Genomic DNA, 56,614 nt, shown 5'->3' on the forward strand with positions numbered 1-56,614 from the left:
TCGGACACACGTACGGTTTTTCTTGTATTTGTTGTTCGAACTCTTCACGGCATTTTTTCAGCAGCGCCGCGTCCTGCAGCAGATTGAGTGCGGTCGCCCCCATCACTTTTCCGGCCAGCAGCATGCCTTTGTGGGCAATGGAGGTACGCCCCTGCGCCACCAGTTGCCAGGTGTGCAGCGGCGTGCCGACGGTAAAGCAGGGGCTGAAGCACTGGGCGACCGGCATTTTCCAGCTGACGTCGCCCACGTCGGTTGAACCCGCCAGCACGTTGTCGGTGATGGCATAGGGCGCGACTTCATCCACCAGCAGCGTCTCCTGATGACGCCGGGCAAAGGCTTTACCCGCGTCACCGCCCGTCGCGGCAATATTTTTCAGGCTGTTTTGCAGATCGTTGGGCGTCAGGGTGGCGCGGATCTCGCGGGCGAAGGCGCGTTCTTCCTCCGTCCAGAGCGGCGTGCCGTAGTGCTGCAACGCGCGATACATCGCCGCTTCAAGCGTGCGGTTCGGCAGGTAGCTGGAGCAGGCTTTATCAAAGCGGCACTCGACGGTGGTTTCGGTCATCATCGCCGCGCCCTGGGCGATTTTCTCGATGCGTTCGTAGATCTGCTGCGCATCGGCCATCTCCGGGGCGCGGATCAGGTACAGCACCTCCGCCTGCGCCTGCACCACGTTGGGCGAAATCCCGCCGGTGTCGGTGATGGCGTAATGGACGCGCGCTTTCTCAATGATGTGTTCGTTAAGGAAGTTGGTGCCGGTGGTCATCAGCGTCACGGCGTCGAGCGCGCTGCGTCCCAGATGGGGGGAGTTGGCCGCGTGTGCCGCCACGCCGTGAAAACGCCAGGCGGCCTGAATATTCGCCAGCGTGCTGACGTTAAACATCCCGGCGAAGGCTTCCGGATGCCAGGTGACGGCGGCATCGACGTCATCAAACAGGCCTTCGCGCACCATAAAGGTTTTCCCGGAGCCACCTTCCTCGCCGGGACAGCCATAAAAACGCACCGTTCCGCTGCCGCCGTGCTGCTCCAGCCAGCTTTTCACCGCCACCGCGCCCGCAAGCGCCGCGGTGCCTAAGAGGTTATGCCCGCAGCCGTGGCCGTTGGCTCCCGGCGTGTCGGATTGCGCCGTCGCGCAGTGCGCCTGCTGGCTTAGCCCGGCCAGCGCGTCGTATTCGCCCAGCAGGGCGATGACCGGTTTCCCGCTGCCGAAGCTGGCGATAAAGGCATTTGGAATACCGCCGGCCTCGCGCGTCAGCGTGAAGCCCTCGGCCTCAAGCTCGCTGGCGAGCCGCTCGGCGGACCAGAACTCTTCAAAGCGGGTTTCAGGACGATCCCAGATCGCATCGGCAATATCGGTTAACGTCCGACATCGCGTGTCGATCGCATCGGCAATAAAAGCGTAGTTCTCCTGCATTACACACCTCGCGTCCACGGGAAATTGAGCGCAGTTCGCGCCAGCGTTTCAATGGCAATCGCCATGACCTGCTCATCGAAGTCGAATTTTTCGTTGTGATGTCCGGCGCTCAAATCGGTGCCGAACACCATATAGGACGCCATGCCGCCGTTCTCCTGCACGCGGGCCATCATCAGCGTGGCGTCTTCGGAACCCGCTGGCGCTTTCACCTTATCGATGGCGTGAATAATCCCGGAAACCTGGCTCGCCTGTTCGCGCAGGTAATCAACCCACGCCGGTGTCGGCGCGCTGGACGTCGCGGCGCCCATCAGGCGCATCTCGGCGCTCACGCCGTAGAGCGCCGCTGCGCCGGTAATGACCGCCTGCGCGCGTTCAAAGACGTACTGATTAATCGCTTCGGTTTCGCCGCGCGTTTCAACCTTTATCAGGGCATTGGCGGGCACCACGTTGCGTCCGCTGCCCGCCTGCATCACCCCGACGTTCACCCGGGAGGCGCCGTCGCTGTGCGGGGCGATGCTGTGCAGGGCGAGGGCGGCCTGCGCGGCGGCGAGCAGGGCGTTACGTCCGTCCTCCGGTTTACCGCCCGCGTGTGCGGCAACGCCGGTAAAGTTCACGTCGAACTTGGTGGTGGCCATAAAGTTATCGCTGCCGCAAATCACCGTTCCGGCAGGGACGCCGGTACCAATATGAATAGCCGTGAAATAGTCCACGTCGTCCAGCGCGCCGGCGGCAACCATGGCGCGCGCCCCGCGGGTGCCTTCTTCGGCTGGCTGGAAGATCAGCTTGATGGTGCCGTTGAGCTGCGCGTCATTCTGCTTAAGCACCTGCGCCAGCCCCAGACCAATAGCGGTGTGGCCGTCGTGCGCGCAGGCGTGCATCATGCCCGCGTTGCAGGAGGCAAACCCGTCGCGGAACGGGCGATGGCTTTCATCCAGCGCTTCGCTTAAATCAAGGGCATCCATGTCGACGCGAAACGCCAGGGTCGGTCCAGGGCGGCCGGTATTGAGGGTCGCCACAATGCCGGTAAACCCGCCTTCAAACGGCGCCAGCCATTTCTCAGGCGCGCCCTGCGCCCGCGCGCGGGCAAACTCCTGCGCCAGGGTAGCGGCATCGGGCAGCCCCATCCGGCTTTCGGCATCGACGACGTCGCGGCCCATCGCCAGTTCGTAGCCCAGCGAGTCGAGGATTTCCGCGACTTTCGCGGCCGTTCGAAACTCTACCCAGCCGGATTCCGCGAAATGGTGAAAATCGCGACGCCATGCGCTCAGCTGCGGGGATAGTGTCTGGATGTACTGCGCCAGTGTGTCCATATCTGTTCCTGTCATCATTAAAATATGTGAACTGCTTCACGCTGTGATAGTTTTTACTTATCACTAACCGATTTTTCACAGTTTTAACCGTTCAGGAATTACCCTCGCACATCCCTTTCCATTAAAGTAGATGACAGTTTCTTTACTCTGATAAACAACGGTTATCGGTCGGGCTATGACATTCCAGATTAAATTTCATCAAATCCGGGCGTTTGTTGAGGTAGCGCGTCAGGGCAGCATTCGCGGTGCCAGCAGGACGCTGAATCTTTCCCAGCCGGCGCTGACCAAATCCATCAAAGAGCTGGAGGAGGGCATGGCGGCGCAGCTTTTCGTGCGCAGGAGTAAGGGCGTCGCGTTGACCGAATGCGGTGAGGGCTTTTACCAGCGCGCCAGGTTGATTCTGGAAGAGCTGCGCGCGGCGCAGGATGATATCCGTCAGCGGCAGGGGGAGCTGGCCGGGCAGATCAACATCGGGATGGGGGCCAGCGTTTCACGCACGCTGATGCCCGCCGTTATCACCCGCTTTCATGCGCAGCATCCGCAGGTCAAGGTGAGGATTATGGAAGGGCAGCTGGTGTCGATGATCAATGAATTACGCCAGGGCGAACTGGACTTCACCATCAACACCTATTATCAGGGGCCTTACGACCAGGAATTTACGTTTGAAAAGCTCTTCGAAAAACCGTTTGCGGTATTTTGTCGGGAGGGGCATCCGGCAATGGGGGCAACGTCAATTAATGAACTCCTGCATTATAACTGGACAATGCCGACGCCGCGGGGAAGTTATTATAAGCAATTAGAAGAGGTATTTAGCGATCGTTCGCAAATACCGCGAATTGGTGTGGTTTGCGAAACATTTTCTTCCTGTATTAGCCTGGTCGCGCAAAGTGATTTTTTAAGCATATTGCCGCAGGAGCTGGGCTGTGACCCGCTGCTGGCGCACCGTCTGGTCATGCTGCCGGTTATCGAATCGCTTCCTAAAGCAACATATTATTTAATTCAGCGCCGTGATTCACGTCAGACGCCCCTTGCTGAGTCATTAATTACGCAGTTCAGAAGGGAAGCGAGAAAAATAATCGTCGCGTGAAATGCAGATTAAAAAAACAGGATCTGCCCGACATCAGACAGACCCTATAGTACACACAGCAGTGCGTCCTTTCGCCAATCCTGGGTATTATTTCCATGAGGCAGGTATATTTAGGTATAACACCTTTCCCGAAAAATGAAAGGCTGGCGAGTGATTGATTTCACGAAATTTTAACATAAATCACGTATTTTACCTTTGCTGAAATTTTAGTTAAGTCTTATTTAAATCTATTTAATAATTACTATATATATTCATCAGGTTAATATTATTGCCGCGCATTGCCCCGTAACGGTGATTGAGGCCGGTCTCTGGCGCAGGTATAGTACAGTCCTCAGATGCAGCCGGAGGATGTCCATGAACCCTGACGACAAATCATTTTTTCTTGACGCCATGGAAGATGTCCAGCCCCTGAAGCGCTGCGCGGATATTCACTGGCAGCCCAGCCGCAATACGCGGACGCGCGAGGAGGTGGATAGCGAACAGCTGGATAACTTCCTGACGCTGGATTTTCTTGACATGCTTCCCCTGGAAGAACCGCTGGCGTTCCAGCGTGAAGGGGTACAGCAGGGCGTTATCGATAAGCTGCGCTCGGGGAAATATGCCCGCCAGGCCAGCTTAAACCTCCTGCGTCAGCCCGCCGAACGCTGCCGTCAGATGCTCTATTCTTTTATTCGCCAGGCCGGACGCGACGGGTTACGCAATCTGATTATCATTCACGGGAAAGGGCGCGAGCAGAACTCGCATCCCAACGTGGTGCGCAGCTATCTGGCGCGCTGGTTAACCGAGTTCGAGGAAGTGCAGGCCTTCTGCGCGGCGCTGCCGCATCACGGCGGCAGCGGGGCATGTTATGTTTCACTGCGAAAATCAGATGAGGCAAAACGGGATAACTGGGAGCGGCACGCCAAGCGCAGCCGCTAGCGGGCGATCTTCTCGCCCGCCTGAGACTCAGAACGTTTCCCAGTTGCTGTCGGTGGAGGCGGTTGTCGTTGCCGGACGCAGCAGCTGTGGCGTTTTCAGACTGGCGGGGCGTGGGGCGACCGCCTTTTCTTTGCCGTTCAGACGAAACGCGGCTACCGCCTGGCGCAGCTGCTCGGACTGATCTTCCAGTGCCGCAGCCGCCGTGGCGGACTCCTGCACCAGCGCGGCGTTTTGCTGCGTCACGCTGTCCATCTGCGAAACGGCCAGGCTCACCTGCTCAATACCGCGGCTCTGCTCGTCAGAGGCTGATGAAATCTCACCCATGATATCAGTCACGCGGGTGACGGCGGCGACAATTTCCTTCATGGTGGTGCCAGCCTCGCTAACCTGCTCAGAACCGGTATTCACCCGGCTGACGGAGTTCTCGATAAGCCCTTTGATCTCTTTCGCCGCCTGCGCGCTGCGGCTCGCCAGCGTACGGACTTCACCTGCAACAACCGCAAAACCACGGCCCTGTTCCCCGGCGCGTGCCGCTTCCACCGCGGCGTTAAGCGCCAGAATGTTGGTCTGGAACGCGATGCTGTCGATCACGCCGGTAATATGCGCAATTTGCTGCGAACTGTCGGCGATTTCGTTCATGGTGCGAACCACGTTATCCACGACGTGACCGCCGCGCGCGGCCGTTTCAGAGGCGTTTTTCGCCAGCAGCGTGGCCTGACGGGCGTTATCGGAGTTCTGCTTAACCGTCGCGGTCAGCTCTTCCATGCTGGCGGCGGTCTCTTCGAGCGAGGCGGCCTGCTGCTCGGTGCGGGCGGAAAGATCGTTGCTTCCTGCGGCAATTTCGCCTGCGCCGGTGTAGATGGAATCTGTACTTCCCCGTACGGCGCTGACGGTGGTCACCAGCGACTGCTGCATCTCATGCAGGCCCGCGGCCAGCTGGCCCATCTCATTGCGACCGGAGATAGCGATCTCCTGCGTCAGGTCACCCCCTGCAATGGCGCGAATATGGTTCATAATGGAGTGGAGGGGTTTTAACAGCAGGTGCTGTAAACCCTGCCAGATGACCACCAGAACCGCGATAACGGCCAGCAGAATCGCCGCCAGCGTCCACTGCATCTGCGTGAAGCTGCTCTGGTTCTCTTCGGTTGCGGCCTTCAGCAGGGTGTTGTTTTCGGCGCGCCAGCGGTTATAGACCGCTTCCATCTCGTCCTGCGCCTGCTGGGCGTCCAGATCGCCATAGGCCTGGTAGTTGTCGGCACGCAGATACTCAATCGATAGGCGCATCACTTCGTGCATCTGGTTCCAGGACTTCTGCATCTCGTCGGTTAATGCTGCCTCCTGGCCGTTAACCTGCGGCAGCTTCTGCCACTCTTTGTTATAGGCTTCGGCTTTTGCCAGCGAGTCGGCTGCGGTGCCAAGCAGTTTATTGATCGCCGCAAGGGAAGCCGGGTCGCGCTGGTTTTTCAGGTAGCGGATCGCCACGCGGGTGACGGTGACGCGCGTTTTCACCAGCGTGTTCACGCTGTCGCTCAGGCTTTCCTGCTGGGCATTGAGCACGCCGGAATTCTGGAAGTTATGGCGATCGTTGCTGACGGCAGAGTAGAACAACCCTCCCGTGACAACTTGCAACAGACAGAATATGGTGAGGGCAAAGATAATACCGGTAATCACGTGCAAATTTTTCAGCATAGCGGTCGTCCGTTAGAAAGGATGCAGAGGTACACCAATACTATCGTCGTATAGAATTTAAACTTTAATTTAACTCGCGCTTAACTAAGGGCTCCGGTAAGGAACCTGTTGTAAATCCGGATCATTTTTATGAGGAAGGTTAACATGAGCAGCATTGATAAAAGCGGGACGTACGCGCTCGGGACGCGGACGGTAAAACGACTGGGCTACGGTGCGATGCAGCTCGCCGGGCCGGGCGTCTTTGGTCCACCGAAGGATAAGCAGGCCGCGCTGGACGTGCTGCGCGAAGCGGTGGCGGCGGGGGTGAACCACATTGATACCAGTGATTTTTATGGTCCTCATGTCACTAACCAGCTGATCCGCGAGGCGCTTCACCCTTACCGGGACGATCTGACGCTCGTCACCAAGATTGGCGCCCGTCGCAACGACAAAGGTGCCTGGCTGCCGGCCTTTTCCGCGCAGGAACTGACTCAGGCGGTGCATGACAACCTGCGTAATCTGCAGCTGGACGTGCTGGACGTGGTGAATCTCAGAATCATGTTTAGCGCGCACGGGCCGGCGGAAGGGTCAATTGCTGAACCGCTCTCCACCCTGGCCGAATTACAGCAGCAGGGTCTGGTGCGTCATATTGGCCTGAGCAACGTCACGGCCACCCAGGTTGCGGAAGCCCAGAAAATGGTTCCGGTGGTGTGCGTGCAGAACATGTACAACATAGTGAACCGGGGTGACGACGCGCTGGTGGATCTGCTGGCGCAGCAGGGGATCGCGTATGTGCCGTTCTTCCCGCTGGGCGGCTTTACGCCACTGCAATCTTCCGGGCTGAAGACCGTCGCGGATTCACTGGGCGCAACGCCAATGCAGGTTGCGCTGGCATGGCTGCTGCAGCGTTCCCCGAATATTCTGCTGATCCCTGGCACCTCTTCCGTAGCGCATTTACGGCAAAACCTCGCGGCGGGGGAGCTGCGTTTGCCGCCTGAAGCACTGGAAACGCTGAATTCGCTGAGGGATTAAAGGTGACACGCGCAAAGCCTGAAGGATGCTTCCGGCTTTGCGCGCTTAGGCTCCTGTCTGACTTTTCTGCCTGTGCAGCGCTAACGCTTCCGCCACAATCTCCTGCTTGCTCTTACGCGTCTCAAAGGCGGTGGTTCTGATGTACTCCATCAGATCGGGATCGATGCGGGCGCTCAACATCCTGAGATCGGCCTCCTTTGCCAGACCGCGTGCAACACGCTTGTCTGGATAGTCACGGGCTGGCATGGAAAATATTCTCCAGTAAGTCTTGTTAATTCGTTCGGTAAAATATGCTTTTATCTGACTTAAAAGTCAATGTGTAGTTATTTAATAGTGATGTTATTTTTTATAAGTCATAATCTAGATGACTTTTATATGACTTGTGCTGTCAGGCCTGTTAACGGCGGGCAACGTTGCTAAATTAAAACCGCTCAAACTTCAACGCGTTTGGGTTCGCCTTTGGAAATGACCTTGATCCTTGTCCATAATCCGTAATACTGTATTTATATACAGTATCTGGCGAGAAAGGCATTATGGACACTCTCTTTTCTTATCACCCAAAACAAGCCATTGAATTACCTTTGTTTTTAGAACGCGTGGCCTGTGGTTTTCCCAGCCCGGCGCAGGATTATGTGGAGGATCGTCTCGATCTTAACCGGCTGGCAGTCAGACACCCCAGTGCGACCTATTTTATCAAGGTGAGTGGAGACTCCATGATTGGGGCGGGGATCGGCGACGGCGATCTGCTGGTGGTCGATCGTTCGTTAAATGCCGAACACGGGGATATCGTCGTGGCGTCGGTCGCCGGTGAGTTTACGGTGAAAGAGCTACAGACCCGCCCGGTTCTGAGACTTCTGCCGCATAATGCCCGCTATCAGCCGATTACCTTTCAGTCCGAAGAGGAGCTGCAGATCTTCGGCGTCGTCACCCACACGCTCAAAACGCATAAACATGTTCGCGCTGGTTGATGTGAATAGCTTTTACGCCTCCTGCGAACGGGTCTTCCGCCCCGATCTGCAGGGGAAACCCATCGTGGTGGTGTCCAATAACGACGGCTGCATTATTTCGCTGTCGCGGGAGGCAAAGCAGTTCGGCATAAAAATGGGTGAGCCGTATTTTAAATTCAAAGAAAAGCTATATCCGTCAAAAGTTTACGTCTTTAGCTCGAACTATGCGCTGTATGCCGATCTCAGCAGTCGGGTCATGCAGACGCTGACCGATCTCGCCCCGGCAATCGAGATTTACTCCATCGATGAGGCGTTCGTGAACGTTTCAGGGGTCAGCCACTGCCTGTCGCTGGAAGCGTTCGGTCACCAGATGCGCACAGAGGTCTTTAAAAATACGGGCCTAACCGTTGGCGTCGGTATTGCCCCGACCAAAACCCTTGCAAAGCTGGCCAACTATGCGGCGAAACGCTGGGCCAGCACGGGCGGCGTGGTCGATCTCTCAGGCCGCGAGCGGCAGCGTAAGCTGCTGGAAAAGGTTCCGGTAGAGGAGGTGTGGGGAGTAGGGCGGCGCATCACGAAAAAGCTCAACGCTATGGGGATCACCACGGCGCTGGAGCTGGCGGAAGCGTCGTCCTGGGTCATCCGCAAACATTTCAACGTGGTACTGGAACGTACGGCCCGCGAGCTGCGCGGTGAGCCCTGTCTTGCTCTGGAGGAGTTCACCCCCACCAAGCAGCAAATTATCTGTAGCCGTTCGTTTGGACACCGTATTACCCAATATGAAGAGATGCACCAGGCCATTTGCGCCTACGCGGAACGCGCTGCGGAAAAACTGCGCGGCGAGCATCAATACTGTCGTTTTATCAGCGTATTTGTGCGCACCAGCCCGCACGCGGACAACGAAATTTATTACGGCAATCAGGCTTCCGTCACCCTGATGACGCCTACCAATGACTCACGGGATATCATCCGCGCCGCCACGGAGGCGCTGGGGCGTATATGGCTCGACGGCTATCGCTATATGAAAGCCGGGGTCATGCTTGCGGACTTTTTCAGCAGCGGCGTCGCCCAGCTTAATTTGTTTGACGATAATCGCCTGCGCGCCAACAGCGCGGCGCTGATGGAGATGATGGACAGCCTGAATCATTCCGGCAAAGGGAAGATATGGTTTGCCGGGCAGGGTATTGAGAAATCCTGGGCGATGAAGCGTGAGATGCTGTCACCGGCCTATACGACGCGGTACGCCGATTTGCCGGTGGCGAGGTAGAGGATGGTTGCGTTATTTCTTTTGCGTCAACCAGGTTGCCGCAGCCGTCAGCACGCCGATCCACGGCATTTGGCCCGCACCGGCCAGGAAGTTATGGCGATCGATCTCGTTATTTTTACGGATATCGGCAAGCCGAGTAAGCGCCTCTTTTTCATCCGCGGCGCCAATCTCCTCAAACTGTTTTTCAAACCCCTGAGCGATGAGCTGAGCGGCCGCATCGGTGTTTGCGCTCTCGATCGCAATGAGGTTCGGGCCTTTTTGGAAAAAACGGTAATCCGGCATAAGTGCTCCAGAAAGAGGAGGATACGGTAAAAACACTCTATTCCTGGCGGTTAAAAAATGCACGTCATTTACGGCGGAAACAATCAATTTTTCTTGAGTATTTCAGGCAGTAACTGCTCGATTACGCTGACGACCTTTCTGACGCGCTGCGGAATAAAGCGGGCGTCAGGGTAGACGGCATAGAGGAAGCGATCGGGTAACCGCCAGTCGGGCAGCACCGGTACCAGCGTGCCCGCCTGCAGCGCCCTGGCCACGAGCGGTCGCTGCATGCCGCCGATACCCATGCCGGATTCCAGCGCCTGCAGCAGCGCGTCGCTGGTGTTGGCTCGGAAAACGGTATTCACGCTGATCTCGACCGTTTCCTCGTCGGACATCAGGCGCAGGGGGGCATCCAGCGGAACACCGCTGAACCGTACGTGTGGCAGCGTCGCCAGCTCGCTGACGGCGTGTACTACCTGAAAACCGGGTGCGGCAAACAGCGCGGCTTCAATACGCGCCAGCACGCGAGCCGCGTGCGCCTGCGGAGGCTCACTGCCCAGCCGTATCGCGACATCCACGCCCTCCGTTACCAGATCGGCAAGGCGGTCATCCAGGGAAAGCATCAGCTGCAGTTCGGGATGCAGGTGCTGCAGCGCCAGCAGATGCGGCAAAATGATCTGCCCCAGGCCGCTCGGCAACTGGACATGGACGCGTCCCTGAACGCGATGGTCGGCAGGATGTAAACGCCTCTCCGCTTCCCCCATGGCGTCCAGCACAAGCTGCATATCACGCCGGTAACGTTCCCCCTGTTCGGTCAGCTTCATCGTACGCGTCGTACGGTGCAGCAGCACCACGCCAAGCTCATCCTCAAGTGCCGCGATCTGTTGACTGACGGCGGACTGCTTAATCCCGGTCTGACGGGCGGCCGCCGAAAACGAGCCCGCTTCAGCGACGCGTAGAAAGGTAGAAATGGCGGTGAGCTTGTTATTCATTTAATGATTCTGCTTATAAGTGCCATCGGTTTCAGGGGATATCTCCAGAAAAAATAATAGATCACACTGCCTCTGTCACCCTTTGCGGAGAAACACCATGAATAAGATGCAGCAACACAACGTCGCCCTGGTCGCGGGGGCCAGCGGCATTGTCGGCAGACAGCTGGTCAACACGCTCCTGCACCATCAGTGGGAAGTGATTGGCCTCAGTCGCCGCGAGGTAACCCATCCGGACGGCATTTCCATGGTGAACGTCGATTTACTGGATGCGCAGGACACCGCAAGGGCGCTGCACGCCCTGAACGGTGTTACCCACATCTTTTACAGCGCCTGGGCGAACGCGGCGAACTGGACGGACATGGTTGAGCCGAACGTCACCATGCTGCGCAATCTGGTCAGCACCCTCGAAAAAACGGCACCTTTGCAGACGGTAAGCCTGATGCAGGGATACAAAGTCTATGGTGCGCATCTGGGGCCGTTTAAAACCCCGGCGCGGGAAAGCGATCCCGGCGTGCCGGGTGCCGAATTTAACGCCGCGCAGCTCGCGTGGCTCAGCCAGTTTCAGCGGGGGAAAGACTGGCACTGGAATGCCATCAGGCCGGGCGTGGTGGGGAGCCCGGTACCGGGCAATGCCATGAACCTTGCGCTGAGCATCGCCCTGTACGCCTCCCTGTGCAGGGCGCAGGGTTTACCGCTGCGTTTTCCCAGTTCGGAACAGGCCTGGCACAGCATCGTTGACCATACCGACGCCGGGCTGCTGGCAGAGGCAACGCTGTGGGCCGCTGCGTCACCTGCGGCACAGAATCAGGCGTTCAACGTGAACAATGGCGATATCTGGCGCTGGAGCGAGCTATGGCCGCGCATCGCACGCTGGTTTGAACTGGACTCTGCGCCGCCGGTGAGGCTGTCATTTCATCAGCTGTTTAACGACTATCGCGGCGTATGGCGCGAGCTTGCCGAAGAGCGGCTGGAGGAAGCGGATATTTTGCAGCTGAGCGACGGGCATTTTGCCGATTTTGTCTTTGGCTGGAATTACGACATGTTTGGTGACGGGAGCAAGCTGCGCAGGGCGGGCTTTACGCAAATGCAGGCGACCGATGAGATGTTTTTCAGCCTGTTCGCGCAGCTGAGAGCCGCGCGGATTATTCCCTGATGAGCCGGGCGTCCTGGGGCAGGCCAGGACGCCGGGCACTTACTCAACCGTTAACGCATTCACAACTTCGGCCACGCTTTTCACGCTGCGGATGTTCCCAATCCCCGTGCCGAGCGCGATGTAGCCTTCATCGGTATTATCTTCAAGCATGCCCAGGCGCAGGCCCCGTAATCCTCCCATCGCCTTGCCCAGCGCGTCGTTGCTTGCGCCTGCTTTATCCATCGCCGCCAGTTTTTCCGCCAGCTTGCCGGGAAGAGCGCGGTAGTAATGGGGCACGGTGCGGAAAAGCAGCAAATCGAGACCGTTGGCGGCAACGATTTTCTCTTTGACCCCCTGCGGCACGCGGCTTTCTTCCGTGCTGATAAAGACCGACCCGGCAAAAACGCCTTCCGCACCCAATGCATGGGCCGCTCTGGCGGTGCGATTGTCGGTAATGCCGCCCGCGGCCATCACCGGAATGTGCTTCACGGCATCGGCAATCAGCGGCACGATGGAAAAGGTGCCAAGCACCGTTGCGGGTAACGTCCCGCCCTCATCAAAACCGGTGGCGACGATAATGTCAGCCCCCATTTCTTCTGCGAGGCGGGTGTTCTCAGGCGTTGGGTTGATGTCGCGGTAGATAATGGCGATACCCGCCTCTTTTAACTCGCTGAACAGGGAGGGAATAATGCTGCCTTCCCCGTAGCCCGTATACACCACGGCCCTGACGCCTTCGTCTTTCACCACCTGAAGAATAGGCCCAGTCCAGACGTCATTAACGGCCGTGGGGATCAGGTTCACGCCAAAGGGTTTCTCGGTCAGCCGTTTGGTTTTACGAATTTCTTCGCGCATTTTTTCGGCGGTTTCTTCCGGCGTGGAGACCGCGGTGTCGGCGGTTAAACCGGCATTGGGCCCCAGCACGCCGAGCCCTCCGGCATTGCTGACCGCTGCGACCAAGCGGGCATCGGTGAGCCAGGATAACGGCCCCTGAATAACAGGTTTTTCGATGCCCAGGATCTGACAAATACGGTTATTTTTCATAGCAGACTCTCCCTCACGTTTGAATGGGGAAGAGTGTAGGGCGGAGGATTGTTAGGAAAAATAGCCAAAAAGATTCATCACTGTTATAAAATTAATAACAATCATATTATTCTGCTCGCGGCAAAAGCATTCCTTATGCAAATAAACCTCTTTGAAGCTCTTCGAATTTTTATTGAAATTGTTGAGTCAGGCAGTCTTAGCCAGGCGGCGGAGAATCTGCAGATCCATCGTCCGGCAGTCACCAAAGCGTTACAGCTTCTGGAGCAGCACAGCGGCACCCGGCTACTGCAGCGCACAACGCGTCGGATTAGCCTGACCCCGGATGGGGAAGCCTTTTATCGCCGGAGTAAACCCCTGCTGGCGCAGGCGGACGAATTACTGGAGTCGTTTGGTACGGACCGGGCAATACACGGTCAGCTGCGTGTGGATATGCCGGTCTCTTTTGCCACGCAGCGGGTGATACCTAATCTGCCTGATTTTTATCGTCAGCATCCTGAGATCGACATCATTCTGAGCAGCTCTGACCGCCGTCGGGATATGCTGCGGGATGGCCTGGACTGCGTGCTGCGGGTGGGAGAGCTGGACGACGGCGAGTATATCGCGCGTAAAATCGGGAACATCAAAATCACGACCTGCGCCAGCCCGGCCTGGCTGGCAAAACACGGTACGCCAGAAACGCCGGATGATTTACGCAAGCATCAGGCCATCAACTGGATTAATAACCGCAGCAGACAAATTCATCCGTGGACGTTTACCACGCCAGAAGGCATCGCGGAAATTACCCTTCCCGGTAAGCTTGTCGTGGATAACTCCGAAGCTTACATCGCGGCAGGTCTGGCCGGGCTGGGGTTATTGCAGGGGATGAATCTCTTTCTCCAGCCTTACATTGACCGCGGTCTTCTGGTTGAAGTCCTGCCGGACTATCGCTCGCCGGACCGCAAGCTGTCACTGCTCTATCCACACCGCCACCTCTCCCGCAAGGTGCGGGTCTTTACCGAGTGGCTGGAGAGTCTGGTGTGAAAGCGGCCAGCTCGTGACACAGCGCGCCAATCTGTTCTACGGCGTTCAGCAGGCGGGGCGTGGGTTCGTTTGCGCAGTTCAGCCGCAGAAAGTACGTTAACTCCGCGGCAGGGGAAAACAGGGGGCCAGGGCTGACGCCAATACCCAGCGCCAGCGCGCGACGGTGCACCTCCAGCGCGTTGACCCGCTGAGGCAGTTCAACCCACAGCAGGAAACCGGCAGCGGGCACGTTAACGCGCGTACCGGGCGGAAAGCTCGCCTTGACCTGCGCCACGACGGCGCGAACGCCCTCTGCGATCCGACGCTTCAGCCGCCGCAGATGGCGATCGTAGTCGCCGCTCGCCAGAACGTCGCTCGTCGCCGCTTCCAGCAGCGGGGCGCCAGCCCATTCTCCGGCCATGCGGGCCTGTAAGACCTGCGGGGAGTAGCGTCCGGCGGCGATCCAGCCGATTCGCCATCCCGGCGCAAGCGTTTTGGACAGGGAGCTGCAGTAAATCACATTCCCGCTCTGGTCGAATGCCTTGCAGGCCGGAGGGCGTTGCCCCTCGCCGACCAGGTCACCATAAACATCGTCCTCAATTAAAGGAATTTCAGCCTCTTCAAGCAGGGCAACCAGTTCCTGCTTGCGCGCGACGGGCATGCTGGCACCCAGCGGGTTTTGCACAGTGGGCGAGGCCAGAACGGCCGCGGGGCGGTGGCAGCGAATGGCGTCCGCCAGCGGTTCCAGCAGCAGGCCTTCCACAGGGTCGGTGGGGATCGCTAAGGCCTTCAGGCCTAAATCCTCCAGCAGCAGGAGCGTGCCAAAGTAGGCTGGCTGCTCAATCGCCACGACGTCACCCTGCTGGCACACGGCCCGAAGGGCCAGGCGCAGCGCCTGCGTCGCGCCTGCGGTAATAATGAGATCGTCCGCGCCGAACCGGGCTCCCCACTGGGCAGAGCGCGCGGCAATCTTGCTTCGCAAATCCCGCCTTCCCGGAGGCAGGCTGTAGCTCTGTCCATGCGCGTCCAGACGACGGCCCGCAGAGTGCAACGCCCGCTGCAGGGCATCTCCCGGCAGCCACGCGGGATCGGGCAGGGCGGCGCCCAGCGGGATCAGCCGGGCTTCTGCACTGCTGAACAGCGACCGGGCCACGGCGGACATTGTGACGGGGACCGGGCCCGGCGTGGAACGCGCGGGCTCCGCGCGCGCAGGCTGGCTGGTCTGGCGGATGTAATAGCCTGAACGCGGGCGCGCAACGATCAGCCCTTCAGCCTCAAGGCAGCGAAGGGCCTCCAGTGCCGTCGGAAGGCTAACGCGCTCGCGTTCGGCCAGTTTGCGCGCGGAGATCATCCTGTCGCCGGCACGCAGCGCGCCGGACGTAATGGTAAGACGCAGCATATCCGCAATACGGCGATAGTGAGGAGAGGACTGGGACGGGGCAGACATGGGTAACTGTTCAGGCTAATTTTCGATAAAACTGACTATACAGCCATTGATGCGCGCCATCTATAGTGTCCGGCATGTTCAGGACAAGGAGGCATTATGCACAGCGATAACTTCAACATTTCCACCTATTTCAACCGCATAAACTACACCGGACCGGCGGGTGCCGATACGGCCACCCTGCATGCGCTGATGCGCCATCAGCTCTTTTCCGTTCCCTTTGAAAATCTGGACGTGCAGGCGGGCAAAGTTGTCTCGCTGGCGCCAGACGATATCGCCGATAAGGTGTTAACGCAGGGGCGCGGCGGCTACTGCTATGAGGTAAACGGGCTTTTTGCCATGGCGCTGGCGGCGTTAGGGATCTCTTACCGCTTCGTGGCGGCGCGCCCGATGTTCTACCCCGTGCGGCGGCCGAAAACCCACATGGCGATCGTCGCTGAGGTAGATAGCCGACAGTGGCTTTGCGATCTCGGGTTCGGCAGCTACGGCATTCGTGCGCCGATGGCGCTGGACACGCTTGATGTGGATATCATGCAGGATTTCGACACGTTTCGGCTAAGCCGCGGCGCGGAGGGTGAGTATCTGCTTGAGGCGAAGGTTGAGGGAGAGTGGGCCCGGCAGTACGGCTTTGATCTCACCCCTCAGGAATGGATTGACTTCGTTCCGGCCAACTACCTTAACTCCACGCACCCGGATGCCATCTTTGTGCAGAAGCGGGTAGTGGTGCAGCACAGCCCGGAGGGACGCCAGATTTTACTGGGCGATATGCTGAAAACCATCACGGCGAACGGCACTGAAACGCGGCAGCTGGCGGAGGATGAAATCCGCCATGTCCTGAAGGACCGTTTTGCGCTGACTGCCGCGTAATCTATCGGGGAACGAGGGGGGCCTCAGCGCAGTCCGTCTTCTGCGGCTTTACGCTGAGTTCCCCACTGTAACAGCAGGCTAAACGACGCGGGTAATACGGTCAGCGTCACCAGCGTCGCGACCAGCAGCCCGCCGATAATCGCATAGGCCATTGGCCCCCAGAAGACCTGATGAGAGATCGGGATCATGCCCAGAATGGCGGCGCAGGCGGTCAGGCAGATGGGTCTGGCCCGGTGCTCCGCGGCCGCCATAATTGCGGCATCGTTTGCCATTCCCTGAGCAAGATTGCTGTCAACCTCGCTAATCAGTATCACCGCGTTGCGCACGATCATCCCCGCCAGGGCGATGACGCCCAGCAGCGCGACAAACCCCATCGGCGTACCGCCGGGCAGCATAGCCAGCACGATCCCCGGCAGGCCAAACGGGGCCATCAGGAGGGCCAGCAGCATCCGGGAATATCGCCGCAGCTGAAGCATCAGCAGCAACAGCATGAGGACCAGCGTTACCGGAAGAACGGTAAAGACGGAGCTGTTCCCCTTATCCGATTCGGCAACCGCGCCACCTTCTTCAATGCTGTAACCTGCGGGCAGGCTCGCGCGCAGCTTGTCGACCGCCGGACGCAGCGCCGCGGATACCGCTTCAGCCTTTAGCCCCGGGGCAAGGTCCGTTTGCACAGTGATGAAGGGCACGCGCTGCCGACGCCAGACGACCGGATCGTCCACGCCCCAGACCGGCGTCGCAACGGCGCTGAGCGGAATTTTTTTACCGTCATTCCCCTGAATCGTGAGCGAGGAGAGGGTGGCGGTGCTGTGACGCGCATCGTCCGTGGCCCGCAGCACCACGTCGACAAGGCGGTCATTATCCCTGATGGAGGTAACAACGCTGCCGGACCAGACGGTGTTCAGCGTGCGGGCGAGGCTTTCTGACGATATTCCCGCCGCTCTGGCCGCCGTCTGATTCACCTTAAGGGTAATGACCCTCTCCGGCTCTCCGGCCGTCTGGTTAACGTCGCGTGAGAACGGAGACCGGCCAATCGCGTCCGTGAGACGGTTCGCCAACGCCCGAACCTGCAGATAATCTGGCCCGCTCACCCGGTATTTGATGGGCCAGCCGACGGGCGGCCCCAGCTCAAGGGGCGACACGCGCGTGATGATGTCGCTAAACTGCGTCGCCAGGATCCTGTTGAGCCGAGCATGCAGACGATCCCGCGCCTCAAGATCCTTAGCCACCACGACCATCTGGGCGATATTTTCATTTTCCAGCAGCACGTCCATCGGCAGGTAAAAACGGATGGCGCCCGACCCGACGTACGTCGAATAGCGATCGATGTTGCCGTTGCCTGCCAGCGCCTTTTCCAGCTTTTCCACCTCTCTTAGCGTTTCCGGCTGCGACGCGTTGGCCGGAAGCGTCAGGCTGACCAGCAGCTCTGGCCGGTCCGAAGCGGGGAAAAACTCGCCCTGCATAAACGTCGTGCCGTACGCTGACAGCCCCAGCGCGGCAAGCGCAATCAGCACGGTAGCGAGCCGGTGGCGCAGTGCTAGGCGTAAAAGCCGTCCGTACCCGCGCGCGATCCTGCCGGGGCCTGCCGCGTGATGTCTGACTTTTTCCGGCAGCAGCCACGTGCCCGTCAGCGGCGAAAACAGGATCGCGACAGCCCAGGAGCAGAGCAGGGCAATGAGCACCACCGCAAACAGGGAAAAACAGTATTCACCGGCGCTGGAGGCCGCAAAACCAACGGGAATAAAGCCGGCAATCATCACCAGAGTACCGGTGAGCATCGGGAAGGCCGTCGTTTTGAACGCATGCGTGGCCGCGTGCCGACGGGAATCCCCCGCTTCCAGCCGGGAGACCATCGTTTCGACGGCGATCATGGCGTCATCCACCAGCAGGCCCAGGGCAATGATCAGCGCCCCGAGCGAGATACGCTGAAGGCCGATGCCGGCGAGCATCATGCCGGCAAACGTCATGGCGAGCACCAGCGGAATGGCCGTCGCCACCACCAGTCCGGCCCGTAACCCCAGCGAGACAAATGAAACCGCCAGCACGATAACAACGGCTTCGATAAGCACCCGGATAAACCCGCTTACCGCGTCACTGACCACCGCTGACTGATCGGCAACTTTCACCATCTCGATACCGTGCGGCAGCCCGGCGCTGAGGGCCGCCATTCTGGCATTCAGCGCAGCGCCGAAACGCAGCATGTTGCCCGTTGGCGCCATCGACACCGCCAGCCCGATAGCCGGTTTGCCGTTCACCCGGTAGGCCGGGGCCGGTGGCTCGGCGATTTCCCGGGTGACGGTGGCAATGTCGGTCAGCGGAATATAGCGATTGTTCACGTGCAGCGTGACGGCGCGTAAGCTCTCCTTGGTCGTGAGCGCTCCGCTGACCTTGATCGCCATGTTCTCTTTTTCGGTACGCATCGTTCCTGCCGGGACAACCGCATTTTGCGCCCGGAGGGCGTCGGCAACCGCCTGAATATCGAGCCCCATCCCGGCCAGGCGCGCCGGAGAAAAGGCGAGAACCCACTGCTCCTGCTGTTCGCCCAGCAGGGTTGTTTTGCCTATATCCGGCAGGGACATGAGCTCGCGCCGTATTGTCTCTGCGCGATCCCGCACCTCCCGCAGGGTAAAACCTTCGGGAATAAAGGCGTAAATTGTGCCGAACGTGTCGTCAAACTCGTCGTCCACGGCAGGACCCTGCACCCCTTCGGGCAGGGACGGCGCGATGTCCTGCATTTTTTTGCGAACCTGATACCAGATATCCGGCACGCGTTGCGGGGGCGTATCGTCACGGAGGTTGACGTGGATAACGGTGCGTCCGGCCCGGGTTTCACTTTCGAGATAGTCCAGCCAGGGCGTTTCCTGCAGCTTTTTTTCAAGCGTATCGGTCAGCAGGCGGGTGGTATCCGCCACGGAGGCTCCCGGCCACTGCGCGGAGACGACGGCCGTTTTAATGGTAAAAGCCGGATCTTCGTTACGCGGCAGCTTCTCATAGCAGAACACGCCCATCGCAATCACCAGCAGCATGAAAAAGCTGACCATCTGCTGGTTCTTCAGCGCCCAGGCGGAGAGGTTAAATTTGGCTTCCGGTCCTGTGTTCATGGCTGAACCTCTCCGGCCATCACCGGCTCGCCGGAACGTAATGTGCTCACGCCCGCCGTAATCACCCTGTCGCCCGGCTCAAGGCCGGAGGCAATCATGACGGAGGTGGCCGTATAGCTCGCGGGCACCACCGCGCGCAGCTGCGCCCGCGACTGCGGGGTAATCACAAAAACGGCCGGTTTGTCGCCGACGCGGGTCAGCGCCGAGGCGGGAAGGGTGTAGCCGCGCGGGGCAGACGATGGCAACGTGACGGTAACGCTGGCGCCCAGCGCCATGGCCGCCGGCGGGTTTTGCAGGGTGGCCCTGACGCGCCAGGTGCGGGTCTGAGGATCGGCCTGCGGCGTGATATCCCGCAGCGCGGCAGACGCCTGTACCGACGGGTCGCTGAGGAGGGAAACCCGCAACTCCGCCTTATCCAGAGGCGGGATCGCATCCGGAGTGGCAATATCAAACGCCACGTCGCGGGCTTCACCCGTTGCCAGCGTCAGCACGGACTGACCGTCGCTGACAACCTGCCCCGCAGAAGCGTTCACGGCCGTGATGACGCCCGCCTGCGGCGCGATCAGGCGCGTCCAGCCGAGGCTTTCGCGGGCATTTCGCCACGCGGCCTCGCTGCTTTTTAAGCGCGCGCGGGCGACAAGCCAGTCCGCACGGGCGCTGTCGAGCTGCGTGCGGGCTATCGCGCCCGTTGGCATGAGCTTTTGCATTCGACTGACGTTAAGCGCGGCGACCTGCGCCGAGGCTTTAGCACCTTCATAGTCGGCCGCCGCGCCGTCGAGCTGGTTTTGCCCGGTCGTGTTGTCAAGCGTGGCCAGCAGCTGTCCGGCAGTGACCCGATCGCCAATATCAACGCTGCGCGTCAGTATCCGGCCCCCGGTCCGAAAGCTCAGGGTCGTTTCATCGCGGGCATGGATCTCACCGGTTCTTTCCAGCGCGGGAAGGGTTTGGGCGGTGCCAACGACGACGTAGCGTACCGCTCGCGCAGGATCGGGCTTATTTTCGTGTTTATCACCGCAGCCGGTCAGCGGAAAAATCGCCAGCGCAAGCAGGGCCAGGGGAAGAAAATGCAGCCAGGAAAGGGTGCGCGCCACGCCGTACAAATGATGCAGGCAGTGGCGGAGGGAGAGAAAAAATTCGTCTGACATAACGCCGCTCCATAAAGGGAATGGCGTTATTAAATGCGCGCTACGTCGAGAAAGATTCGATGTTCTGTCAAGGCTTTATCAAGAGTGAAGATTTTCATTACCGGACGGATGCCAGGGCAATAAAATGCGCACGGCGAGGCCGCCGGTTTCCGGTAATGACGCGCTAATCTCACCCCCATGCGCCTCACAAATCGCCCGGGCGATGGATAAACCGAGGCCGCTGCCGCCGGAATGCCGCGCGCGGGACTGCTCCTCGCGGCTAAAGCGTTTAAACATTTCCGGTAAGAACTGTGGCGAGACGCCCGGCCCGTCATCGGTAAATTCGAGGATGTAGCGCCCGCTGGCGTAGTGCAGCGCCACCTCGAGGTGGCCGCCATCGCGTCCGTAACGTAGCGCATTTTCCATGAGGATGGTAACGACCTGTCCAAGACGGAACGCATCGCCTCTGAAGGGGCTGGTGCGCGGGTTGCGAAGCGTTATCCGAAAATGATGCGCGTCAGCCTCGGGCATGATCCAAGCAGCCCGCTCCTGAATCAGCTCATCCAGACAAAACGGCTGGTCCTCCAGCACGAGGTTACCCGCGTCGGCGAGCGAGAGAAGGTGAAGCTCATCGGTGAGGCGGTTGAGGTGCTGGAGCTGTTTCATCACCATGCCGAGCTGCGCCGGGCTGGCGTCAAACACGCCGTCTAACATGCCCTGCAGACGCCCGATGGCGGCCGTCAGAGGCGAGCGCAGCTCGTGCGCCATCGCGACGTGCGAGGCGCGGAGCTCTTTTTCATAGCGGGCGAGTTGCCCCGTCATGGAGTTAAAGTCGGTCGCAAAGCTGACCATTTCAGCCGGCGCATCCTTGATAAGTTCCGCCTGGCGGCCAAACTGCCCGTCGGCGACATCCTTTGCCGCATCGCGAAGGCGGCTGAACTGCAGCGCCAGCGGCCGGGCGTGTTTGAGCCCCATCACCACGATAAACGGGATCATCACCAGCACCAGCAGGGCCACCGTGGCCCAGTCGGCTGAGGCGATAGACGGCGTGGAATAGCTCAGGCCCCACCAGGTGTCCACAATCGAGTGGAAGCGGGCCGGATTGGCCTGCGGGTTCTGGCTGAGCGTCAGAAACTCCTGCCGGACCGCCACTGGCATTTTGCCCATTATCCAGTAGTTCTGTACCGCATAGCGCAGCCACATGCAGGTGGCAATGACGATCACGCTGCCGATAGCCAGCGCCAGGATGCGCGCGCAAATCCAGCGCCACAGAGAGGAGTGCTGATTTTTAATCATGGCTGTCTGAACCTGTAACCCACGCCGCGAACGTTGATCAGCACGCCGGAGATCCCCGCCGCTTCCAGTTTTTTACGCAGGTTATAAATATGGGTGTCCACCACGCGCTCCAGCGCCTCGCTTTCCGGCAAACAGTGCTCCAGTAAATACTGGCGGGAGAACGGGTGCGCCGGAGAACGCAGCAGCGTTGCCAGAAGCGAGAATTCCGTTGGCGTAAGATCGAGCATCACGGGCGCGTCGCCGCCGTTATCCACGCTCGCCACAATGGCGGCAACGTCCACCTCGAGCGTTTGCCAACGAAGGATCGCTTCATCCGTCTCTTTTTTACTGCTGCGCCGCAGCACCGCCTGCACCCGAGCCACCACTTCCCCCGGATGATAAGGCTTCACAACGTAATCATCGGCACCGTACCGCAGGGCACCAATGCGGTCCGGGGTATCCCCCATGGCCGTGACCATGATCACCGGCACATCGCTTTTACGACGCAGGCCAGCCAGCACCTCGGTGCCGTTAAGCCCCGGCAGCATCACGTCCAGCAGGATGAGGTCGGGCTTCCACCGCTGCGCCATATCCAGCCCGGAATGACCGTCTCCGGTAATGGTCACGTCGTAATTTTCCCGCCGTAAATAGGCTTCGAGCACGCCGGCCGCATCGGCGTCATCTTCAATAATCAGCACTCTTCTGGACAACATCCGTTCACCTTGACCATTTCTTAACACTATCCCGACGATTCATTGATTCAGCCAAATCATACTGCGCCAACGTTGTGTGGCCGCCCCCGTATCAGGAGGCGCCAGCGTCCGTATGGAGAGCAGTATGATAGCGATAAAAAAAGTCCTGTATATGTCCGTCCCGCTTCTGATGGCCGTGGCTTCCGGCGCGCAGGCGGATGATGGCACCGCGTCCGATTCCTTAACCGTCGGGCTGGGGGGACAGTATGCCCCACGTTACTCAGGCTCAGACAAGCAGGTGTGGCAGGTGGTTCCGGTGCTGCAGGGTCGTAAAGGCGCTTTCTTTATTGATGCGCAAAAAGGGGTGGGATATGACCTGCAAAACGACAGCGGCTGGTATTTTGAACACACGCTGGGCTACGACTTCGGAAGGGCTGATAAAAATTCTGGCTGGCGTGAGGGCGCAAACAATCTGAAAGGGATGGGGGACATTGATGCCACCCTGAATACCGGCCTTGCCGTCGGCTGGCAGGCCGCGCCATGGCTGAGTATGGAAGGCAAAGCGACGCTGCCGTTAACGGACAGCCAGGGGGGAAGCTATCAGGCTTCCGTTACGCTAATCCCCTTACAAAATAATCAGGATATGGTCGCCTTTCAGTCTGCGGCCCTGTTTGGCGACAGCCGTTATCTGAATACCTGGTATGGGGTAAGCGAGCAGCAGAGCCGCCGCACCGGATATCGCCGCTATGCTGCGCCGGGTGGATTCTATGGCGTCGACACCAGCCTGACCTGGAGCCATCAGTTCGATGCCCACTGGGGGACGGTGCTGAGTGCGGACTATACCTGGCTGGGCGATCGTGCGAATAACAGCCCGATCGTGATGCGGCGCAATGAGGGGGCTGCAACCGCCGCTATCACCTGGACATTTTAAATTCGCGGAGCGCGATGTGGGCGAGGGGATTATTTCTTCTTATCCATCATCGCTTTTAAATCGGCAAACGGGTTAAACGTGGCGACGCCCACGTCTTTTTGCGCGTCTTCCCCGGCGACCACGGTGGTACCGTACTGATCCGCTTCGGTGTATTTCGAATGCTCGTGATCGTGGCAAAACAGGCACAGCAGCTCCCAGTTGCTGCCATCCTCCGGGTTGTTGGTATGGTCGTGATCGATATGGTGCACCGTGAGTTCGCGCAGATTGGAATAGACAAACTCGCGCGAGCAGCGTCCACACACCCATGGATAGATTTTTAATGCTTTTTCGCGATAGCCGCTTTCCAGCCGCGCGTAGTTTTTGGGGATCAAAGCCATTGCCGGTTTTACCTGCCATGAAAAGAGGGGGGGGAAGATTATATCGCATTATGGAGCGGAATGACGAACCCCGCTATTCAGTCAATTTATTTGATGCTTTCCGTTAAATAAACGGCATTTATTCTTACCGGGTAATGCGTAAAGTGTATAGGACGCAAAGCATTATCAGGACACATGGTTATGAAAAAGATCGGGTTTTTATCCTTTGGTCACTGGACGCCTTCGCCGCAGTCCGGCACGCGCTCGGCGGCAGACACGCTGCTGCAGTCCATTGATTTAGCCGTGGCGGCTGAAGAGCTGGGGGCAGACGGCGCCTATTTCCGCGTGCACCATTTCGCCCGACAGCTGAGCTCGCCGTTTCCTCTGCTGGCGGCCATTGGCGCAAAAACGAAAACCATCGAAATCGGTACCGGCGTAATTGATATGCGCTATGAAAATCCGATGTACATGGCCGAAGACGCGGGCGCGGCGGATCTGATTTCCGGCGGTCGTTTGCAGCTTGGCATCAGCCGCGGCTCGCCGGAGCAGGTCATTGATGGCTGGCGCCATTTCGGCTATGTCCCGCAGGAAGGGGAAGACGAATCGGATATGGCGCGCCGTCATACCGAGGTGCTGCTTGAGGTGCTGCGCGGTGAAGGGTTTGCCAAACCCAATCCGCAGCCTATGTTCCCGAATCCGCCGGGGCTGCTGCGCCTGGAGCCGTATTCTGAAGGACTGCGCGAGCGTATCTGGTGGGGCGCCGGTTCCAATGCGACGGCCGTATGGGCCGCAAAGCTGGGAATGAACCTGCAAAGTTCAACCCTGAAGGACGATGAAACCGGCGAGCCGTTCCATATTCAGCAGGCAAAACAGATCCGCGCGTACCGTCAGGCCTGGAAAGAGGCAGGGCATACGCGCCAGCCGCGGGTGTCGGTCAGCCGCAGCATTTTTGCGCTAATGGACGACCGCGACCGGATGTATTTCGGTGCCAGCCGCAACGACAGCGATAGCGTGGGCTACCTTGATGAGAAAACGCGCGCGATCTTCGGGCGCAGCTATGCGGCGGAGCCGGACAAGCTGATTGAACAGCTGAAAAAGGACGACGCGATTGCCGAAGCCGATACGTTATTACTGACCGTGCCGAACCAGCTGGGTGTGGATTACAATGCGCACGTGATTGAGTCTATTCTCAAACACGTCGCACCGGCAATGGGCTGGCGCGAGTAGTCGACGCGCAGGGATAACGCGTCGCGTGATTCTCAATCTGTAACTACCCGTGCGCTTATCGCGCTGACAGGAGGGGCAATACGTCCCTCCTGTCAGCGCTATTTATGGCTCATATCGCTCAGCAGCACGGCGATAGTTTGCCCGCCCGCCGTCTGTTCCAGGGCAATCTTGACGATAATGGTTAGCGGGACGGAGAGCAGCATCCCAACGGGCCCGAGAAGCCAGCCCCAGAAAATCAGGGACAAAAAGACCACCAGCGTGGAGAGTCCCAGCCCCCGACCCATCATGCGTGGCTCAAGAATATTACCGAACACCAGGTTGATGACCAGATAGCCGGCCAGCAGGATCAGCGCGTCATAAAGCCCGCTGAAAACCAGCACCTGAAGGATAGGGGGGATCGCCGCCAGCACGGAGCCGATGTTGGGAATGTAGTTAAGCGCAAACGCCAGTAACCCCCAGACAAACGCAAAGCGAACGTCCAGCGCCAGAAGCATCCCCCAGACAACACCGCCCGTGACCAGGCTAATCGCCGTTTTAAGCACCAGATAGCGGGAGACGCTGTCCAGCGCGCGTTGAATCGCTCCCATTCCTTCAACCGGACGGACCATCATCTGCTGCAGCTTTGCCGGCAGCTGCGGCACCTCCAGCAGCATAAACACCACCGTTAAAAACAGCAGGAAAATGGAGGTCATGGCATTGGAAAGCTGCGCCAGCAGGCTGGTGACGATCGTCATGGCCGCGTTGGGGTCGATATATTTCAGGAGTTCCTCAACCGAGACTTCGATACCCGCGCGCTGCAGCCAGGGTTCCAGCTGCAGCAGCGGTATCGCCAGCGAAGAGCGGTACTTCGGCAGCGTTCGCGCCAGTTCATTGAGCGAGGTCCCCAGATACGCCACCAGCAAGACCATCGCCACAATGATGATGCTGATAAGCAGCGTTATCGCCAGCACGCGCGGGATGCGTAGCCGCGTCATGCGCTGCACCAGCGGGTTAAGGATCACCGCAACAAACAGGGCCAGAATAAAAGGCACAATAATGTCGGCGGCAAAACGAACGCCCGTCAGTATGATCACCAGCATGCCCAGCATGATGACAATTTTTAACCCGTTCAGGGTAATAATGGGTTTAGCCATGGTGACTCCGAATTTTTCTTTATATTTATAATAAAGGTGAAAGGCGTTGCAATAAACTAACCAAAATCAAACGGTATGGGTAAAGAATTGCAAAGACTTTGAGTAAAATCCTGGCTTATGGTACAAATCTGGTGTGTTTAACTACCGAGGACAATTTTCATCCGCAAAGACGAGAAGCAACAACGCGGATAATTGTAATTTTATGGACAATATGTTCAGGACGTACTCTTCAAACAATACCGCTGTCTACTCCACCTCTTTCTGCCTGCTTTCTGGTGAGCAACACTGGCGCACCGCACTATAGTCACGTCTTCTGCCTGAGCTGGCGCTAAGCGCTTAGCTATCTGATTTCAATTCGTTTTTTTTGGGTTTGCTGCACGCAGCGAGCCACGATGGATTATATTCTCAAGCAGGAGAAAAACATGTTTTACTGGATCCTATTAGCGTTGGCTATCATCGCTGAAATTACCGGCACGCTGTCTATGAAATGGGCAAGCGTCAGCGATGGCAACACCGGTTTTATTTTGATGCTGGTGATGATTTCGCTTTCTTATATTTTCCTCTCGTTTGCGGTGAAAAAAATTGCGCTGGGCGTCGCGTATGCACTGTGGGAAGGGATCGGTATTTTGTTGATTACGCTGTTCAGCGTGCTGATATTTGACGAAACATTAACAACAATGAAGGTCGCCGGATTAACGACGCTGGTCGCGGGTATTGTGCTGATTAAATCGGGTACCCGTAAGCCTGGCAAACAGCAGAAGGAGCAGAACCATGCAACAGTTTGAGTGGGTTCATGCGGCCTGGCTGGGGCTCGCCATCGTGCTGGAAATCCTGGCGAACGTTCTGCTGAAATTCTCGGATGGTTTTCGCCGTAAACTCTACGGCCTGATGTCGATTGCCGCGGTTCTGGGGGCGTTCAGCGCCCTGTCCCAGGCGGTAAAAGGAATCGATCTTTCGGTGGCCTATGCGCTGTGGGGCGGTTTTGGTATCGCCGCAACCCTGGCCGCAGGCTGGGTGCTCTTCGGCCAGCGCTTAAACAACAAGGGCTGGATGGGGCTCATCTTGCTGCTTGCCGGCATGATCATGATAAAACTCGCCTGACAGACCTCTCGCCATGATTTACAGGCAGCGAAATTCGCTGCCTGTATTACGCTTAGAAAAGCAAAACATGAAGAGGATGGCTGATGTATCGCACATTAAGCTGGCGCAATATTCCCAATGCGAGAACGTTGTTTGCCCTGGTCTTCATGGCGGGCATCGGCTTAATCATCTCCATCGTCGCACTGCTCTATCTATCCCTGCATCTTATCAGCACGAAAACCAACGAAATTGATGAACACCGCACGGCGCTTTCCGTGCAGGGGTCTATTCAGACATCGGTTAACCGCGTCTCCTCTCTGGTGCTTGATAACGCCGTCTGGGACGATGCGGTGCGGGAGGCCTACCGTCCCACGCTCGATACCGACTGGCTGTACAACACCTGGGGTACTGGCTTTAAAATCAACAACCTCTATGACGGCACCTTCGTGCTGGATGAGCATTTCAACGTCCTCTGGGGATCGTTTCAAAGCCGGCCCTTTAACGAAAAAAACCTCGACTTCTTTGGTAAAGGCCTCAAAGCGCTTATCGACCAGCACGGGCGCGAGCTTGCGGGCGAAAAAAATATCTATGCGGGGATCAGCCAGACGCGCAACGGCGTGGCCTTTGTCGGCATTGGACTGATTCGCCCGATGGTCGGCAGCTTACAGGTCCACGACGGAACGCGCCGCTATCTGGTGATTACCCGCCATCTGAACGCCAGAATATTATCCGACCTGGGCGGCACCTTTCAGATCGATAACCTCCATTTTACCCCAGGCAAAATCAACGATCGCAGTATGCCGCTGCACAGTGCGGCAGGGGAGTTAGTCGGATATCTGAACTGGCAGGCGCGGCTCCCGGGCGCACAGGCCGCCCGGGCGGCATCGTCTGATATCAGGCAGATTGTGGTGCTGGTGTCGGGGCTGATTCTGCTCTTCATTTTGGTGAGCAGCGTGGGGCTGTACAAACTCGCGCGCGGCGAAAGCCAGGCGCGTCTGGTTGCAAGAACGGACTGGCTAAGCCATCTGCCGAACCGGCGCGCGCTTATCGAAACGCTTGATCGGGTGCGTTTACGCGGCGATACCGACGTCAAAAGCGTGGTGTTTATCGATCTGGACGGTTTTAAAGATGTGAATGACATCTACGGCCACAGCGTGGGGGACGACCTCATCGTGGCGATAGCGAAAACGCTGAATGAACGCGTGCCGCCGGGTGGGATGCTGGCGCGCATGGGCGGGGATGAGTTTGCCATGACCATCGGCGGTGATGATGCAGAGGCGCAGGCTACCGCCTTTGCCGTTTCCGTGCTGGATTTTCTCACCACCCCGGTTCAGCTGGGGGAACGCACCATCCATATCGGTGCCAGCATCGGCATTGCCAGCGGAACTCTGACGGAATGCAACAGTTCCGAACTGTTTCGCCGTGCCGATATTGCCATGTATCACGCCAAAATGAGCGGGAAAGGGCGTATTACCCACTACGACGCGGAGCTGAACAGCGTCCGGGAACGCAAGCTGGCGATTGAAAATCAGATCCGCAGCGGTCTGGAGCGCGATGAGTTTGAGGTCTGGTATCAGCCGATCGTTGACGCCCGCAGTCAGACAATGAGCAGCGTCGAAGCGCTGGTCCGCTGGCCACGTCGCCCGGAGGGGCCGCTGGGTCCGGATACCTTTATCGCCATTGCGGAGACCAGCGGTCTGATTTACAAGCTGGGTCAGTTCGTATTGCAGCGGGCCTGTGAGGATCTACAGCCGTACGGTGAATTAAAGCTCTCCGTGAATATCTCCCCCGCGCAATTTCGCGATCCTGCCTTCGAAGAAAAAGTGGCCAGCGTGCTGGAGAGCACCCGTTTCCCGGCCAACCGGCTGCAGCTTGAGGTTACGGAGTCGTATGTACTGGAAAATCCGGAGCGAGCCCGCATGGCGATAGCGAATCTTAAAGCGCTGGGTACGGCGGTGGCGCTGGATGACTTTGGCACCGGCTATTCCAGCATTGGCTATTTGCGGCGTTTTAACTTCGACACCATCAAGATCGATAAATCCCTGGCCGGGCTGGTGGATAACGATGAACAGGCGGCCGCGCTGGTGAGCGGTACGGTGCGGATCGCCAATGCGCTGGGCATGGCGGTGGTGGCAGAAGGGGTGGAAACCGAGAAGCAAATGAAACTGCTGCGGCTGGCTGGCTGCGATCAACTGCAGGGTTTTTGGTTCAGCCAGCCGATGCCAATTGAGTCAATCAAAGCGTTACGTAAGGTCAGACGCTGCTGATTTACTGCTGCGCCAGCGCTTCCAGCTGGTCGCGGAAACCGGTAACGGACAAGGCGCGGTTATCGGCGCGCCACCGGTCTTTTGCCGCCGGCGCAGAGCTCTGTACGCCGATCAACTGCCAGCCATTGTCGGTTTTCAGCATCAGCGGCGAACCACTGTCACCCGGCAACGTATCGCACTGATGCGAGAGTACGCTGGTTTGCGCCCAGCCCGTCACAATACAGTCGCTGTGCGTATAAAGCGTATCCAGATGATCGACAGGATAGCCTGACTGCGTCACCTTTCGGTCGGCGGCTTTCAGCGCGGCGGTGAGGGCGGCCTTGTCGCCGTCAAATAACGGCAGCGGCGTAATGCCCGAAGGCGGGTAGCGTAAAACGATCAGGCCAAAGTCCCATGAGGCGGCCGCCGGTGGCACTATCCAGCCGTCGCCATCCGGCTTCAGGCGTTTGCCGAGAGACGGATCGACCCGTCCTTCAATGCCGTGGATTTCATAGCGCCAGGTCCCTTTTTGCGACACAAACCGCAAGGCAACCGCTTTATCCGGCTTGCCGTTTGGCGGCGTTAACAGGCAGTGGCCTGCCGTCAGGGCAAGCTGCGGGGTGATCAGCGTCGCGGTGCATAAGTTACCGCTGGCGGTTTCCAGTTGACCTATAGCATCCCAGGGGGCCTGGGTGGGATCGGCGACGCGCGTACGATCGTCATGACCGAAAAAAAGCGTCTTTAGCTCTTTCGCGCTAATGGTGTCATCACCGCCATCATCCGCATGTGAGAATCCAGAAAAAACACCAAACGCTCCCAGTAACAACACAACAGATTTACGCATATCACACTCTGGTGGGGGTAATTATGATTATTAAAAGTGAACCCTATGAAAATACTATAGACGGGACAGCGCTAAAGTGGGAGTAAAATCAGCGTGCTACAATCAGGAAAGATAAAAATGGCTGGCGATGAGCGCGCATAAAATAAGCAGGATAAGAATCAGCTCAAACCGATAGCGTCGCAGCATACGCCCTCCGGAAATAAAAAAACGGCGCGGAACCTGTTCCGGTTCAGCGCCGGTTTACCAACGTGCCCCGAAGGGCACGGTTAAGCTTGTACTCTTACGCAGCTGGCTGTGCAGCTGGTTTAGCAGCTTCGTGTTTTACTGCTTTTTTGTGATGCTTTTTAGCAGCCTGAGCTTTCTGTTCTACAGCCGGTTTGGTCGCTTTTTTGTGGTGCTTTTTAGCAGCCTGAGCTTTCTGCTCTACAGCCGGTTTAGCGGCTTTTTTGTGGTGCTTTTTAGCAGCCTGCGCTTTCTGTTCTACAGCCGGTTTAGCGGCTTTCTTGTGGTGCTTTTTGGCAGCCTGAGCTTTCTGCTCGGTTGGTGCTGCTGTTGCTGGCGCAGCGGCTTCTTTTTTCACTGCAGCTTTGTGATGTTTCTTATGGTGAACCGCTTTTGCTGGCGCAGCGGTGGTGGTTGCAGCAGGCGCGGCAGCCGGTGCAGTAGTTGCGGTAGTGTCAGCAGCAAATGCAGCAGAAGACAGACCCATAGCAGCGGCAACAACCAGAGCTAATACTTTATTCATTCTCATACCCTCGAATTTGGTTTTTCATTTAACCCCACTGCGGGGCCGTTGAAATAACTATATCCCTGTAAATTCGAGGTTTCCGTGAGTGATTGGTATCGGCGTGTAACGGAATGTACAGAGGGGAGAAGAGTGTAGCCTTGCATCTTTTACAAACTCCCCCGATCGCTGACAAGCGTGTCTATGCTGCCCCATGCCTGGATCTAACGGGATGCTCAGCGTGTGAAAGGCAGGGCTACCCGGAAATCCGATCCGAAATCCATCATGTCGAGACAATATAACATATTCAAACTTACATGATAGTTTTAACCGATCGATTTATATTGAATAGATCGGTATAAGTGTATATTATTTTCGATGAACCTGTAATAAAAATATTCGGCACAGAAAAAAAAGATAAATCAAGAAGAAAGCGAGCTAAAATTGGATTTCAAAAGTTTGTATAAACAATATACATTCTAGCCATTCTATTACCTAAATATAGTGTGGCAGTATGAAAGAGTTTAGTTTGATTTTTTTAGCGTTATTTTCATTATCAGCTCATGCTCAAGATGCTTTGCCGGGAGAGGAGCTGAAATCATGTACTTCCACACCTGTGTCAGTCTCGTTATCTGGTACAGCGCATTTTCAGCGTGATTCTCCGGTAGGAACGGAAAGCGAATATATAACCCCGGATATTCAACAAAGTGTGACCTGCGCATTAATCAGCATTAAGGACGGCATAACTGATAGAGATGCATATTACCAATTTTCTGCCAGCGGTGAGAGTGAAGGTGGGATGCCGGGGGTGTTTAAAACGAATGTTGAGGGCGTTGGGATAAGATTTTACTACGATGTTAAGGAATTTTCTGGCTTTACCTACTGCCAGAGGGAGAATAGTGAAGAATATATAAGAACGAACGGCTCGTATATAGGTCTGAAATGCCACTGGCTTGATGATACGCCTTCTGAGAGAGTTACAAGCCTTATCAGAGCGAAATTAGTAAAAACAAATCCATCAATAACTTCTGGTACAGTTACGTCAACACCAGCCATGATAAATTCACGCATGGCTTATAATAGCACTTTGTTTATATATCCATTAGATAGTATAAATATTTCATCTTCGATCAATACCTTATCCGATAAATGCACAATAAACAATAATAACATGTCATTTGACATTGGGGATGTCAGCATAACCGATTTCGACGGGCAAAGTGGATACGCGCCTGCTAAAACGTCTGTGCAGAATTTAAATCTGAGTTGTGACAATAATGCTAATATCAACATCACCCTCGCTGGAAATCAACATCCTGATTGTTCAGAGCAAAGTTTGTTGGCACTAAGTAATCAGGGGCAACCGGGCGTTGCACAAGGCGTCGGTGTACAATTGCTTTATAATAATATACCCATTAAATTAAATGAAATGCTGAACCTTAAACGCTCCACCGGAGGTCAGGAGATATTCCCGATAGAAGCTCGTTACTATCAGACAAAAGATAAAGACCAGATTAGACCCGGCAAGGCAAATGCAACAGCAACGTTAAACCTCACCTACCAGTAGAATTGAGGAACAAAAAAGCCGCAAATGGAAACGGAAAAATATGACTAACAAAGAAAGGGTTGCCTGACTATCGACAATTTAATCTTTTGTGGTCATCCCTTTATTTTTTAATCCTGACCTTTAGCCGTTTAATTGTGACGTAAGGACATGCATTCATACACCCCACACAATCATGACACCATATACTTAATCATATGGTTATTAAAAGGGGTGAGAAAAGTGCCGGAGCGGGCTCCGGCAGAGGAATTAAAGATAACGTGAGGTGAGATGTTCGCGGAAGTAACGGATATTCAGATCTTCACCCGTCGCCTGGGTGATTAATTGCGACGTGCTGAAGCGGCTGCCGTGCTGCCAGATGTTCTGACGCAGCCACTCAAAGAGTGCGGAAAAATCGCCCTCAGCGATGGAGGCCTGCAGACCCGGCAGTGCGGTTCGGGCGGCATGGAACAGCTGCGCGGCGTACATAGCGCCAAGCGTGTATGACGGGAAGTAACCAAAACCGCCGTCGGTCCAGTGGATATCCTGCATACAGCCGTTGCGGTAGTTGTCTTTGGTAGATAATCCGAGCCAGGCCTGCATTTTCTCGTCCCACAGGGCGGGAATATCGTCCACCTCGATCTCGCCGTTGATCAGCGCGCGCTCAATCTCATAGCGCAGCACCACGTGTGCCGGGTAGCTCACTTCGTCCGCATCGACGCGGATGTAGCCTGGTTTTACCCGCTGGTTCCAGGCAATAAAGTTCTCTTCGCTGAACGCCGCCTGGCTGCCAAAGCGGGCGTGTACCGCAGGGAGAAGATGCCTGAGGAAGGCTTCACTACGCCCCAGCTGCATTTCAAAGAACAGGCTCTGTGACTCATGGATCGCGGTTGAGCGCGCCAGGGCAACCGGCTGTCCTGCCCACGCGCGCGGCAGGTTTTGTTCGTAGCGGGCGTGTCCGGTTTCGTGGATCACGCCAAACAGCGCGCTGAGCAGCTCATCTTCGTCATAGCGCGTGGTGATGCGCACGTCTTCCGGAACGCCGCCGCAGAACGGGTGCGCGCTCACGTCCAGGCGACCGCCGTTAAAATCGAAGCCAAGCATCTTCATGGCTTCAAGGCCCAGCTCACGCTGTGTTGCCGTCGGGAAGGGGCCTTGCGGCGGAATAAACGACCGTTGAGCCTGCTTTTCCACCACGTTTGCCAGCAGGTCCGGGAGCCAGGATTTCATATCGCCGAACAGAACGTCCAGACGCGCGCTGGTCATGTCGGGTTCAAAAATGTCCAGCAGCGCGTCGTACGGCGTACAGCCTTTGGCTTCAGACCGCAGGCGAGCCTCTTCGCGGCTGAGTTTGACCACCTCTTTTAGGTTGGCGGAAAAACCCTGCCAGTCGTTAGCGGGGCGCTGAGTACGCCAGGCGTGTTCACATTTGCTGCCCGCCAGGGATTTGGCTTCCACCAGCGATTCCGGCAGCAGAGTGGCCTGCTGGTAGTGGCGTGTCATTTCGCGCAGGTTGGCCTGTTCGACATCATTCAGATCTTCACCTGCCGCCGCCGCTAACAGGTCGCCGACTTTTTTATCGGTCAGGATCTGATGTTGCAGGACGCTCATCTCCGCGAGTGCTTCACCGCGCGCGGCGCTGCCGCCCGGCGGCATCATCGTGAACATATCCCAGCTGGCGATGGAGGAGAGGTGGGAGAAGCGGGAGAGACGCTGGAAGGTGCGGGTGAGTTGTTGGTAGTTATTGTTTTTCATGAAGTCCTCGTGTCTGAATCAGCCGATGACAAAAATTAGCATCGGCTTGATTTAAACACGAAGGCGCTGGAATGTTAATGCAGACGTTTATGCAAACTGGTGCCCACCAGCAGCGCCGCGCACAGCATCAGCGCGATAAACCCGCCCACGCCGTTCCAGCCGTAGTTATGCCAGAACACGCCGCCGAGGGTCCCGGCGATGCTGGAGCCCAGGTAATAGCTAAACAGATACAGCGACGATGCCTGGCCTTTGGCGCGACGCGCGCGCGGGCCAATCCAGCTGCTGGCGACCGAGTGGGCGGCGAAGAACCCGGCGGAGAAGAGCAGCATCCCGGCAAAGATGAACCACAGCGAGGAAAAGAGCGTCAGCAGCAGGCCGAGTAACATCACGCCCGTGAATACCAGCAGTACCGGCCCGCGTCCATAGCGTGCGGTCATCGCCCCGGCTTTCGGCGAGCTCCACGTGCCGGTGAGATAGGCCACAGAAAGCAAACCGACAACGGCCTGATTCAGATGCCACGGCGAGAGCATCAGGCGGTAGCCAATATAGTTAAACAGCGTGACGAAGGCGCCCATCAGCAGGAAGCCGATCAGAAACAGGCGCGGAAGCCCTTTGTCGCGCCAGTGCAGGCGTAAGTTGATAAACAGCGTTTTCGGGCGCAGCGATGTCGGGCGGAAATGACGCGATTCCGGCAGAATTTTCCAGAACATCAGCGCTGATGCCAGCGCAAAACACCCGATTACCGCCAGCGCAATACGCCAGTTAAAGAAATCCGTAAACACCCCGCTCAGCAGGCGGCCGCTCATTCCGCCAATCGAGTTCCCGCTGATGTAAAGCCCCATAGAGAAAGCAACAAAGCTCGGGTGGATCTCCTCGCTGAGGTAGGTCATCCCGACCGCCGCCACGCCGCTGAGCGAGAGCCCAATCAGCGCGCGCATCACCAGAATACCGTGCCAGCTGGTCATCATGGTCGAGAGTAACGTACAGACCGACGCCAGCATCAGCGCGGTTACCATCACCGGTTTACGGCCAATGGCGTCGGACAGCGGTCCGGTAAAGAGCAGGCCAATCGCCAGCATGCCGGTAGAAACAGAGAGCGAAACGCTGCTGCTGGCAGGCGATACGCCAAACTCATGAGAGAGAACGGGCAGGATCGGCTGAACGCAATAGAGCAGGGCGAAGGTCGCCAGACCGGCGGAAAAGAGCGCCAGCGTGACGCGCATAAATTGGGGGGTACCACGTTTAATGAACTGGACCGGCTGCGGTGCTGCGGGTAAATCATTGATATCGCTGGCCGGATCGATATCAATAGTCGTTGTACGGCTCACACAATTTCCTTGCTTAAACATCCCCGTGATTTCTGGTGACGGGTATGACCACCTGTTCAGGGTAGGAAAATGTAAATATTCTGTCTAATATATTAATAATCTCAAATGATACTTTAAAAATATGAATATCGAGCTGCGTCATCTTCGCTACTTTGTCGCCGTCGCCGAGGAGCTGCATTTTGGCCGCGCGGCGGCACGGCTGAATATCTCTCAGCCACCGTTAAGCCAGCAGATTCAAATCCTGGAGCAGCAGGTCGGGGCGCGCCTTCTGGCCCGCACCAACCGCAGCGTGAGCCTGACGGCGGCGGGTAAACAGTTCCTGATCGACAGCCGACAAATTCTGAGCATGGTTGATGACGCCGCCGCCCGTGCAGAACGGCTCTATCTCGGGGAAGCCGGAGAGCTTCGGATCGGGTTTACCTCGTCCGCGCCGTTTATCAGCGCCGTCTCGGAGACCCTATCGTCATTTCGTCGCCACTTTCCGGATGTTCACATTCAGACGCGCGAAATCAACACCCGCGAGCAGATTGCGCCGCTGAATGAGGGAGCGCTGGATCTGGGGCTGATGCGTAACACCCAGCTGCCGGACACGCTGGCGTGGGAGGTTATCCTGCGCGAACCGCTGATGGCTATGATCCCGCACGATCACCCGCTGGCGTCGCGTCCGGCGGTCTCGCTGGCAGAGCTGGCAAAAGAGCCCTTTGTCTTTTTTGACCCGCAGGTCGGGACGGGTCTGTATGACGATATCCTGGGGCTGATGCGCCGCTACGATCTTGCCCCGGTCATCACCCAGGAAGTAGGGGAAGCGATGACCATTATCGGCCTGGTCGCGGCCGGTCTGGGCGTGTCTATTCTTCCGGCTTCCTTTAAGCGGGTGCAACTGCGCGAAATGCGCTGGGTGACCATCGCCGAGGAGGATGCCGTTTCCGAAATGTGGCTGGTGTGGTCAAAACACCGTGAACAGAGCCATGCCGCACAGCGCTTCAAACAGCAGCTAATGAGCGCCTCTGCCGGGCGGCATTTTCACGCAAAAGAGGGTAAAAATGTGCGGTAAATCACATGGCTAAGTAAATATTTGACGACGGCCATGCAAGTGCTTCACCATAGCAAACAGTTTATTTCGAAGCTCGAAAATAAGGGAGTACGAGGTGGTTGCTGATAGTCAGCCAGGGCATATCGATCAGATTAAGCAGACCAACGCTGGCGCGGTGTATCGCCTGATTGATCAGCTTGGTCCGGTTTCGCGTATCGATCTTTCGCGCCTGGCACAACTGGCACCTGCCAGTATCACCAAGATTGTCCGCGAGATGCTGGAAGCGCACCTGGTTCAGGAGACGGAAATTCAGGAGCCGGGCAGCCGCGGTCGTCCGGCAGTCGGGCTGGTGGTTGAAACGGAAGCGTGGCACTACCTGTCACTGCGTATCAGCCGGGGGGAGATCTTCCTTGCGCTGCGCGACCTGAGCAGCAAGCTGGTGGTGGAAGACCGGCTTGAACTGCCGCTCAACGCGGAGGAACCGCTCCTCGACGCGATTGTCTCGCATATCGATCACTTCTTTATCCGCCATCAGCAGCGGCTGGAACGCTTAACGGCGATTGCCATCACCATGCCGGGCATTATTGATACCGAAAACGGTATTGTTCACCGCATGCCTTTTTACGACGATGTCAAAGAGATGCCGCTGGGCGAGGTGCTGAAAAACCATACCGGCGTGCCGGTCTATATTCAGCATGACATTAGCGCCTGGACGATGGCGGAGGCGCTGTTTGGCGCGTCGCGCGGCGCGCGGGATGTGATTCAGGTAGTCATCGACCATAACGTCGGGGCGGGCGTGATTACCGACGGACGTCTTCTCCACGCCGGGAGCAGTAGCCTGGTGGAAATCGGTCATACCCAGGTCGACCCGTACGGCAAGCGCTGCTACTGCGGAAACCACGGCTGTCTGGAGACCATTGCCAGCGTGGAAAGCGTGCTGGAGCTGGCGCAGGTCAGGCTTAGCCAGTCCATGAGCTCCTCGCTGCACGGACAACCCCTGACGGTGGATTCCCTCTGCGCCGCCGCGCGCCAGGGCGATCTGCTGGCGAAGGACATTATTACCGGCGTGGGGAATAACGTTGGCCGCATTCTGGCCATTATGGTGAACCTCTTCAACCCGCAAAAAATCCTTATTGGCTCACCGCTGAGCCAGGCGGCGGAGATCCTCTTCCCGGCGATTTCGGCCTGTATCCATCAGCAGTCGCTTCCCGCCTACAGCAAAAATATTGCGGTAGAAAGCACCCAGTTTTCCAACCAGGGAACCATGGCCGGCGCGGCGCTGGTCAAAGATGCCATGTATAACGGCTCGCTGTTGATCCGCCTGTTGCAGGGTTAACTCTTTTCCGCAGATGTAAGAAAAATTGCGCTATCTCAAGCCGGGTAGCGCACGCATCCCGTAGACTTCCTCCACTGAATTATTTACCTGGTTTATATTTTCGAAGCATACCCAAGAGGTGGAGTGAGTCATGCTTAAGCGTTTCTTTGTTACTGGTACTGATACCTCTGTCGGCAAGACCGTCGTATCCCGCGCATTGCTGCAGGCGCTGGCAGCAAGCGGTAAACGCGTGGCAGGGTACAAACCGGTCGCAAAAGGCAGTAAAGAGACGCCAGAGGGATTGCGTAATAAAGACGCCCTGGTGCTGCAAAGCGTCTCGTCGCTGGAACTGCCTTATCACGCGGTCAATCCCATTGCGTTAAGCGAAGAGGAGAGCAGCGTAGCGCACAGCGGCCTGATTAATTATCCCCTGTTGTCCGACGGCCTGGCGAACCTGAGCGAAAAGGTGGACCACGTGGTGGTGGAAGGGACGGGCGGCTGGCGCAGCCTGATGAATGATTTGCGCCCGCTGTCCGAATGGGTCGTGCAGGAACAGCTTCCGGTGGTAATGGTGGTGGGTATCCAGGAAGGGTGCATCAACCACGCGCTGCTGACGGCGCAGGCGATCGCCAATGATGGCCTGCCGCTGATTGGCTGGGTGGCAAACCGCATTAACCCGGGCCTGGCGCACTACGCCGAGATCATCGACGTGCTGAGCAAAAAGCTGCCCGGGCCGCTGGTGGGTGAACTGCCTTATCTGCCCCGCGCCGAGCAGCGCGAGCTAGCGCAGTACATCGATCTCTCTGCCCTCGGTGGCGTGTTGACCATAGACCGAGTCGTGGCGTAACGTCCGCGACAGCACGGACGCCACCACGCAGGCGACCAGCAAGCCGGGCAGTAAAAAATACTGCCCGGTCATTTCACAGACCATCAGCGCCGACATAATGGGCGCATGCGTGGTCGCGGCAAGTAGCGTTGCCATCCCCGCCAGACCCAGCAAAATCGCCGTCTCAGAGCCCGGTAGCCACAGCGCGAAAAGCTGCGCGAACAGCATTCCTGTTGCCATACCGACAAACAGCGTGGGCGTAAACACCCCTCCGGGCGCGCCCGATCCGCTGCTCGCCAGTACCGCCAGCAGTTTACAGATGAACACCCCGGCAATCACCGACAGCAGCGGCGGGGCGAGCAGAAAAGCCTGAACCACGCTGTAGCCATTCCCCCACACCTTCGGCGTGAGAAGAGACAGCAGCCCGACGATCGCACCGCCCAGCGCTAATTGCCACGGCGGCGAAAGCTTGAGGCGCAGGAAAAGCCCGTGGCTGACGTCCATCAGCCACATCAGTAGCGGTCCGCAGAGGCCCGCGACCAGCCCCATCGCGACGAGAAGAGCATAATCGGCCGCGGTGAGGATGCCGCTCAGATGGACCGCGTAGAGCGTACCTGCGCCCGGTGCCAGGAGCTGCGTCGTAAGAAGCGCCGCCACCGCCGCAATCACCACGGGGCCGAGCGAGGCCAGCATCAGCGTGCCAAACAGAATTTCCGCGATGAACAGGCTTCCTGCTAAGGGCGCGTGATAGGCGCTGGCCATCCCGGCGGCGGCACCGCAGGCTATCCATAATTTCCATTCGGATTTGGGCGTAAAGCGCCGGGCGAAAAGGGAGGCGGCGAGGGCGGCGAGCAGGATCATCGCCCCTTCACGCCCGATGGCGCTTCCGCTGGCCACGACCAGCAGCGAGGCAAGGGATTTCACAAGGCTGGCGCCGTAGTCAAACTGGCCGTCTCCGGTCTCCAGCGCTTCCATGTAATCGGTGGGGGCATGAGGCCGCTGCGCGGTCAGACGCTGCCATCCCCAGAGCAGCAGTCCGGCAGCCAGCCCACCCAGCGCTGGCGTCAATGCGCGTCGCCAGGGCGAGAGCGACGCGGCCGCATTCACCAGGCTGCCGCTGTCGTTGCTGAGAAGCAGCCACTCCAGCAGGTACATGCTGTGGCGGAATACCGCAACGGCGAGCGCGGCCAGCACGCCGGTGACGGTGGCAATCAGCAGGCGACGAAACATCGCGCGGATATCGGGGTAGGTATGAAGACGTTGCATGGGTCGCGTTTTAACGGGGACGATACGATATTGTGGCGGGAAATCGCGGGGTTAGCAAAAGGTCTGCGTGCGAAAAGGCCGGGCGATGCCCGGCCAGAAAGGTTAGCTGTCGCTATGAATATTCAGCGCCCGACGCGTGCGCCCGGAGCTCAGGTACTCGGCAATATAGTCCTGCGAAATCTCGCCGTTGTAACGACCGTCCTCATCCACGATCGGCATCCAGCTGGTATTACTCTCATACAGACGTGAAAGCACCACGCGCAGGTTGTCTTCCGCCTTGCCGGTCATGCGGAACGGATGCAGGATGTCGGCGCAGGTACCGCTGGCGTTACGCGCTTCGCGACGCTTCACAAAGCCCAGCGGTTTGCCGTGCTCGTCAACCACCGTAACGGCCCGAATGTCATTATCATCCATGGTCGCAAAGGCTTCGGTAAGCGGAGTAGAGCCCCGCACCGTAATGGTCGGCTGCTGGTCGGTGACGTCGCCCGCCGATACCAGCAGCAGACGCTTCAGGGTGCGGTCCTGACCGACAAACGAGCCGACAAACTCGTTCGCCGGTTTCGCCAGCAGTTCATCCGGGCTGGCGCACTGCACGATTTTTCCCTGACGGAACACCGCAATACGGTCGCCGAGCTTCAGGGCTTCGTCGATATCGTGGCTGACCAGCATGACGGTTTTTTTCAGCTTGCGCTGCATCTCCAGGAACTGGTTCTGGATCACCTCGCGGTTGATCGGGTCCACCGCGCCGAAGGGTTCATCCATCAGCAGTACCGGAGGATCCGCCGCCAGGGCGCGGATGACGCCGATACGCTGCTGCTGGCCGCCGGACATCTCGCGCGGGTAGCGGTTGAGGAACTTATGCGGATCCATCGCCACCATTTCCATCAGCTCTTCGGCGCGGGTTTTGCAGCGCGCTTTATCCCAGCCCAGCATGCGCGGCACGACGGTGATGTTCTCTTCGATGGTCATGTTCGGGAACAGGCCAATCTGCTGGATAACGTAGCCAATGTTGCGGCGCAGGGTGACGGTGTCCATCCCGCTGGTGTCTTCACCGTTGATCAGGATCGTCCCGCTGCTCGGGGTAATGAGGCGGTTAATCATCTTCAGGGTGGTGGTCTTCCCGCAGCCGGACGGGCCGAGCAGGACGCACATTTCGCCTTCGGGCACGGTCAGGTTGACGTTGTCGACGGCCTTAAAGGTCTGGCCGTGCTTCTGTGAAAATTGTTTGGTGAGGTTTTCCAGTTTTATCATTATCGAATCCCCTTTGGAGTCAGAACCACCTGCAGACGGTGCAGCAGCCAGTCGAGCACAATCGCTAAAAGACAAATCATCAGCGCGCCCGCAATCAACATGCGAATATCGCTTCCGCCGATGCCGTTGAGCAGCAGCAGGCCCAGACCGCCCGCGCCGATCACGGCGGCAATCGCCATCACGCCAATGTTCATCACCACGGCGGTGCGGATCCCGCCGAAAATCACCGGCAGCGCCATCGGGATTTCGACCCAGCGCAGCCGCTGCCAGAAGGTCATGCCGATGCCGCGTCCGGCTTCGCGCAGGCCCGGCGGCAGGCTGTCGAGCGCCGTATGGGTGTTACGCACAATCGGCAGCAGCGAGTAGAGAAACACCGCCGTGATCGCGGGAAGGGCACCGATACCCTGACCGATCAGCGAAAACAGCGGGATCATCAGGCCAAACAGAGCGATGGACGGAATGGTCAGCACGATGGTGGCTATCCCCAGCACCGGCGTTGCCAGCCACTTGTGGCGGACAATCAGAATGCCCAGCGGTACGCCGATGATGATGGCTAAGCCTACGGCCAGCGCCACCAGCCACAGGTGCTGCAGCGTCAGGGTTAAGAGGTAATCCCAGTTGTCCAGAATGTAGTGAATCGTCTCCATAGCGCCTCCTACAGCAGCTGTTTGCTACGCAGGAAATCGCGGGCGACCTGCTGCGGTGACTGATGGTCGATATCCACCTTCTTGTTCAGCTCGGTGATAACGTCGTTGTTGAGCTGGGCCGAGAGGGTGTTGAGCGCCTCTTCCAGGCCGGGGTTGGCCTCCAGCGTGTCCTTACGCACCACCGGCGTTACCGCGTAGCTCGGGAAGAAGCCTTTATCGTCTTCCAGCACCTTGAGGTCGAAGCCTTTTACGCGCCCGTCGGTGGTGTAAATCAGGCCGGCGTCGACGAAGCCGTCGCGCACCGCGTTATAGACCAGACCGGGGTCCATCTGACGGATTTGCGGGCGGTCCAGTTCCATCTTGTAGGCCTCCTGCAGCGGCTTCATGCCGTCGCTGCGCCCGGCAAACTCCAGATCCAGGCCCAGCAGCCAGTTTTTGTCCGGGTTGGTTTTACGGATCTGCTCAATCTTCGCCACCATCTCCGACATGGTGTTGATATGTTCCGCCTCGGCGCGCTTGCGCTGCATGGCGAAGGCATAAGTGTTGTTCATGTCGGCGGGTTTGAGCCAGACCAGACCGTGCTTCGCGTCCAGGCGTTTCACCGTCTCGTAAGACTCCTGCGGCGACATGCGCTTGTTGATGTGGTTAAAGATGATCAGCGACGTGCCGGTGTACTCCCAGGTCATGTCAATCTGCTTGTTTATCATCGCGTTACGGGAGATGACCGTGGCAATGTTGGTTTGCGGCTGCACCTCAAAACCTTTCTTTTGCAGGTACTGCACGGTCATCGCCGAGAGAATGTGCTGCTCGGTAAAGCTCTTGGTCGCCAGAATCAGCGGGGCCGCCATCGCCTGGCTGGTGAACAGCGCCGCGGCACACAGCGCCGTCAGGCCGGAAAACAGTCTCATAAAAGCTCCTTGTTATAGTTATCGAGCGAGATGGGGACTCATTACGCGACCCAGCGCCGCCAGCAGGGTATCGAGGATCAGGGCGAACAGGGCGGTGGCCGTCGCGCCAAGGATCAGCGTCGGGAAATCGTTCAGGTAAATACCGGGGAAAATCAGCTCGCCGTAGCTGCTGGCACCAATCAGGAACGCCAGCGGCGCGGTACCGACGTTAATGGCGGTGGCGATGCGGATCCCCGAGAGCATGACCGGCCAGGCGGCAGGCAGCTCAACCTGGCGCAGGCGCTGCCATTTGGTCATCCCGATGCCGTTTGCCGCTTCCAGCAGCGACGGCGGGACCGAGCACAGCCCGGCGTAGGTATTGCGCACGATCGGCAGCAGCGAGGCGAGGAACAGGGCGATGATGGCGGGCGTATCGCCAATGCCAATCACCACCATCGCCAGCGCCAGCACGGCCAGCGGGGGCAGGGTGTTGCCGACGTTGAAGATTTGCATCACATATTCGGCGATCCCCCGCGCGGCCGGGCGGCTCAGCAGAATACCGGCTGGAATACCGACCAGCAGGGCAAAAAACATCGATGAGAAAACCAGAATCATGTGCTGTTGCCCGAGATAGACCAGGTCAACCTGGCGCGCCTTAATCGTCTCCATCCCGATACCCCAGACAAGGAGGGCGAGGACCACGATAATAGCGCCGACAAACAGCAGCGAACGTTTGAGTAATGGGTGCATTGCGGTGTGTCTCCCTGTGCGCATGCGTTATAGCAACCACCGGTTGCCTGTTGTTATGCCATGTTTCGGCAGGGGTATTTCACCTATAGCAAGCGTTTGGGAAGGGTTCCAGCGAAGGGGTAAAATCAGTAACCCTATGAAAACAGTGACAACCTTGGGTTAGGCCTTATGGCATAAGGGCTGATTGAGGGTCAGGCAGAATAGTCCTAAAGCGAATTTTTTGATGTGACAGTGTCACATCAAAAGAGCTCATACGCCGGATATCGGTCATTAACTTCACAGAGAGGCCCGGACCCGTCGAACCCGCGTCGAGACGGTGATAATTGAAACGATAGCGACCACGGCGAGCATCAACCCGAGCGCCAGCATGGCGTTAAACCCGATCCACCTGAACAGCAACAGCCCCGCGATGCCGCCCGTAATAAACGAGAAAAGGGTAGTTAAGTGGGTTGTCAGCTGACTTTTTTGTGCCACCGTATCTTTGGAGTAATCCCTGCGCAGCATCGCCACCAGTACCGAGGCCAGGGATATCCCCGCGTCCGTCAGCGTGCCGGTAATGTGCGTCGATCTCACCCGCCCGCCGGAAAGCTGCGTGGAGGTGGAGTTATGAATGCCCATTAGTCCGCACAGAAAAAGAATAATCACGCGGTTGCTGGTGAGGGTATGAAAATACATCTCGTAGAAGGAGACGCCGGTCAGCAATAACCCTTCGACAAACAGGATCTGGCAAAAAACCAGCCTGACGTTATGGATAATGCCCCATATCACAATCATGCGCGCAACAATGGCGCCTGCGACAAAAGAGAGAATAATCGAGCCGAAGAAAATCATATCGCTCAGATCGGTGGAAGAGACTTCGCTCGATAACTGTGAGGTGTTGCCGGTCATGTGTGAGGGGAAAAAACCAAATGCCCCGAGAGCGATGGCATTCAGCAAACCTGCCGAGGTCGCCAGCCAGAGAGCAAGCCGGCGATCCTCCTTATGCGTTCGTTCTTTCTTGAGTCTAATCAGCAAGAATACCTCCAGATTGAGCTTTGCCTGAATATTCAGGCTAGCAAAGCGGCGCAACGGGCTGTCCAGGATATGGCTTAATTATTATTCCCTCTGACAACTTTCAGGGTTTAGTAATTAATTAAAATATCCTTACTCAAAATGGGGTCGAGAATACTTTAAATCATGCCGTTATTTCCGTGACGCAAAAACGCCGGTCGCTGGTTAAGGCGTTCAAACCAGGCCTCGATCGCGGGCACGTCGGGCTTATCAAAGGGCGTCATTTTCCAGCGATTCACCGACAGCCCAAGCACGACATCCGCAAGGGTAAACGTCTCGCCCGCCGCAAAGGCCCCGGTGCGCTGCAGCTGGTTTTCCAGAATGGTGATGCAGTGGTTCCACTCTTTTATTCCCGCCGCAATACGTTCTGGATCGTTAAAGTCCGGGTTTTTACGACCCAGCGCCGGGAAGACATAGCGCCAGGCGTTGTTAAATTCGGTCGCCTGCCAGTCCATCCAGCGCTCGACGTTGGCGCAGGCCTGCGGTTCTGCGGGCAGCAGATCGTGACGTCCGGCCTTACGCGCCAGGTAACGGCAGATGGCGTTGGATTCCCACAGCACGAAGTCGTCATCGATTAGCACCGGCACCATGGCGTTGGGATTCAGCGCGCGGAAGGAATCCGTTTCCGTTGAGGCAAAACCGCTGCCGTAATCTTCCTGTTGATATTCGAGGCCTGCTTCTTCGCAGGTCCAGAGCACTTTACGCACGTTGATGGAAGTGGTTTTGCCGAGGATGGTGATCATTGCGCAGGTGTCCTTTAGAGGAATGAATTGTCTAAAAACAATACACCAGTTGCTCGGGGAAGGTTGGGGCAAAATTTGGTGGGATGTACAGTCTTGCCCAATCGACCACTTCCGGCGAATGCCGATCTTTTTACCGTCGCTGACAACTGCGCCGCTCTCGTACCGCAGGAGGTGTCGATGGTACAAAGCCAGCGACCATCGTTTTCCTGCCGAAAAAAATAAATCCCGCCCAGGGGATCCCCTGGAAAATAATTATCTGCAATTGACATCCTTTATTGGACACAAAACTACTCCAATAATGAAGCATGTTTATCTAATATCATCTATATTGACTTATATTTATAAATGATACGATGTTACAGCCAAAAATAACAGAAGTTATACTCTATGAGCCTCGGCCACTGTTTCGTAATGCGGCAAAAAACAGCATCCAGGTTGCCAATAGTTCCCTGCTGGTTATTGAACCAGACGAACTGATCGAGGAGGTAACCTTCTTTACTGATCAAACGTCTTTATTCGCTGTAGGCCTTAGTGGTGCAGGTGAAGAAATCTATTCTCTGTTACGGCTAATTCATCATCTAATAATGCAGGGAAAAGAAATTATCGTATGGGTCGCAAAACGGGATGACCTACTTATCAGACTGATGTACGAGCTTGGTGTACAGACGCTACTCTGTGAGAATTATTTGGAAGAAGAACTCTCTCAGCGCATGTTATCCAAAAATTTCAGATCAGGATATTTGCCTTCACGCCCCATGCTAATAAATAATATGAATAAAAAAAAATAGGCTCTCACACTCTGAGCTTAATATTCTTATCGACTTCGCCCGAGGTCTGAGTGCCTATGAAATCGCCAGTCTGCGCCATATGGGATATAAAACGGTCTTCACCCATAAACATAACATCCGGTTGCGTCTGGGGCTGCAAAAGTCAGCCAGTTGGCTGGATCTGCTTAATCGTTTGGATCAGATCTATTCAGTCTGAACATCTGGAGAACTATGTTTACTTTTACTGTTTTTTCCCGTGTGGTTCATCCGACTTTACTGAATGGGTTTCTATCCAGCCTGAAGGCTTTTTGCGAACAAAATCCCGAATGGAATTATGAAGTTATACGGCATGACAATGCACATCTGACTTTGCTTGATTTCTCTGCATATGACACGCTTACTGATATCTCCGCCGCGGAGTACGAAAGTCTCTGCCGGCCAGGTGAAGGAACTGCTCTGGTTATGCTCTCTGCATGTCAGGAGAAGCTGGCGCATCAGCTCATGAGGTCATACCGTTGTTCACTGCTTTGTGTGGATGAACGTCTGCTTGAACTGCGTGAGCTAATAAAGCACAGTATGAAAAAACAACGTTATATCAGTGCTCACTTCCTGCGACTGCAGGAGCAGGAGAATAATATAACCGACGGTATGATTTTTACCGATGCAGAAAAAAAAGTACTTATTGGCCTGAAAAGCGGTAAAACCGGGATTGAATTATCACGCGAAATGTTTCGAAGTCAGAAAACGATCAGTACCCATAAGCGAAAGATAATGTCAAAGCTGGGGGTAAAGAATGATCTGGAACTGCGCAAAGTGATACAGAAGCTCCAGCCGCCGCAGTAATGCGGCATCTATTATTACGGAGCGCATTACAGGACTTAGTATTACCACGGAAAGGTGCGATAAAGCTGATTCGACACCGAACGTGCTAAACGCCGGACGATCTCATTAAGCTATTCAACACACAGTGCAAAGCGCACATCAGCAGAAAAAAATCAGTTTTGAACGAGAAGTTGGCGTGTAAGCTGGCGTCCTGTCCTTTCGGGAGAAACGGGATGCAGAGCGCGTCGTCATGACCTGTGACAGGAGTATTCCCGCCCTGACCGAGCGGGTGGGGATTCATCTTCCAGTTTTGTCCTCACCCGCCATCCCGCTTTAGCGTATTACAGGGCTGAGACGAGGTTTCTGATCTTTTCTGCCTTTTCAAAATGATCGAGTTTCATTTCCATAATCCACCAGTGCGCAACTTCCATAAGCAGTTCTGGATCGTCATTTTTATTAGCAAAAAAAGCATAAAACGAAAGCCCAACGTGGCTTCCCTTAGAGGCAATTTTTGAATCACAGATCCTGATGATTTTCGCCTTCATTTCCTGGCGCACGTCATCTCCTTATTTATGTTCTGAATATGAAACAATGACATTGTTACCATCAACCGGCAGTGGATCCCAACAGACAGCAAAAAAGCCGTAAGCAGTTATCTGCTTACGGCGCCGGGATCTGTAATGATTTTTCTGGCAATCAGGCCGCTTTCACGGCCCTGATTTTTTTCGTGTCAGCCGCATCGGATTCTGTTTTATCCGTTGCAGCTGAAGCATTGAGATCGGGAAGCTTGCTGGTACGCAGAATATGCTGCACGGTCTCTTTCTGCTCGGCGAGATACAGGCCAAGATTTTCAGCCTGCGTTTCATCCATTTGCATTCCGCTTTGCAACAGCCAGTCGGTGAACGCGTCTGCCATATCGAGCAGCTTGTCGTGAGCGTCAGCCTCTTTCTTACTGGCAAATGTCATTTTCTCTTCACCTTTTCTTACGACAACAAATTTTGTTTCAACAGCCATCGTGCACCTCGCTATACTGTATTTATATACAGCATAACAGCTCCCGATAGAAGTTGCAGCAAAATATGCATTACTGGCAAAGCTGCTGCGATTCCGGGCCACCCATACTCCGCCGCCACGCCCCGGGCGCCTGACCATACTGACGCTTAAAGCTGCGGTTGAAGGACTGCTGGGAGTCGAAGCCCAGCGCGATCGCCACGTTCAGAATCGGTTCATCGCTGCGGGTTAAGCGTTCAACCGATTTTTGCAGCTTTTGCGCGCGAATATACCCGGCGAGGGGATAGCCCGTATGCTCTTTGAAGAGGCGCTGGAGGTGCCATTTTGAGTAGCCGGACCGCCTGGCGACGGACTCAATGTCCAGACGGCTATCCAGGTTGTTGTCGATCCAGTCGAGTAAATCATGCATAAATGCGCCAGTGTTCATCGGGTTACTCCCACGCTGCCTGTTAAAAAGTATCTTTGTCTGTTGCATTAAAAGGTGGCGCGTTTTTGTATTAATTGCAAGTTTTATTGTTGCATTTAAATCCCTGACCGAAACGGGTCTTTTCACATCCGCTCAAATAGCACATAAAGTGCAACAATTATTCTTGCACTTAGTTAAGCGCCTTCCTACAATCGCCGCGATAGTGTATTCGCAACTGTTACAGTTTTGTGGCGATGAACGACACAAATGGCCTTGAGACAGCCACCGGACAAAGGAAGTGGCGCAGTGCCTCCTGCTGCGTCTTGCCCGGCGGCGACAATTACCGGAATAAAAATAATGAGCCTGCAAAAAACCTGGGGTAACTTTCATCTGAACGCGCTGGGGGTCATGTTGCTCTCCGTGCTGCTCGTCGGATGCGACAACAGCGTCGCGCAAAACGCCGCGCCGCCTGCGCCCGCCGTCAGCGCTGCTGACGTGGTGGTGAAATCCATTAGCCAGTGGGATAGCTTTAACGGCCGGATTGAAGCGGTGGAGAGCGTTCAGCTCCGTCCGCGCGTTTCCGGCTACATTGATAAAGTGAATTACACCGACGGCCAGGAAGTGAAGAAGGGCGAGGTGCTGTTCACGATTGATGACCGAACCTATCGCGCGGCGCTGGAACAGGCGCAGGCGAACCTGGCGAGAGCTAAAACGCAGGCCAGCCTGGCGCAAAGTGAGGCTAATCGTACCGATAAGCTGGTCAATACCAACGTTGTCTCCCGTGAAGAGTGGGAGCAGCGTCGTTCGGCCGCCACTCAGGCGCAGGCCGATATTCGTGCCGCGCAGGCGGCAGTTGACGCCGCGCAGCTCAACCTGGACTTCACCAAAGTCACCGCGCCTATCGACGGTCGCGCCAGCCGGGCGCTGATCACCAGCGGCAACCTGGTGACTGCGGGCGACACCGCCAGCGTTCTTACCACGCTGGTCTCGCAGAAGACGGTTTACGTCTACTTTGACGTGGACGAGTCGACCTACCTTCACTACCAGAATCTGGCCCGCAGCGGGCAGGGGGCGTCCAGCAATCACACGGCGCTTCCGGTTGAGATTGGCCTGACGGGCGAGGAGGGCTATCCCCATCAGGGCAAAGTGGACTTCCTTGATAATCAGCTGACGCCGAGTACCGGCACCATCCGCATGCGCGCGCTGCTGGATAACGCCCAGCGTCAGTTCACGCCGGGACTTTTTGCCCGCGTCCGCCTGCCGGGCAGCGCGGAGTTCAAAGCCACGCTTATCGACGACAAAGCGGTGCTGACCGATCAGGATCGTAAATACGTTTATATCGTCGATAAAGAGGGGAAAGCGCAGCGCCGCGACATCACGCCGGGCCGTCTGGCAGACGGTTTACGCATCGTGCGGCAGGGGCTGAACCCTGGCGATAAAGTTATCGTCGAGGGTTTACAAAAAGTGTTTATGCCGGGTATGCCGGTTAACGCGAAAACCGTTGCCATGACCGCCACCAGCGCCCTCAACTGATCCCTTGACCTGAGAATCCATCCATGGACTTTTCCCGCTTTTTCATCGACAGGCCGATTTTTGCCGCGGTGCTGTCGATTCTGATTTTTATCACAGGGTTAATCGCCATCCCGCTGCTGCCGGTGAGCGAATATCCTGACGTCGTGCCGCCAAGCGTGCAGGTGCGCGCGGAGTACCCGGGCGCCAACCCGAAAGTGATTGCCGAGACGGTGGCGACGCCGCTGGAAGAGGCGATCAACGGCGTTGAGAACATGATGTACATGAAGTCCGTCGCGGGCTCGGATGGCGTGCTGGTGACCACCGTCACCTTCCGTCCAGGGACTGACCCCGATCAGGCGCAGGTTCAGGTACAAAACCGCGTCGCGCAGGCCGAGGCGCGCCTGCCGGAAGACGTGCGGCGCCTGGGCATTACCACCCAGAAACAGTCCCCGACGCTGACGCTGGTGGTGCATCTGTTTTCGCCCAACGGTAAGTATGATTCCCTGTATATGCGTAACTACGCCACGCTGAAGGTGAAGGACGAGCTGGCGCGCCTGCCCGGCGTCGGCCAGATCCAGATTTTCGGCTCGGGTGAATACGCAATGCGCGTCTGGCTGGATCCCAACAAGGTGGCGGCCCGCGGGCTGACCGCGTCGGACGTGGTGACGGCGATGCAGGAGCAGAACGTGCAGGTGTCCGCCGGGCAGCTTGGCGCCGAGCCGCTGCCGAAAGAGAGCGATTTCCTGATCTCTATTAACGCCCAGGGGCGTCTGCATACCGAAGAAGAGTTCGGCAATATTGTCCTGAAAACGACGCAGGACGGTACGGTGGTCCGCCTGCGCGACGTGGCGCGTATCGAAATGGGGTCCGGCAGCTATGCGCTGCGTTCCCAGCTGAACAATAAAGACGCGGTCGGGATTGGTATCTTCCAGTCGCCGGGGGCGAACGCCATCGATCTGTCTAACGCGGTGCGCGCGAAAATGGACGAACTGTCCACGCGCTTCCCGGCGGACATGAAGTGGGCGGCACCTTACGATCCAACCGTTTTCGTGCGCGATTCGATCCGTGCGGTGGTGCAAACGCTGCTGGAAGCGGTGGTGCTGGTGGTGCTGGTGGTGATCCTGTTCCTGCAAACCTGGCGCGCGTCGATCATTCCGCTGATCGCGGTGCCGGTTTCGGTGGTGGGTACCTTCAGCATTCTCTACCTGCTCGGCTTCTCGCTGAACACCCTGAGTTTGTTCGGGCTGGTGCTGGCCATCGGCATCGTGGTGGACGACGCCATCGTGGTGGTGGAAAACGTCGAGCGAAATATTGAAGAGGGGCTTGCTCCGCTTGCGGCGGCGCATCAGGCGATGCGCGAAGTCTCGGGGCCGATCATCGCGATTGTGCTGGTGCTGTGCGCGGTGTTTGTGCCGATGGCGTTTCTCTCGGGCGTTACCGGTCAGTTCTACAAGCAGTTTGCGGTGACGATCGCGATTTCCACGGTCATCTCCGCCATTAACTCGCTGACGCTCTCTCCGGCGCTGGCGGCACTGCTGTTAAAACCGCACGGCGCGCCGAAAGATTTCCCGACCCGGCTTATCGATCGTCTGTTCGGCTGGATTTTCCGTCCGTTTAACCGCTTTTTCCACCGCAGCTCGAACGGCTATCAGGGGCTGGTGGGCAAAACGCTGGGACGGCGCGGCTCGGTATTTGTGGTGTATCTGCTGCTGCTCTGTGCCGCTGGCGTGATGTTTAAAGCGGTGCCCGGCGGGTTTATTCCGACGCAGGATAAGCTGTACCTGATTGGCGGCGTGAAAATGCCGGAAGGTTCTTCGCTGGCGCGCACCGACGCGGTGATCCGCAAAATGAGCGAAATCGGGATGAATACCGAAGGGGTGGATTACGCGGTTGCGTTCCCGGGGCTGAACGCGCTGCAGTTCACCAATACGCCGAATACCGGGACGGTCTTCTTTGGCCTGAAGCCGTTCGACCAGCGCAAACATACTGCGGCGGAAATAAACGCGGAGATTAACGCGAAAATCGCGCAAATTCAGGAAGGTTTTGGCTTCTCCATCCTGCCGCCGCCGATTTTAGGGCTGGGTCAGGGGTCGGGCTATTCTCTGTACATCCAGGACCGCGGCGGTCTGGGGTATGGCGCGCTGCAAAACGCGGTGAACACCATGTCCGGCGCGATTATGCAGACCCCGGGAATGCACTTCCCGATCTCAACCTACCAGGCTAACGTTCCGCAGCTGGACGTGCAGGTCGACCGTGACAAGGCGAAAGCGCAGGGCGTATCGCTGACCGATCTTTTCGGTACGCTGCAAACCTATCTGGGCTCGTCGTACGTGAATGACTTCAACCAGTTCGGCCGTACCTGGCGCGTGATGGCTCAGGCCGACGGGCAGTTCCGCGACAGCGTTGAAGATATTGCGAATCTGCGCACCCGCAACAACCAGGGCGAAATGGTGCCGATTGGCAGTATGGTGAAAATCACGACTACCTACGGGCCGGATCCGGTGATCCGCTACAATGGCTATCCGGCGGCGGATCTGATTGGCGATGCCGACCCGCGCGTGCTCTCGTCTTCACAGGCGATGACGCAGCTGGACGCCATGTCTAAGCAGATCCTGCCAAACGGGATGAACATTGAATGGACGGATCTGAGCTTCCAGCAGGCGACGCAGGGCAACACGGCGCTGATCGTCTTCCCGGTCGCGGTGCTGCTGGCCTTCCTGGTCCTGGCGGCGCTGTATGAAAGCTGGACGCTGCCGCTGGCGGTGATCCTCATCGTGCCGATGACCATGCTCTCCGCGCTGTTTGGCGTCTGGCTGACCGGAGGCGATAACAACGTCTTCGTGCAGGTGGGGCTGGTGGTGCTGATGGGGCTGGCGTGTAAAAACGCGATTCTTATCGTGGAGTTTGCCCGCGAGCTGGAAATTCAGGGCAAAGGCATTATGGAAGCCGCGCTGGAGGCGTGCCGCCTGCGTTTACGTCCGATTGTGATGACCTCCATCGCCTTTATTGCCGGGACTATTCCGCTGATCCTCGGCCACGGGGCGGGCGCAGAAGTGCGCGGCGTCACCGGGATCACGGTCTTCTCCGGGATGCTGGGCGTGACGCTGTTTGGTCTATTCCTGACGCCGGTGTTTTACGTGACGCTGCGTAAATTCGTGACGCGCGGGAAAAAAGAGGAAAGGGACGTTCTGCCCGCATAGGGACGTTGCCGATAATAAAAAACCGCCTTCATTGTGAAGGCGGTTTTTTTACATCTGAATGCAGGCCGGGTTAGCGCAGCGCCACCCGGCAAGATCGTTACGACGTTTTTTGATACTGGGCAATAAGGTCCGGGAGCGGATCCCATCCGCTGCTATCGGCATTTTTAACCGCTTCCAGGGCGCTGGCCACGGTATGGCGGGCCAGTACCGCTAACGAAGCCTCCTCGGCTTCTTCGGATATCGATTTGAAGTACCAGCAGGCGTTAGCGCTGACCACGCAGCGGGCCGGCACGTCAGGGCGCGAGGCCCACAGCTTTTTATCTTCGATGACCGAAAGGTAAATGTCGCGCAGGGTGATCTCTTCCGGCGGGCGACCAAGATGAATTGAGCCGTTACGGCCAAGCGTTGAGACGATAATGCCGTCACGCGTCAGCGGAACCATCAATTTGCGGATGAAGCTCGGGTTCGCTTCCAGGCCGTAGGCCAGAATCGCACTCGTGGAACGTTCACCCAATTGCTCCGCCATCGCTACGCTGAGAACCATCTGCAAAGCTGTCGGGAAGCGGTAATCTAACATTTTTCTGTCCTGGGTTGCGGTGAATCTTGTTCTTTTTGGCACCGCAGAGGTGAATAAGCAATAAACAACAATATAACAAATACGGTAATTATTTTGAAGCAATCTGCGGCATTTGCGATCGAACTCCCTGTTCTGATTTAGCAAAACGTGCGGTTCGGGAAGTCAACCGTCACCATCAGGCCACCTTCAGCGGAAGTACTCAGGTTTACGCTGCTGTTGTGTTGCTGCGCCACCGCTTTGACGATGGCAAGCCCCAGCCCGCTCCCGCTCTGCACCTGATTGGGGTCGCGGAAAAACCGGTCGAACACGCGCTCGCGCAGTTCAACCGGAATACCGGGCCCTGCATCTGAAACGCGAAGCCGCGCGAAGCCATCTGCTATGCAGACATCGACCTGAATCCGACCGCGCTCGGGACTGTACTTCACAGCGTTCTCAATGAGGTTATCAATAAGCGACACCAGGCGTTCCCTGACGCCGGGGATCCAGATGTCATCCTCGGCGAAGAATTCCAGCTCAATCCTGCGCGCAGACGCCAGCGGTTCCAGCTCGGCCATTCGCTCCTGAATAAGCGTCGTCAGCGGCACGGGCTCCCTGTCCGTATCAATCCGCGCTTCGCTGTGCATCATCAGCAGCAGCTGGTTGACGAGACGCGCTGCCCGACTGTTGCTGCGAATCACCCCCGCAAGCAGCTCCTGCTGACTCTCACTGATGACCCAGGACTGCAGCGCTTCCACGTTGATGCGCATCGCTGCGAGGGGCGTACGCAGCTCGTGCGCGGCATCCGCAATGAAAATACGTTCCCTTTCCGCGCTTTCACGCACCCTGGCAAGGAAGTCATTGATCGCATCCACCATCTGGCGCAGCTCCCTGTGTCCGGGAACGGCTTTTAAAGGGGAGAGATCGTCAGGCGTGCGTAACGTAATTTCATTGACCACCTTGTTCCAGGGGCGCATCGCAATGCGGATTGACAGCCACGCGGGAAACAGAAGAAAAGGGAAGCAGACCAGCAGCGGCATGATGTAGTAGCCGCGCGAGTTCAGGTAGATAAAGAAGTTCCAGCCGCCGGCCGGGGTGAAAAGGGTGACCTCCACGTCGGAATGAGCGGATTTAAGGGTTCGGCTGGTCCAGGTACGACCATCGCTTTGAACACGCTGCATTTCCCCAAACCGGGTGTTGGTTACCCCCGTTGGTGCATCAGGCGATGAAAAAATAATCGCGTTATTTTTGCGCACGATGAAGTTGATTGACAGCGCGGGATCTTCGCCGCCGCCATAGCCCTCACGCAGCGCTTTGCTAAAGGCTTCCAGCACCGCGGTGCGATCCTGCGGGTGTTCGTCCATCCGCTCGACCAGGGTAAAAAGGGTGTCGTAGGTATGACTGCCCGTAAGGATGGGAGGGCTGCGCAGGTCCTCCCACAGAATAAAGGTTAAAAATAGACACCACAGCAGGGTAAGCAGCAGCAGCTGGGCGATAATAATTCGCCGTACCAGCGTTGGGCGTCTCAGGTGGTACCAGACGTTTTGCATTACCCTGTTACCTTCTGGACTGAAACGGTATCAATGACATACCCGACGCCCCGCACCGTTCGCACATAGCCATCGCCGATTTTTCGCCGCAAATTTCCCATATGCACGTCGAGCGCATTGCTGAGGTTCTCTTTGTTGCCGAATATCCGTTCTTCCAGAAACCGTCGCGTAATCACGCGGTCAGCGCGCAGCATCAGCGTTTCCAGCAGCGCATATTCACTCGCCGTCAGGTCTACGTGGCGCGCGCTCACCGTCACGCGGCGCGTCGGAACATGAAGCGATAGGCCTCGAATTTCTATCGCCTCATTCTCGAAACCGTAGCTGCGCCGCGCCAGGGCTCGCACCCGCGCCAGCAGCTCGGCGAGAATAAATGGCTTGACGAGATAGTCGTCCGCACCGGCATCCAGCCCGCTCAGCCGATCCTGCAGCGTGCCTCGCGCCGTCAGAATGATGACCGGGATCCCCTTGAGCTGCTGACGCAAACGCGCCATCAGGCTCATGCCGTCACCGTCGGGCAGCCCCAGGTCGAGCAAAATAAGTTCCGGCACGCAGACGTCCAGCTGATGCAGCGCATCCTCTTTGCGGCGAACCCATATGACGTCAAACCCTTGATCGGAGAGGGCGATACGTACGCCGTTGCCGAGATCCAGGTCGTCTTCGATTAGTAGAATTTTCACACTGGTAACTGTATCAACCGTGAATGAAGAACTTCTTAAGAAAAAAACGGTATCAGGAAACCTGCCCGGTTTACAGCGTCGGCTCGCGCTTCAGTGTTTCTTCATGTTCGGCTCATAAGAACCTTAGGGTCGGTATTCAAAATGGGCGTTCTGGCGGTTAACCGCATGCATCGTCATCATTTGAATCCAGAAGGGCTTCTTTAATGAGAAACATCGAACTGCGTCATACGTTCCCCCATTTACTTCCGGGCCGCAGCCTGAAAAACCTCGTGTCGGGCGTCGTTCTGGCGTTACTGGCCACGCCTGCACTTGCGGCAGAGCAGAGCCAGGGTAACGTCTTAACCCTGGGGGGCGGCGTGGACGTCGCGCCGCGCTACTCGGGTTCCGATAAAACCCGCGTTTCCGCAGCTCAGGTGGTGGAGTACGCCATGGCAAACGGCTTCTTTATCGGCACCACGCGAGGGATCGGTTACGGCAACAACTTTGGCAATCTTGATTACAGCGCCGCGCTGAGCTATCGAGTTGGGCGTAAAGATAAAGACGTGAGCAGCGATTCGATCAGTTCCGGCAGCGACGAGCTGCGGGGAATGGGCGAGATAAAAGGCTCGGCAAT

54 protein-coding genes (2 of these 54 running past the window's edge) are annotated in these 56,614 nt (G+C 57.1%); 23 read left to right on the forward strand and 31 right to left on the reverse strand.

The window, feature by feature from the left end; genetic code table 11:
- Together NI40_RS09995 and NI40_RS10000 are read right to left on the reverse strand one after the other, a co-directional pair.
- Window positions 1–1,411, reverse strand: partial view of a M20 family metallopeptidase gene (locus NI40_RS09995; RefSeq protein ID WP_039262721.1) — the 5' portion only. It extends 35 nt beyond the left edge of the window; 1,411 of the gene's 1,446 nt are visible here — the first part of the coding sequence; its start codon is at window positions 1,409–1,411; its stop codon lies off the left edge, out of view.
- Window positions 1,411–2,721, reverse strand: coding sequence for a M20 family metallo-hydrolase (locus tag NI40_RS10000; RefSeq protein ID WP_039262719.1), 1,311 nt, complete (start codon window positions 2,719–2,721; stop codon window positions 1,411–1,413). Before NI40_RS10000 ends, NI40_RS09995 begins: the two co-directional genes overlap by 1 nt.
- A gap of 175 nt (window positions 2,722–2,896) precedes the next feature.
- On the opposite strand from NI40_RS10000, the gene NI40_RS10005 reads away from it, so the two are divergent.
- Together NI40_RS10005 and smrA are read left to right on the forward strand one after the other, a co-directional pair.
- On the forward strand, window positions 2,897–3,808 hold the full coding sequence (locus tag NI40_RS10005) for a LysR family transcriptional regulator (protein ID WP_039262718.1): 912 nt from the start codon (window positions 2,897–2,899) through the stop codon (window positions 3,806–3,808).
- Between the two features lie 354 nt (window positions 3,809–4,162).
- A complete protein-coding gene (smrA, locus tag NI40_RS10010) occupies window positions 4,163–4,726 on the forward strand; it encodes a DNA endonuclease SmrA (protein WP_039262716.1) in 564 nt (187 codons plus the stop codon).
- 27 nt (window positions 4,727–4,753) lie between these two features.
- Here the strand turns inward: smrA and tcp are convergent, their stop codons facing one another.
- Window positions 4,754–6,415: a methyl-accepting chemotaxis citrate transducer gene (tcp, locus tag NI40_RS10015; protein WP_039262714.1), complete on the reverse strand. Its 1,662-nt coding sequence runs from the start codon at window positions 6,413–6,415 to the stop codon at window positions 4,754–4,756.
- Window positions 6,416–6,559: 144 nt separating this feature from the next.
- Between tcp and NI40_RS10020 the strand changes: the two genes are divergently transcribed.
- Window positions 6,560–7,426 carry an aldo/keto reductase family oxidoreductase gene (locus NI40_RS10020; RefSeq protein WP_039262712.1) on the forward strand — a complete coding sequence of 289 codons (867 nt, stop codon included), beginning with the start codon at window positions 6,560–6,562 and terminating at the stop codon, window positions 7,424–7,426.
- 45 nt (window positions 7,427–7,471) lie between these two features.
- Here NI40_RS10020 and NI40_RS10025 read toward each other — a convergent pair whose 3' ends face one another.
- Window positions 7,472–7,672, reverse strand: a complete 201-nt coding sequence (locus NI40_RS10025; protein ID WP_023311485.1) for a hypothetical protein — start codon at window positions 7,670–7,672, stop codon at window positions 7,472–7,474.
- A gap of 287 nt (window positions 7,673–7,959) precedes the next feature.
- Here NI40_RS10025 and umuD point away from each other — a divergent pair, with 287 nt between their 5' ends.
- Both umuD and umuC read left to right on the forward strand, forming a co-directional pair.
- Window positions 7,960–8,394, forward strand: a complete 435-nt coding sequence (umuD, locus tag NI40_RS10030) for a translesion error-prone DNA polymerase V autoproteolytic subunit (protein WP_039262711.1) — start codon at window positions 7,960–7,962, stop codon at window positions 8,392–8,394.
- The gene (gene umuC / locus NI40_RS10035; RefSeq protein WP_039262709.1) at window positions 8,378–9,640 is read left to right on the forward strand and encodes a translesion error-prone DNA polymerase V subunit UmuC; all 1,263 of its coding nucleotides are present in this window, start codon (window positions 8,378–8,380) and stop codon (window positions 9,638–9,640) included. Before umuD ends, umuC begins: the two co-directional genes overlap by 17 nt.
- A 12-nt stretch (window positions 9,641–9,652) precedes the next feature.
- On the opposite strand, the gene NI40_RS10040 is transcribed toward umuC, so the two are convergent.
- On the reverse strand, window positions 9,653–9,922 hold the full coding sequence (locus NI40_RS10040) for a hypothetical protein (protein WP_033145359.1): 270 nt from the start codon (window positions 9,920–9,922) through the stop codon (window positions 9,653–9,655).
- A gap of 83 nt (window positions 9,923–10,005) precedes the next feature.
- On the reverse strand, window positions 10,006–10,893 hold the full coding sequence (locus tag NI40_RS10045) for a LysR family transcriptional regulator (protein ID WP_039262708.1): 888 nt from the start codon (window positions 10,891–10,893) through the stop codon (window positions 10,006–10,008).
- Window positions 10,894–10,990: 97 nt separating this feature from the next.
- On the opposite strand from NI40_RS10045, the gene NI40_RS10050 reads away from it, so the two are divergent.
- Complete coding sequence (locus NI40_RS10050; RefSeq protein ID WP_039262706.1) at window positions 10,991–12,046, forward strand: SDR family oxidoreductase; 1,056 nt, start codon at window positions 10,991–10,993, stop codon at window positions 12,044–12,046.
- A 39-nt stretch (window positions 12,047–12,085) separates the two neighbouring features.
- On the opposite strand, the gene NI40_RS10055 is transcribed toward NI40_RS10050, so the two are convergent.
- Window positions 12,086–13,066, reverse strand: coding sequence for an NAD(P)H-dependent flavin oxidoreductase (locus NI40_RS10055; protein WP_039262705.1), 981 nt, complete (start codon window positions 13,064–13,066; stop codon window positions 12,086–12,088).
- A gap of 135 nt (window positions 13,067–13,201) precedes the next feature.
- On the opposite strand from NI40_RS10055, the gene NI40_RS10060 reads away from it, so the two are divergent.
- Window positions 13,202–14,086, forward strand: coding sequence for a LysR family transcriptional regulator (locus NI40_RS10060; RefSeq protein WP_039262746.1), 885 nt, complete (start codon window positions 13,202–13,204; stop codon window positions 14,084–14,086).
- On the opposite strand, the gene NI40_RS10065 is transcribed toward NI40_RS10060, so the two are convergent.
- Window positions 14,058–15,512, reverse strand: coding sequence for an aminotransferase-like domain-containing protein (locus NI40_RS10065; protein WP_039262704.1), 1,455 nt, complete (start codon window positions 15,510–15,512; stop codon window positions 14,058–14,060). The two genes, NI40_RS10060 and NI40_RS10065, sit on opposite strands and share 29 nt — an antisense overlap.
- 96 nt (window positions 15,513–15,608) lie before the next feature.
- Here NI40_RS10065 and NI40_RS10070 point away from each other — a divergent pair, with 96 nt between their 5' ends.
- The gene (locus tag NI40_RS10070) at window positions 15,609–16,376 is read left to right on the forward strand and encodes an arylamine N-acetyltransferase family protein (protein WP_039262703.1); all 768 of its coding nucleotides are present in this window, start codon (window positions 15,609–15,611) and stop codon (window positions 16,374–16,376) included.
- A 23-nt stretch (window positions 16,377–16,399) separates the two neighbouring features.
- Here the strand turns inward: NI40_RS10070 and NI40_RS10075 are convergent, their stop codons facing one another.
- The 4 genes from NI40_RS10075 to NI40_RS10090 all read right to left on the reverse strand — a co-directional run bounded on the left by NI40_RS10075 (window position 16,400) and on the right by NI40_RS10090 (window position 22,589).
- Window positions 16,400–19,477 (reverse strand): efflux RND transporter permease subunit, encoded by a 3,078-nt coding sequence (locus NI40_RS10075; protein ID WP_039262702.1) that lies wholly within the window; start codon window positions 19,475–19,477, stop codon window positions 16,400–16,402.
- A complete protein-coding gene (locus NI40_RS10080; RefSeq protein ID WP_039262701.1) occupies window positions 19,474–20,622 on the reverse strand; it encodes an efflux RND transporter periplasmic adaptor subunit in 1,149 nt (382 codons plus the stop codon). Before NI40_RS10080 ends, NI40_RS10075 begins: the two co-directional genes overlap by 4 nt.
- 78 nt (window positions 20,623–20,700) lie before the next feature.
- Window positions 20,701–21,897: a sensor histidine kinase gene (locus tag NI40_RS10085; protein ID WP_039262700.1), complete on the reverse strand. Its 1,197-nt coding sequence runs from the start codon at window positions 21,895–21,897 to the stop codon at window positions 20,701–20,703.
- Window positions 21,894–22,589: a response regulator gene (locus NI40_RS10090; protein ID WP_029739347.1), complete on the reverse strand. Its 696-nt coding sequence runs from the start codon at window positions 22,587–22,589 to the stop codon at window positions 21,894–21,896. Before NI40_RS10090 ends, NI40_RS10085 begins: the two co-directional genes overlap by 4 nt.
- Window positions 22,590–22,713: 124 nt before the next feature.
- Between NI40_RS10090 and NI40_RS10095 the strand changes: the two genes are divergently transcribed.
- Window positions 22,714–23,499 carry a MipA/OmpV family protein gene (locus NI40_RS10095; RefSeq protein WP_039262699.1) on the forward strand — a complete coding sequence of 262 codons (786 nt, stop codon included), beginning with the start codon at window positions 22,714–22,716 and terminating at the stop codon, window positions 23,497–23,499.
- 29 nt (window positions 23,500–23,528) lie between these two features.
- On the opposite strand, the gene yajD is transcribed toward NI40_RS10095, so the two are convergent.
- Window positions 23,529–23,876 (reverse strand): HNH nuclease YajD, encoded by a 348-nt coding sequence (yajD, locus tag NI40_RS10100; RefSeq protein ID WP_003857471.1) that lies wholly within the window; start codon window positions 23,874–23,876, stop codon window positions 23,529–23,531.
- Window positions 23,877–24,056: 180 nt separating this feature from the next.
- Here yajD and NI40_RS10105 point away from each other — a divergent pair, with 180 nt between their 5' ends.
- Window positions 24,057–25,082, forward strand: a complete 1,026-nt coding sequence (locus NI40_RS10105) for an LLM class flavin-dependent oxidoreductase (protein WP_032657621.1) — start codon at window positions 24,057–24,059, stop codon at window positions 25,080–25,082.
- A 98-nt stretch (window positions 25,083–25,180) separates the two neighbouring features.
- On the opposite strand, the gene NI40_RS10110 is transcribed toward NI40_RS10105, so the two are convergent.
- The gene (locus tag NI40_RS10110; protein WP_039262698.1) at window positions 25,181–26,215 is read right to left on the reverse strand and encodes an AI-2E family transporter; all 1,035 of its coding nucleotides are present in this window, start codon (window positions 26,213–26,215) and stop codon (window positions 25,181–25,183) included.
- Between the two features lie 133 nt (window positions 26,216–26,348).
- Here NI40_RS10110 and NI40_RS24480 point away from each other — a divergent pair, with 133 nt between their 5' ends.
- The 4 genes from NI40_RS24480 to NI40_RS10125 all read left to right on the forward strand — a co-directional run bounded on the left by NI40_RS24480 (window position 26,349) and on the right by NI40_RS10125 (window position 29,562).
- On the forward strand, window positions 26,349–26,519 hold the full coding sequence (locus NI40_RS24480) for a protein YdgV (RefSeq protein ID WP_085930315.1): 171 nt from the start codon (window positions 26,349–26,351) through the stop codon (window positions 26,517–26,519).
- 118 nt (window positions 26,520–26,637) lie between these two features.
- Window positions 26,638–27,000, forward strand: coding sequence for a multidrug/spermidine efflux SMR transporter subunit MdtJ (gene mdtJ, locus NI40_RS10115; protein ID WP_029739354.1), 363 nt, complete (start codon window positions 26,638–26,640; stop codon window positions 26,998–27,000).
- Window positions 26,987–27,316 carry a multidrug/spermidine efflux SMR transporter subunit MdtI gene (gene mdtI, locus NI40_RS10120; RefSeq protein ID WP_024909144.1) on the forward strand — a complete coding sequence of 110 codons (330 nt, stop codon included), beginning with the start codon at window positions 26,987–26,989 and terminating at the stop codon, window positions 27,314–27,316. Before mdtJ ends, mdtI begins: the two co-directional genes overlap by 14 nt.
- Window positions 27,317–27,399: 83 nt before the next feature.
- On the forward strand, window positions 27,400–29,562 hold the full coding sequence (locus tag NI40_RS10125) for a bifunctional diguanylate cyclase/phosphodiesterase (protein ID WP_039262697.1): 2,163 nt from the start codon (window positions 27,400–27,402) through the stop codon (window positions 29,560–29,562).
- Between the two features lies 1 nt (window position 29,563).
- On the opposite strand, the gene NI40_RS10130 is transcribed toward NI40_RS10125, so the two are convergent.
- Both NI40_RS10130 and asr read right to left on the reverse strand, forming a co-directional pair.
- Window positions 29,564–30,385, reverse strand: coding sequence for a trypsin-like serine peptidase (locus tag NI40_RS10130; RefSeq protein WP_039262696.1), 822 nt, complete (start codon window positions 30,383–30,385; stop codon window positions 29,564–29,566).
- A 280-nt stretch (window positions 30,386–30,665) separates the two neighbouring features.
- Window positions 30,666–31,130 (reverse strand): acid resistance repetitive basic protein Asr, encoded by a 465-nt coding sequence (gene asr, locus NI40_RS10135; RefSeq protein WP_039262695.1) that lies wholly within the window; start codon window positions 31,128–31,130, stop codon window positions 30,666–30,668.
- Window positions 31,131–31,623: 493 nt separating this feature from the next.
- Between asr and NI40_RS22790 the strand changes: the two genes are divergently transcribed.
- A complete protein-coding gene (locus NI40_RS22790) occupies window positions 31,624–32,676 on the forward strand; it encodes a fimbrial protein (protein WP_080338150.1) in 1,053 nt (350 codons plus the stop codon).
- A 246-nt stretch (window positions 32,677–32,922) separates the two neighbouring features.
- Here NI40_RS22790 and NI40_RS10145 read toward each other — a convergent pair whose 3' ends face one another.
- Together NI40_RS10145 and NI40_RS10150 are read right to left on the reverse strand one after the other, a co-directional pair.
- The gene (locus NI40_RS10145; RefSeq protein ID WP_039262694.1) at window positions 32,923–34,407 is read right to left on the reverse strand and encodes a carboxypeptidase M32; all 1,485 of its coding nucleotides are present in this window, start codon (window positions 34,405–34,407) and stop codon (window positions 32,923–32,925) included.
- Between the two features lie 74 nt (window positions 34,408–34,481).
- Entirely contained in the window at window positions 34,482–35,735 is a 1,254-nt protein-coding gene (locus NI40_RS10150) for an MFS transporter (RefSeq protein WP_039262693.1), read from the reverse strand.
- Window positions 35,736–35,856: 121 nt separating this feature from the next.
- On the opposite strand from NI40_RS10150, the gene NI40_RS10155 reads away from it, so the two are divergent.
- From NI40_RS10155 to bioD, 3 genes are all read left to right on the forward strand, one after another.
- Window positions 35,857–36,789: a LysR family transcriptional regulator gene (locus NI40_RS10155; RefSeq protein WP_039262692.1), complete on the forward strand. Its 933-nt coding sequence runs from the start codon at window positions 35,857–35,859 to the stop codon at window positions 36,787–36,789.
- Between the two features lie 94 nt (window positions 36,790–36,883).
- Window positions 36,884–38,104, forward strand: a complete 1,221-nt coding sequence (gene mlc, locus NI40_RS10160; protein WP_023311510.1) for a sugar metabolism global transcriptional regulator Mlc — start codon at window positions 36,884–36,886, stop codon at window positions 38,102–38,104.
- A 130-nt stretch (window positions 38,105–38,234) separates the two neighbouring features.
- Window positions 38,235–38,930 (forward strand): dethiobiotin synthase, encoded by a 696-nt coding sequence (gene bioD / locus NI40_RS10165; protein ID WP_039262691.1) that lies wholly within the window; start codon window positions 38,235–38,237, stop codon window positions 38,928–38,930.
- Here bioD and clcB read toward each other — a convergent pair.
- From clcB to NI40_RS10200, 7 genes are all read right to left on the reverse strand, one after another.
- Entirely contained in the window at window positions 38,865–40,175 is a 1,311-nt protein-coding gene (clcB, locus tag NI40_RS10170) for a voltage-gated ClC-type chloride channel ClcB (RefSeq protein ID WP_039262690.1), read from the reverse strand. The two genes, bioD and clcB, sit on opposite strands and share 66 nt — an antisense overlap.
- Before the next feature lie 102 nt (window positions 40,176–40,277).
- Complete coding sequence (gene osmV, locus NI40_RS10175; RefSeq protein WP_039262689.1) at window positions 40,278–41,426, reverse strand: osmoprotectant ABC transporter ATP-binding protein OsmV; 1,149 nt, start codon at window positions 41,424–41,426, stop codon at window positions 40,278–40,280.
- Complete coding sequence (osmW, locus tag NI40_RS10180) at window positions 41,426–42,073, reverse strand: osmoprotectant ABC transporter permease OsmW (RefSeq protein WP_006808875.1); 648 nt, start codon at window positions 42,071–42,073, stop codon at window positions 41,426–41,428. The genes osmV and osmW overlap by 1 nt, the downstream gene beginning before the upstream one ends.
- Before the next feature lie 8 nt (window positions 42,074–42,081).
- The gene (gene osmX / locus NI40_RS10185) at window positions 42,082–42,981 is read right to left on the reverse strand and encodes an osmoprotectant ABC transporter substrate-binding protein OsmX (protein ID WP_039262688.1); all 900 of its coding nucleotides are present in this window, start codon (window positions 42,979–42,981) and stop codon (window positions 42,082–42,084) included.
- An 18-nt stretch (window positions 42,982–42,999) separates the two neighbouring features.
- On the reverse strand, window positions 43,000–43,710 hold the full coding sequence (gene osmY, locus NI40_RS10190; RefSeq protein ID WP_039262686.1) for an osmoprotectant ABC transporter permease OsmY: 711 nt from the start codon (window positions 43,708–43,710) through the stop codon (window positions 43,000–43,002).
- Window positions 43,711–43,986: 276 nt separating this feature from the next.
- The gene (locus NI40_RS10195; RefSeq protein WP_039262744.1) at window positions 43,987–44,724 is read right to left on the reverse strand and encodes a YoaK family protein; all 738 of its coding nucleotides are present in this window, start codon (window positions 44,722–44,724) and stop codon (window positions 43,987–43,989) included.
- A gap of 155 nt (window positions 44,725–44,879) precedes the next feature.
- Entirely contained in the window at window positions 44,880–45,503 is a 624-nt protein-coding gene (locus NI40_RS10200; RefSeq protein ID WP_039262685.1) for a glutathione S-transferase family protein, read from the reverse strand.
- A gap of 353 nt (window positions 45,504–45,856) precedes the next feature.
- Here NI40_RS10200 and NI40_RS10205 point away from each other — a divergent pair, with 353 nt between their 5' ends.
- Both NI40_RS10205 and NI40_RS23635 read left to right on the forward strand, forming a co-directional pair.
- Window positions 45,857–46,291, forward strand: coding sequence for a hypothetical protein (locus NI40_RS10205; RefSeq protein WP_039262684.1), 435 nt, complete (start codon window positions 45,857–45,859; stop codon window positions 46,289–46,291).
- A 210-nt stretch (window positions 46,292–46,501) separates the two neighbouring features.
- Window positions 46,502–47,113: a helix-turn-helix transcriptional regulator gene (locus NI40_RS23635; protein ID WP_080338149.1), complete on the forward strand. Its 612-nt coding sequence runs from the start codon at window positions 46,502–46,504 to the stop codon at window positions 47,111–47,113.
- A gap of 320 nt (window positions 47,114–47,433) precedes the next feature.
- Here NI40_RS23635 and NI40_RS10220 read toward each other — a convergent pair whose 3' ends face one another.
- The 3 genes from NI40_RS10220 to NI40_RS10230 form a co-directional block, all read right to left on the reverse strand.
- Window positions 47,434–47,649: a DUF6500 family protein gene (locus NI40_RS10220; RefSeq protein WP_039262681.1), complete on the reverse strand. Its 216-nt coding sequence runs from the start codon at window positions 47,647–47,649 to the stop codon at window positions 47,434–47,436.
- A gap of 139 nt (window positions 47,650–47,788) precedes the next feature.
- Window positions 47,789–48,106, reverse strand: a complete 318-nt coding sequence (locus tag NI40_RS10225) for a YebG family protein (protein ID WP_039262680.1) — start codon at window positions 48,104–48,106, stop codon at window positions 47,789–47,791.
- Window positions 48,107–48,176: 70 nt separating this feature from the next.
- Window positions 48,177–48,530, reverse strand: a complete 354-nt coding sequence (locus NI40_RS10230; protein WP_039262679.1) for a helix-turn-helix domain-containing protein — start codon at window positions 48,528–48,530, stop codon at window positions 48,177–48,179.
- A gap of 336 nt (window positions 48,531–48,866) precedes the next feature.
- Between NI40_RS10230 and NI40_RS10235 the strand changes: the two genes are divergently transcribed.
- A complete protein-coding gene (locus NI40_RS10235) occupies window positions 48,867–50,042 on the forward strand; it encodes an efflux RND transporter periplasmic adaptor subunit (protein WP_023335530.1) in 1,176 nt (391 codons plus the stop codon).
- Window positions 50,043–50,065: 23 nt separating this feature from the next.
- Window positions 50,066–53,221 (forward strand): multidrug efflux RND transporter permease subunit OqxB, encoded by a 3,156-nt coding sequence (oqxB, locus tag NI40_RS10240; RefSeq protein WP_039262678.1) that lies wholly within the window; start codon window positions 50,066–50,068, stop codon window positions 53,219–53,221.
- Window positions 53,222–53,318: 97 nt separating this feature from the next.
- Here the strand turns inward: oqxB and NI40_RS10245 are convergent, their stop codons facing one another.
- From NI40_RS10245 to NI40_RS10255, 3 genes are all read right to left on the reverse strand, one after another.
- Window positions 53,319–53,798 carry an RrF2 family transcriptional regulator gene (locus NI40_RS10245; protein ID WP_029739386.1) on the reverse strand — a complete coding sequence of 160 codons (480 nt, stop codon included), beginning with the start codon at window positions 53,796–53,798 and terminating at the stop codon, window positions 53,319–53,321.
- Between the two features lie 137 nt (window positions 53,799–53,935).
- Window positions 53,936–55,324 carry a sensor histidine kinase gene (locus NI40_RS10250; protein WP_039262677.1) on the reverse strand — a complete coding sequence of 463 codons (1,389 nt, stop codon included), beginning with the start codon at window positions 55,322–55,324 and terminating at the stop codon, window positions 53,936–53,938.
- On the reverse strand, window positions 55,324–56,001 hold the full coding sequence (locus NI40_RS10255; RefSeq protein WP_039262676.1) for a response regulator: 678 nt from the start codon (window positions 55,999–56,001) through the stop codon (window positions 55,324–55,326). Before NI40_RS10255 ends, NI40_RS10250 begins: the two co-directional genes overlap by 1 nt.
- A gap of 203 nt (window positions 56,002–56,204) precedes the next feature.
- Between NI40_RS10255 and NI40_RS10260 the strand changes: the two genes are divergently transcribed.
- On the forward strand, window positions 56,205–56,614 hold the start of the coding sequence (locus NI40_RS10260; protein ID WP_039262675.1) for a MipA/OmpV family protein. 427 nt of this gene lie beyond the right edge of the window; the window shows 410 of its 837 coding nt (coding positions 1–410); its start codon is at window positions 56,205–56,207; the stop codon falls past the right edge of the window.

The sequence above is a fragment of the Enterobacter sp. E20 genome (assembly GCF_000801755.2).
In the GTDB taxonomy this organism is placed as follows: Bacteria; Pseudomonadota; Gammaproteobacteria; order Enterobacterales; family Enterobacteriaceae; genus Enterobacter; species Enterobacter asburiae_B.

Bases quoted from the DNA above. Each gene is read 5' to 3' on its own strand.
- NI40_RS10000 (WP_039262719.1), bottom strand. From the start codon at position 2,721: ATGGACACACTGGCGCAGTACATCCAGACACTATCCCCGCAGCTGAGC.
- NI40_RS10005 (WP_039262718.1), top strand. From the start codon at position 2,897: ATGACATTCCAGATTAAATTTCATCAAATCCGGGCGTTTGTTGAGGTA.
- smrA (WP_039262716.1), top strand. From the start codon at position 4,163: ATGAACCCTGACGACAAATCATTTTTTCTTGACGCCATGGAAGATGTC.
- tcp (WP_039262714.1), bottom strand. From the start codon at position 6,415: ATGCTGAAAAATTTGCACGTGATTACCGGTATTATCTTTGCCCTCACC.
- NI40_RS10020 (WP_039262712.1), top strand. From the start codon at position 6,560: ATGAGCAGCATTGATAAAAGCGGGACGTACGCGCTCGGGACGCGGACG.
- NI40_RS10025 (WP_023311485.1), bottom strand. From the start codon at position 7,672: ATGCCAGCCCGTGACTATCCAGACAAGCGTGTTGCACGCGGTCTGGCA.
- umuD (WP_039262711.1), top strand. From the start codon at position 7,960: ATGGACACTCTCTTTTCTTATCACCCAAAACAAGCCATTGAATTACCT.
- umuC (WP_039262709.1), top strand. From the start codon at position 8,378: ATGTTCGCGCTGGTTGATGTGAATAGCTTTTACGCCTCCTGCGAACGG.
- NI40_RS10040 (WP_033145359.1), bottom strand. From the start codon at position 9,922: ATGCCGGATTACCGTTTTTTCCAAAAAGGCCCGAACCTCATTGCGATC.
- NI40_RS10045 (WP_039262708.1), bottom strand. From the start codon at position 10,893: ATGAATAACAAGCTCACCGCCATTTCTACCTTTCTACGCGTCGCTGAA.
- NI40_RS10050 (WP_039262706.1), top strand. From the start codon at position 10,991: ATGAATAAGATGCAGCAACACAACGTCGCCCTGGTCGCGGGGGCCAGC.
- NI40_RS10055 (WP_039262705.1), bottom strand. From the start codon at position 13,066: ATGAAAAATAACCGTATTTGTCAGATCCTGGGCATCGAAAAACCTGTT.
- NI40_RS10060 (WP_039262746.1), top strand. From the start codon at position 13,202: ATGCAAATAAACCTCTTTGAAGCTCTTCGAATTTTTATTGAAATTGTT.
- NI40_RS10065 (WP_039262704.1), bottom strand. From the start codon at position 15,512: ATGTCTGCCCCGTCCCAGTCCTCTCCTCACTATCGCCGTATTGCGGAT.
- NI40_RS10070 (WP_039262703.1), top strand. From the start codon at position 15,609: ATGCACAGCGATAACTTCAACATTTCCACCTATTTCAACCGCATAAAC.
- NI40_RS10075 (WP_039262702.1), bottom strand. From the start codon at position 19,477: ATGAACACAGGACCGGAAGCCAAATTTAACCTCTCCGCCTGGGCGCTG.
- NI40_RS10080 (WP_039262701.1), bottom strand. From the start codon at position 20,622: ATGTCAGACGAATTTTTTCTCTCCCTCCGCCACTGCCTGCATCATTTG.
- NI40_RS10085 (WP_039262700.1), bottom strand. From the start codon at position 21,897: ATGATTAAAAATCAGCACTCCTCTCTGTGGCGCTGGATTTGCGCGCGC.
- NI40_RS10090 (WP_029739347.1), bottom strand. From the start codon at position 22,589: ATGTTGTCCAGAAGAGTGCTGATTATTGAAGATGACGCCGATGCGGCC.
- NI40_RS10095 (WP_039262699.1), top strand. From the start codon at position 22,714: ATGATAGCGATAAAAAAAGTCCTGTATATGTCCGTCCCGCTTCTGATG.
- yajD (WP_003857471.1), bottom strand. From the start codon at position 23,876: ATGGCTTTGATCCCCAAAAACTACGCGCGGCTGGAAAGCGGCTATCGC.
- NI40_RS10105 (WP_032657621.1), top strand. From the start codon at position 24,057: ATGAAAAAGATCGGGTTTTTATCCTTTGGTCACTGGACGCCTTCGCCG.
- NI40_RS10110 (WP_039262698.1), bottom strand. From the start codon at position 26,215: ATGGCTAAACCCATTATTACCCTGAACGGGTTAAAAATTGTCATCATG.
- mdtJ (WP_029739354.1), top strand. From the start codon at position 26,638: ATGTTTTACTGGATCCTATTAGCGTTGGCTATCATCGCTGAAATTACC.
- mdtI (WP_024909144.1), top strand. From the start codon at position 26,987: ATGCAACAGTTTGAGTGGGTTCATGCGGCCTGGCTGGGGCTCGCCATC.
- NI40_RS10125 (WP_039262697.1), top strand. From the start codon at position 27,400: ATGTATCGCACATTAAGCTGGCGCAATATTCCCAATGCGAGAACGTTG.
- NI40_RS10130 (WP_039262696.1), bottom strand. From the start codon at position 30,385: ATGCGTAAATCTGTTGTGTTGTTACTGGGAGCGTTTGGTGTTTTTTCT.
- asr (WP_039262695.1), bottom strand. From the start codon at position 31,130: ATGAATAAAGTATTAGCTCTGGTTGTTGCCGCTGCTATGGGTCTGTCT.
- NI40_RS22790 (WP_080338150.1), top strand. From the start codon at position 31,624: ATGAAAGAGTTTAGTTTGATTTTTTTAGCGTTATTTTCATTATCAGCT.
- NI40_RS10145 (WP_039262694.1), bottom strand. From the start codon at position 34,407: ATGAAAAACAATAACTACCAACAACTCACCCGCACCTTCCAGCGTCTC.
- NI40_RS10155 (WP_039262692.1), top strand. From the start codon at position 35,857: ATGAATATCGAGCTGCGTCATCTTCGCTACTTTGTCGCCGTCGCCGAG.
- bioD (WP_039262691.1), top strand. From the start codon at position 38,235: ATGCTTAAGCGTTTCTTTGTTACTGGTACTGATACCTCTGTCGGCAAG.
- clcB (WP_039262690.1), bottom strand. From the start codon at position 40,175: ATGCAACGTCTTCATACCTACCCCGATATCCGCGCGATGTTTCGTCGC.
- osmV (WP_039262689.1), bottom strand. From the start codon at position 41,426: ATGATAAAACTGGAAAACCTCACCAAACAATTTTCACAGAAGCACGGC.
- osmW (WP_006808875.1), bottom strand. From the start codon at position 42,073: ATGGAGACGATTCACTACATTCTGGACAACTGGGATTACCTCTTAACC.
- osmX (WP_039262688.1), bottom strand. From the start codon at position 42,981: ATGAGACTGTTTTCCGGCCTGACGGCGCTGTGTGCCGCGGCGCTGTTC.
- osmY (WP_039262686.1), bottom strand. From the start codon at position 43,710: ATGCACCCATTACTCAAACGTTCGCTGCTGTTTGTCGGCGCTATTATC.
- NI40_RS10200 (WP_039262685.1), bottom strand. From the start codon at position 45,503: ATGATCACCATCCTCGGCAAAACCACTTCCATCAACGTGCGTAAAGTG.
- NI40_RS10205 (WP_039262684.1), top strand. From the start codon at position 45,857: ATGTTACAGCCAAAAATAACAGAAGTTATACTCTATGAGCCTCGGCCA.
- NI40_RS23635 (WP_080338149.1), top strand. From the start codon at position 46,502: ATGTTTACTTTTACTGTTTTTTCCCGTGTGGTTCATCCGACTTTACTG.
- NI40_RS10225 (WP_039262680.1), bottom strand. From the start codon at position 48,106: ATGGCTGTTGAAACAAAATTTGTTGTCGTAAGAAAAGGTGAAGAGAAA.
- NI40_RS10230 (WP_039262679.1), bottom strand. From the start codon at position 48,530: ATGAACACTGGCGCATTTATGCATGATTTACTCGACTGGATCGACAAC.
- NI40_RS10235 (WP_023335530.1), top strand. From the start codon at position 48,867: ATGAGCCTGCAAAAAACCTGGGGTAACTTTCATCTGAACGCGCTGGGG.
- oqxB (WP_039262678.1), top strand. From the start codon at position 50,066: ATGGACTTTTCCCGCTTTTTCATCGACAGGCCGATTTTTGCCGCGGTG.
- NI40_RS10245 (WP_029739386.1), bottom strand. From the start codon at position 53,798: ATGTTAGATTACCGCTTCCCGACAGCTTTGCAGATGGTTCTCAGCGTA.
- NI40_RS10250 (WP_039262677.1), bottom strand. From the start codon at position 55,324: ATGCAAAACGTCTGGTACCACCTGAGACGCCCAACGCTGGTACGGCGA.